Consider the following 55,967-nt stretch of genomic DNA (forward strand, 5'->3'; position numbering starts at 1 on the left):
GGCGGCCTGGTCCGCCTCGACGTCCGCGACCGCGGGCCCGGGCTGCCCGAGGACGCCGTACGCCGGGGCCGCAGCGACCGCGGCTCCACCGGGCTCGGCCTGGACATCGCCCGCTCCTGCGCCGAGGCCAGCGGCGGGCGGCTCGAGCTGGACCGCCGAGACGGCTGGACGGTCGTCCGGCTGCTGCTCGGCCGCCCCTGAGCAGACGAGGATTTGACCTCGATTTGAGGGCCCGTTCCGGCAGGGCTGAGCAAGGTCGAGCCACGGTGGGGCCATGACCGAGAACCCCCGCCGCCGAGTCCTCCGCCGCGCCCGCCACGCCACCGCCGGGATCGTGATCACCGCCGTTGCCGGCACCGCCGGCCTCGCCACGGTCGCCGCCAACGCCACCGACGCGACCGGGTCGACCGGCGGAACCACCACGACCACCGACACCGGCTCCCGCCAGGACACCGGCACCCGCCAGGACACCGGCTCCCGCCAGGGCACCGGCCTCACGCAGGCGCCGGCGGGCCAGCCCCAGGCGGGGTCGAACGCGTCATGACCGGCCACACCTGGCGGGACTGGTCCTGCACGGTCCGCGTCGTGGTCGGCGGGGACGACCCGGTGCCGGACCGGGTGAGCGACGACGCCGCCCGGATCGTCCGCGAGCTGATGGGCGAGGTCGAGGCGGCGGTCAGCCGGTTCCGCAGCGACTCCGAGCTGGAGCGGGTCAACGCCGCCGCACCCCGGCTGCTGCCCGTCGGGCCGCTCACCCAGACCCTCGTCGAGGCCGCGCTCGACGCCGCCCGGCGTACCGACGGTGCCGTCGACCCGACGATCGGCGGCCAGCTGGTGGCGCTCGGCTACGACGCCGATCTCGACGTGGTCCGCGAGCGCCCGGGTCCGACCGGGCCGACCGCCCGGGCGCCCCGGGCTGGCGCGGACTGGACCCGGGTGGTCGTCGACCACGACCTCGGCCGGGTCGGCGTCGCCCGGGGGCTGCGCCTCGACCTGGGGGCGACGGCGAAGGCGTGGACGGCCGACGAGGCCGCCCGCCGGGTCTCCGCCCGGCTCCGCCGCCCCGCGCTCGTGGAGATCGGCGGGGACGTCGCTGTCGCCGGCTCGGCCGGGTCGCCGTGGCGGGTCCGGGTGGCGGAGGCGCCGGACCGCCCCGGCGAGGTCGTCGGCCTCACCCACGGCGGCCTGGCGACGTCCTCGAGCACGGTGCGCCGCTGGCGCACCGGTGCCGGTCCCGCCCACCACGTCGTCGACCCCGCGACCGGGCGCCCCACCGACGGGCCGTTCCGGACCGCCACGGTCTGGGCGCCGTCCGCCGTCGAGGCCAACACGTTCAGCACCGCCGCGCTGGTCTGGGGCGAGGCCGCGGCCGCCCGGCTCGCGCTCGCCGGCGTCGACGCCCGCCTGGTCGACCGGGCCGGCGCGGTCCGGCTGGTCGGCTCCTGGCCGACGGAGGGGAGGGCGGCATGACGCTCTGGTTCCTCGCGCGTGCGGCCGGCTTCACCGCGCTCGCCGGCGCGACGGTCGCGATCTGCCTGGGCGCCTGGGCCTCCGGGACCACCGGCGGTCGGCGGGTCGAGGGCCGCGAGTCCCGGCTGCTGCTCCAGCTCGCGCACCGCTCCGCGGCCGTGGTGACCCTCGCCCTGCTCGGCCTGCACGCCGTGCTGCTGGTCCTCGACCGGCACGTGGCGATCTCGGTGCCCGGCGCCCTGGTCCCGTTCACGGCCGGCTACCGCGGCACCGCCGTCGGACTGGGCACCCTGGCGGCGTACTGCCTCGCCGTGGTCGCGCTGGTCGGCGCGCTGCGCGGCCGGATCACGGGCTCGCCGCGGGCGGTCCGCTGGTGGCGGCCGGTGCACGCGCTCGCCTACGCCGTCTGGCCGCTCAGCATCGCCCACGGCCTGTGGTCGGGCACCGACACCCGGACCTGGTGGGCGCTGACGCTGTACGCCGGGTCCGCGGTCGCGGTCCTGGTCGCGCTGTGGAGCCGGCTGCTCGCCGAGGAGGAGCACGCGGCGACGCCGCTGGCGGCGACCCGGCAGGAGCTCGCGGCCACCCTGGCCCCGACGGGCGGTGCCCGGTGAGCGCCACCGCCCTCGGCACCGCCCGGCTGCTCGGGGGCGTCACCCGGGGCGTCCGCGCCGACCTGGTCACGCACCGGCACCGGCACGGACCCCAGCGGCACCGCTCGGTCGAGGAGCTGGCCGCCGCGGCCGCCGAGGTCCGGCTGCTGGGCCGCGGCGGCGCGGCCTTCCCGGTCGCCACCAAGCTGCTGGCCGTCCCCACCGGGTCCCGGACCCAGGTCCTGGTCAACGGCTCGGAGAGCGAGCCGGCCAGCCGCAAGGACCGGACCCTGATGACGCTGACCCCGCACCTGGTCCTCGACGGGGCCCTGGCCGTCGCCCGGGCGCTGCGCACCCGGCACGTCACGATCGCCGTGCACGACGCGGCTGCGCTCGCCTCGCTGCGCACCGCCCTCGACGAGCGCGCCCGGGACGAGCCGATCCACGAGCGGGTCGACCTGCGCCGGACGGCCGGCCGGTTCGTGTCCGGCGAGGTCCGCGCGCTGCTGCGGGGACTGGACGGCGGCCCGGCCGTCCCGCCGAGCCGCCGTACCCTCCCGTCGGACTCGGGGCTGCGCGGCGCCCCGACCTTCGCCAGCAACGTCGAGACGTTCGCGCAGGTCGCGCTGCTGGTCTCGCTGGGCGCGACGGAGTTCGGGGCCGTCGGCAACCCGGAGGAGCCGGGCACCACCCTGCTCACGCTGCTCGGCGACACCCGGACCCAGGGGGTGGTGGAGGTCCCGACCGACCTGCCGCTGGACGCGCTGCTCCCGGGCGCGGGCGGCCCGGTGCTGGTCGGCGGCTACCACGGTCGTTGGGTGCGCGACGTCGACGGCCTGGCGGCCGCCCGCCCCGGGCTGCGCGCCGCCGGCCTCCCGCTCAACGCGGGCGTGGTCGCCCGGCTCCCGCGGGAGGTCTGCGCCCTTGCCGAGGTCACCGCGGTCACCCGATGGCTGGCCGCCCAGTCGGCCGGGCAGTGCGGCCCGTGCCTGTACGGCACCGCGGCCCTCGCCCACGACGTCGGGGAGCTGCTGCACGGGCGAGCCGCGCCAGCGGTCGAGGCGCGGCTGCGCGGCCTGGTCGGCCGCGGCGCGTGCGCCCACCCCGACGGCACCACGGCGTTCGTCTCGACCGCCCTCGCGACGCTCGGCGACGAGCTCGAGCTGCACCGCCAGCACGGCGGCTGCGGCCGGCCCTACGCCGGCGTGCTCCCCCTGGGCCCGCTCGGGCGCCCGGACCCGGGCGGTGCCCGATGAGGATCGAGGTCGACTGGACCCGCTGCGACGGGCACGGCCTGTGCGGCCTGCTGCTGCCCGAGAACCTCGAGAACGACGGCGACGGGTTCCCGATCCTGCGCCGCCCCGAGGTCGCCGACGCCGACCTGCGCCATGCCCGCCGGGCGGTGTCCGCCTGCCCCGCCCTGGCGCTGCGCCTGGAGCGTTGACGCCTGGCGCCTGGGGTCGGTTTCCCCGGTGAACCGGGGAAACCGGAACTGTTGGGCCGAAACTTCGGCCGGGAAGTTCCAGGATCGGCCGAGAAGTCCGCGGCGGTGGACTCCGGCCCGACGCCGCCTGCACCACGCCCGCCGGGCGGTGAACGCCTGCCCCGCCCTGGCGCTGCGCCTGGAGCGTTGACGCCTGGCGCCCGGGGTCGGTTTCCCCGGTGAACCGGGGAAACCGGAACTGTTGGGCCGAAGGGGCGGCCCGCACCCGTGTACCCACCGCAACCAGACCGTCTGGCGATCAGCTCCCGGATCGATCCGCGGCCCCGCGCGGCGACGAAGTCGACGCGGGAGACGCTGACCTTGCTGGGTTACTCACCGGTAGGTATCATTGATGTTACCGACGAGTACACAACCGCGAAGGTGGGGCTGTGAGCCACTACAAGAGCAACATGCGAGACATCGAGTTCAACCTCTTCGAGGTGCTCGGTCGCGACGAGATCCTCGGGACCGGACCGTTCGCCGAGGTCGACTCGGAGACCGCCCGCGCGATCCTCACCGAGGTCGACCGCCTCGCGCGCGAGGACCTCGCCGCGTCGTTCGTGGAGGGTGATCGCAACCCGCCGGTCTTCGACCCGAAGACCAACACCGCCCCGCTGCCGGAGGCGTTCGTGAAGAGCTACCAGGCGTGGATGGACGCCGAGTACTGGCGGCTCACCACGTTCGCCGAGCTCGGCGGTACGCCGGCGCCGTCCAGCATCTGCTGGGCCATGGGCGAGTTGGTCCTCGGCGCGAACCCCGCGATCTGGATGTACGGCGCGGGCCCGATGTTCGCCGGCGTGCTGTGGCGCAACGGCAACGAGCGGGACCGCCAGATCGCTCAGCTCATCGTCGACAACGGCTGGAACACCACCATGGTGCTCACCGAGCCGGACGCCGGCTCCGACGTCGGAGCGGGCCGCACCAAGGCGACCCCCAACGACGACGGCACCTGGAACATCGAGGGCGTCAAGCGCTTCATCACCTCCGCCGAGGGCGTCAGCGACCAGGTCATCCACATGGTGCTGGCCCGCCCGGTCGGCGTCGAGGGCGCCGGCGGCCCCGGCACCAAGGGCCTGAGCCTGTTCATCGTGCCGAAGTACCACTTCGACCTCGAGACCGGTGAGCTCGGCGAGCGCAACGGCGCCTACGTCACCAACGTCGAGCACAAGATGGGCATCAAGGTCTCCAACACCTGCGAGCTGACCTTCGGCGACCCGGGCGTGGGCGGCGGCGAGCCGGCCGTCGGCTACCTCCTCGGCGAGGTCCACAACGGCATCGCCCAGATGTTCCAGGTCATCGAGAACGCCCGGATGATGGTCGGCACCAAGGCGATCGCGACGCTGTCGACCGGCTACCTCAACGCGCTGGAGTTCGCCAAGGAGCGGGTGCAGGGCGCCGACCTCGCCCAGTCCGCGGACAAGACCGCGCCGCGGGTGACGATCACCCACCACCCCGACGTACGCCGCTCGCTGATGACGCAGAAGTCGTTCGCCGAGGCGATGCGCGCCCTGGTGCTCTACACCGCGTCCTGGCAGGACAGGGTGATGATCGCCGAGCACAACGGGGAGCGCGACGAGCTCGCCGAGAAGGTCAACGACCTGCTGCTCCCGATCGTCAAGGGCTACGGCTCGGAGCGCTCGTGGGTGCTGCTCGGGACCGAGTCGCTGCAGACCCTCGGCGGCTCCGGCTTCCTGCAGGAGTACCCGATCGAGCAGTACGTCCGCGACGCCAAGATCGACACCCTCTACGAGGGCACGACCGCGATCCAGGGCCAGGACTTCTTCTTCCGCAAGATCGTCAAGGACCAGGGCAAGGCCCTGGGCCACCTGGCCGGCGAGATCCAGAAGTTCATCGACAGCGAGGCCGGCAACGGCCGCCTGAAGAACGAGCGCGAGCTGCTGGCCACCGCGCTGGCGGACGCCAACGCGATCGTCGGCCACATGATCAACGAGCTGATGTCCTCCCAGGAGGAGGTCCGCAACATCTACAAGGTCGGGCTGAACACCACCCGCCTGCTGATGGTGCTCGGCGACGTCGTGTGCGGCTGGCTGCTGCTCCGCCAGGCCGAGGTGGCGCTCGAGAAGCTCGGGGGCGACGCCGGGTCCCTGGGAGCGAAGGACCGCGCGTTCTACGAGGGCAAGATCGCGGCCGCCCAGTTCTTCGCGCAGAACAACCTGCCGCGGCTGACCGCCGAGCGGGCCATCGCCGAGTCCATCGACCTGAGCCTGATGGACCTCGACGAGGACGCCTTCTGATCGAACGCTGACCCGCACCAGCACCTCGGCCCGGCAGGGGAAACCCGCCGGGCCGAGGTGTATCCGCAGGTCGGGCGGGGAACGATCCGTCCATGGGTATCGGAATCGGCATCGTCCTGCTCGTCCTGGGTCTCATCCTCGTGACCGGCGCGGTGGACCTCCCCGCCAGCGTCGACGACGCGATCGCCGGCGACACTCTCGGGTGGATCTTCCTGATCGTCGGCGCCCTCGCCATCGTGCTCGCACTGGTGATCAACCAGCAGCGCAGCCGCTCGACCTCGACGTACGTCGAGGAGCGGCGCGCGGACCCGCCCGTGCGCTGACCGCGAGCCCTCAGCCGACCCGCAGCGCGGCGCGGGCGGCCCGGTGCACGGCACCGGTGAGCCGGTCCAGCGTCGGTGAGTCCAGCCGCCAGCGCTGCCAGTGCAGCGCGACGTCGACGTGCCGGCGGCCGGGCAGCGGCGCCAGCCGCCCGGACCGCACGTCGGGGCGCAGCTGCGGCTCCGGGATCATCCCCCAGCCCAGACCGAGCCGGACCGCCTCGAGGAAGTCCGCGGAGGTCGGCACCCGATGCACGACGTCGGGCAGCCCGACGCCGCGGGCGGCGAGGACCTCGTGCTGCAAGGCGTCCTTCTCGTTGAACACCACGACCGGCATGCCGGCCCAGTCGGCGCCGCGCCCGTGTCGCCAGCGCTCGACGAACGACGGCGCCGCGGCCGGCACGTAGCGCAGCGTCCCGAGCCGCTCGACCGAGCAGCCCTGGACCGCGGCGGGCTCGGAGGTCACGGCGGCCAGCACCTCCCCGCCCCGGAGCAGGCCGGCCGAGAACGCCTGGTCCTCCACGTGCAGCCGCAGCGCGACGTCCGGCCACCCGGCCACCTCGGCGACCGTCCCGCGGAACCAGGTCGCCAACGAGTCCGCGTTGACCGCGACCGGCAGCTCGACGGTCGAGCGGTGTCCGTGGGCGAGCGCGTCGCGGACCTCGTCGTGCAGCAGCCGCGTCTGCCGGGCCAGCCGCAGGAGCACCCGGCCGGCCTCCGTCGGCCGGCACGGGACGGTGCGCTGCACGACCACCTGGCCGACCTCGGACTCCAGCGCTCGGATCCGCTGGCTGATCGCGGACGGCGTGACGTGCAGCTCGCGCGCCGCCGCCTCGAACGTGCCGTGGTCGGCGATCGCGACCAGAGCGGCGAGCTGGGCCGGCACGAGCTCCATGAAGCGATGCTAATGGTCGTGCAGATTGTTTCGTTGGCCTTCAGACGGTTCGCGGGCCTAGCGTGAGCCCGTGCTCGACTCCACGTTCACCGGCCTGGTCACCGGCCTGTCACTGATCGTGGCGATCGGCGCGCAGAACGCCTACGTGCTGCGCCAGGGCCTGGCCCGCGAGCACATCGGCGTCGTGGTCGCCATCTGCGCGATCTCCGACGTCGTGCTGATCACCGGCGGGGTCGCCGGGATCGGCACCATCGTGGAGCAGGCCGGGTGGGTCCTGGACCTGGTCCGCTGGCTCGGTGTCGCGTTCCTGACGTGGTACGGCGTCTCCTCACTGCTGCGCGCGCGTCGCGCGGACGCGCTGCACGCGGCCGGCCGGGGCGCGACCGGCGTCCGCGGCGTCGCCGTACGCGCGCTCGCGCTGACCTGGCTCAACCCGCACGTGTACCTCGACACCGTGCTGCTGCTCGGCTCGATCGCCAACCACGAGGGGCCGACCGGCCGCTGGTGGTTCGCCCTCGGCGCCAGCCTCGCGAGCGTCCTGTGGTTCTCCGGACTGGGGTACGGCGCCCGCCGGGCCGGTCGGCTGCTCGCGAGCCCGCGGGCCTGGCAGGTGCTCGACGTGCTCATCGGTGTGACGATGCTCGCCATCGCGGTGCTGCTCGCACGCGGCTAGGGTTCCGGACATGACCGACGCCCCGTCAGCCGTGTCAGACACCGACCTGCTCCGCGGGTACATCGACGTCTGGTGGCAGGCGATCAACGACTTCACCGACCTTCTCGAGGAGCTCGACGAAGCGGAGTGGGCCACGCCCACCGACCTCCCGGGGTGGGACGTCAAGGCGGTCGCCTCGCACATCGCGCACCTGGAGTCGATCCTCTCCGGTGCCCCCGAGGAGACCGCCGAGGTGGGCGAGCCGGACCACGTCACCGGCCTGATGGGGCTCTACACCGAGATCGGGGTCGTCACCCGGCGCGCCGCGAGCCCGGACGCGATCATCAACGAGATCCGGTCCGCGGCGACCGCCCGGCACACCCGGCTGCTGGCCGACCCGCCGACCGACGCCTCGGTCAAGCCGGAGCCGATCTTCGGCGGGGTCGGCTGGGACTGGCGCACGCTGCTGCGCAACCGGCCGCTCGACGTGTGGATGCACGAGCAGGACGTCCGCCGCGCCGTGGACCGCCCCGGCGGCATGGACTCGGCGGCCGCCCGGCACACCGCCGAGTATCTCGCCGAGAGCCTGGGCTACGTGCTGGCCAAGCGGGTCGGCGCCCCCGGCGGCAGCACGGTGGTGCTCGAGCTGGAGGGCAGCGCACCGTACGCCTTCACGGTCAACGACACCGGCCGCGGCGAGCGGCTCCGCGAGGTGCCCGCCGCGCCGGACGTGCTGCTGCGGATGGACCGCCAGGCGTTCATCCTGCTGGCCGGCGGCCGCCGCGAGCCCGAGCCCGGCACGTTCGAGGTCGCGGGCGACGAGGAGCTCGCGGGCCGGATCCTCGAGGCGATGGCGACCACGCCGTGACCACGCCATGACCACGCCATGGAGGACCGCGGCCACCTGGTCGCTCGCGGACATCCCGCCCCAGGACGGGAGGACGGTGCTGGTCACCGGCACCACGGTCGGCGGGCTGGGGCAGTTCACCGCGCTCGAGCTGGCCCGCCGCGGCGCCCGGGTGGTGCTCGCCGGCCGGACCGAGCAGCGGCTGGAGGAGACCCGGGCGGCGATCACGACCGAGGTCCCGGCCGCCGCGCTGGAGACCCTGGTCGTCGACCTGGCCGACCTGGCGTCGGTACGCCGGGCCGCGGTCCAGGCGGCCGGCCTCGGCCCGATCGACGTGCTGGTCAACAACGCCGGCGTGATGGGGACGCCGTACCACCGCACCGGGGACGGGCTCGAGCTCCAGCTCGCGACCAACCACTTCGGGCCGTTCCTGCTCACCGGCCTGCTGCTGCCGCAGCTCGTCGCGAGCGGAGCCGGCACCGTCGTCACGGTCTCCTCGCAGATGCACCGGGTCGCGCGCTCCGCGCCGCTGGACGACCCCCGCAGCCAGCACGGCCGCTACCAGCGCTGGCCGACCTATGCCCGGTCCAAGCTGGCCAACCTGCTGTTCACCTACGAGCTGGACCGGCGGGCCCGCCGCGCCGAGCTGCCGGTCCGCGCACTCGCCGCGCACCCCGGCTTCGCGGCCACCCACCTCGCGGCGAACGGGCAGTACGGCCGCGCCCGCGGCGGCCGGGCCACGATCCTGGACGCGGCGATCAAGGCGATCTCGCCCAATCGCGCCGACGAGGGCGCCTGGCCGACCCTGATGGCCGCGACCGCGGACCTGCCGGGCGGCACCTACTGCGGGCCGAGCGGGTTCGCGGAGGGCGGCGGCGTCCCGCACGTGACCACCAGCAACAAGCTGTCCCACGACCAGGCCGCCCAGCGGCGGCTGTGGGAGCTCAGCGAGCAGACCACCGGCATCCGCTACCCCTGATCCTGCGGGTCCACCTCACGGTCGCGGACCCGGACCAGGCCGCCGAGGACCGGGACGTACGCCGCCCGGCCCGGGCCGAGGGTGACCTCGCCGTGGTGGTTGTCACGGAGCACGCCGAGGCCGGTGCGGCGCCCCCACAGCAGCCGGCCGGTGTCCAGGTCGAGGGCGGTGAGGTACCACGCGTCCACACCGAGCCAGCTGTGCCGCTTGACGTAGGCGTAGACGATCCCGTCCGCCACCGACACCGCCGGGGCGCCGCTCGGCACGTCCAGCTCCGTCGACCAGGTGACCCGGCACTCGCCGTCCACGACCGCGACCCGCGCGATGCCGCGGTCGGTGGTGCGCCCCAGGACCGTGGAGAGCGGCCCGTCGTAGCCGTGGGAGTTCTGCACGACCACGGCGTCGCCCGCGGCCACCAGCCCGCCGTCGGTCGCCCCGGCGTCGTCGCCGAAGACCTCGGTCCGGCACACGGGCGCGCCGGTGTCGGCGCGGTGGAAGACCACCTGGAGCCGCGGCTCGCGGTTGTCCGCGACCGCCACCAGGCCCGACGGCAGCGGCACGGGGGCGGCACCGCGCTCGCCGCCGCCGTCGTACGCCGAGCTCCAGGCGACCGTGACACGCCCGCCGGTGAGCACCACCCGGTGGAGTGCCTGGGCGCCGGCGACGTAGGCGCCGGCGGCGACGGCCGCGAGCGGCCGGTCCACGGTGTCGTCGAGGTCGACGGTCGCGACCCGGTCCCCCGCGACGACGCCGGCCACCCCCGCACGCGAGACGAACCAGGTGCGCTCGCCCGCGGCCGCGACCCCGACGACACAGTCGTCGGCGGCGATGCCCAGGTCGATCGTGGCCTCGGTGGTCAGGTCCGGCTCGTCGTCGGCGTCGGCGGTGCCGACCACCAGCAGCCGGTCCCCGGCTGCCACGACCACCCGGCCGTCCGTGTCGAGGTCGAAGGCCGCCGGACAGCCCGCGCCGCGGGCGGGGAGGTCCTTGGTCGCCCGCTGGCGCAGGCTCTCGGCGTCGACGAGCCGCAGCACGGGACTGCCGGCGTCGCCGCACACCGCGACCAGGCGGCCGTGCGGGTCCACCTCGAGCCGGCGGCAGTCGTCGAGGCCGTAGGACCGGGTGCGCACCTGCGGCGACTCCCCCGCAGGCCCGTGCTCGGCGCCGCCGACCACGGGGCGCCCGACGTACGACGGCGTCGCCCACGTGCCCGGACCCGGCGCGATCGGCAGCCACCCGTCGGGCACGACGACCGCCAGGCCGGCCACGGCCAGGACCGCCACCAGCCACCACGCGACCACCCGGCGGCTCGGCCGCAGCCACGCCCGCACCCGCGGGAAGTACAGCGTCAGCCCGGCGAGCAGGAGCGCCACCGGGCCGGCGAGCAGGACCAGCAGGCCCACGCCCACCAGGACCACCGTGCGCGCGCCCCTCACCTCGACCGCCTCATCCCGCCACGATCGTAGGTCCGGGGCAGCCCTTGGCCGGGGCGGCTCGACGGAGCACAGTGGGCGCATGAAGCGACTCTCGGACGTGAAGCGGATCGGATTCGGCGCGATGCGGCTGACGGGGCCGGGCATCATGGGCCCGCCCGCGGACCCCGACGAGGCGACACGGGTGCTGCAGCGGGCGGTCGAGCTCGGCGTGGACCACATCGACACCAGCGACTACTACGGCCCCTACGTGGTCAACGACCTGATCCGCGAGGCGCTGCACCCCTACCCGCCCGAGCTGGTCCTGGTCACCAAGGTCGGCGCCCGGCGCGACGACACCGGCGCCTGGCTGCCCGCCTTCGAGCCCGACGAGATCAAGGAGGCCGTGCACGACAACCTCGGCCGGCTCGGCGTCGAGCGGCTCGGCGGGGTCAACCTGCGGTTCCTGGACGGCTGGGACGGTGACTTCGAGGCGCAGTGGACGGTGCTGGCCGACCTGCACTCCCAGGGCCTGGTCTGCGACCTGGGGCTGAGCAACGCCACCGCCGAGCAGGTGAAGATCGCGCAGGACATCGCGCCGGTCGCGATGGTCCAGAACGCCTACAACGTCGCGCACCGCGAGGACGACGAGCTGATCGACGCCCTGGCCGACCAGGGCGTCTACTACGTGCCGTTCTTCCCGCTCGGTGGGTTCAGCCCACTCGCCCTCGACGCGGTGCACGCCGTGGCGGCCAGGCACGGCGCCACGCACATGCAGGTCGCGCTGGCCTGGCTGCTGCTGCGCTCGGAGAACATCCTGCTGATCCCCGGCACCAGCTCGGTCGCACACCTGGAGGAGAACCTCGGCGCCGGCCGGCTGCACCTCGACGGGGAGGACCTCGCGACGCTGGACGCGATCGGGCGGTGAGGCTCAGCCGCGCCCGGTGACCGTCGCGGCCACCGGGACGGGGACCGGGACGGGCACCGGGGTCGGGGCCAGGCGGTCGCCGAGCAGGCCCTCGCGGCGCGCGACCAGCGCGGCCGCGCCGAGGGTGGCGGCCACGGCGAGGCCGTTGAGCAGCAGCACCGAGACGCTCTTGACGAGCACGAACGTCTCCAGCGACTGCGACTGCAGCAGCCACAGCGTCCACAACGCCTTGCCGAGGCAGAGCAGCGCCCAGCCCAGGGTGAGGGAGCGGAACAGCCGGCGGATCGCCGGGCGCCCGTGCAGCTCCTCGTCCATCGGGTAGAAGTCGCCCGCCAGCCGGGCGACCATCGGCCGCGCGGTCGCGAGCGTGACCAGGAACGTCAGCCCGATCAGGCTGTCGCTGATGATCGGCTGCAGGAAGTAGAGGTAGGTGCTGTCGGTCAGCAGCGCGATCAGGGTGCGCCCGGTCATCACCACCGCGGTGAGGATCAGCAGGCCCGAGGTACGCCGGCCGGTGAGCGCGCGCCACGCGATCGCGCCGTACGACCAGGTGAGCGCGGCGAAGATCGCGACCCACACGCCCTCAAGGCGCAGGCAGGTGTAGAAGACCGTGGCGGGGACCGCGCAGGCGACCAGCAGGTTCACGCCCAGCCTGCGGACCACCGCCCGCAGGCTGGGGCGATGGTCGGGCGGGGCGTCGCGGTCGGTGAGGGTCGTCATGGGGTCCCTGTCTGCCGTGCCCGATGGCGCGGTTACCGAAACCCATCGACCGGCATGATGGGAACATGAGCGACTCCCGCGCCGGACAGCCCGCCGAGCCCGCCGACCTCGTCGACGTCGCGCACCTGGTCACGGCGTACTACACCGGGGTCCCCGACCCGGACGACGTCGAGCAGCAGGTCGCGTTCGGCACCAGCGGGCACCGCGGATCGTCGCTGCGCACCGCGTTCAACGAGACCCACATCCTGGCGACCACGCAGGCGATCTGCGACTACCGGCGCGAGCAGGGGTACGACGGGCCGCTGTTCCTGGGCCGCGACACCCACGGGCTCTCGGAGCCGGCCTGGGCGACGGCGCTGGAGGTGCTGGCCGGCAACGACGTGACCGTGTTGGTCGACGACCGCGACGGCTACACCCCGACGCCGGCGGTCTCGCACGCGATCCTGCGGGTCAACGGCGGCCGGGTGACCGGGTCCGGGCTCGCCGACGGCATCGTCGTGACGCCGTCGCACAACCCGCCCTCGGACGGCGGGTTCAAGTACAACCCGCCGCACGGCGGGCCGGCCGACACCGACGCGACGTCGGTGATCGCGGCCCGCGCGAACGAGCTGATCCGGAACGACCTGGCCGGGGTGACTCGGGTCCCCTTCGGGCGGGCCCGCGCCGCGGCCGCGCCGTACGACTACCTGGGGACCTACGTCGACGACCTGCCGAACGTGGTCGACCTCGAGGCGATCCGCGGGGCCGGCGTGCGGATCGGCGCGGACCCGCTGGGCGGCGCGTCGGTGGCGTACTGGGCCGAGATCGCCGAGCGGCACCGGTTGGACCTGACCGTGGTGAACCCGCTGGTCGACCCGACCTGGCGGTTCATGACCCTCGACTGGGACGGCAAGATCCGGATGGACTGCTCCTCGCCCAGCGCGATGGCCTCGCTGATCGCCCGCATGACCGAGGGGGGCGACGCCTACGACATCGCGACCGGCAACGACGCCGACTCCGACCGGCACGGGATCGTCACGCCGGACGCCGGGCTGATGAACCCCAACCACTACCTCGCGGTCGCGATCGGCTACCTGTTCGGCGGGGCCCGGCGGGGCTGGCCCGCCACGGCACGGATCGGCAAGACCCTGGTGTCGTCCTCGATGATCGACCGCGTCGCGGCGGCGATCGGGCGCGAGCTGGTCGAGGTGCCGGTCGGGTTCAAGTGGTTCGTGCCGGGGCTGATCGACGGCTCGTTCGGGTTCGGCGGGGAGGAGTCGGCCGGCGCGTCGTTCCTGCGCCGGGACGGCTCGGCGTGGACCACCGACAAGGACGGCATCATCCTCGCGCTGCTCGCCTCCGAGGTGCTGGCGCGCACCGGCCGGTCGCCCTCGGCGCACTACGCCGACCTGGTCGCCGAGCACGGGGAGCCGGCGTACGCCCGGATCGACGCGCCCGCCACCCGGGAGCAGAAGGCGGCCCTGTCCGCGCTGTCCGCCGACGACGTCACCGCGACCTCACTGGCCGGCGAGGAGATCACCGCCAAGCTCACCGAGGCACCCGGCAACGGCGCCCGGATCGGCGGCCTCAAGGTCACCACCGAGTCCGCCTGGTTCGCGGCCCGGCCGTCCGGCACCGAGGACGTCTACAAGATCTACGCCGAGTCGTTCCGCGGCCCCGGCCACCTGGCCCAGGTGCAGCAGGAGGCGCGCGAGGTCGTCAACGCCGCGCTGGGGTAGCGCCTCAGAGGTGGTCGGGGACGATCAGCGCGTCCGGGTCCTGGCGCGGCGGCAGGCACTCGAGGGCCAGCTTGACCAGCGCGACCCGTGCGGTGAGCAGCGCCTTGCGACGTACGCCGCGCTCGTCACCGAGCCGCTCCTCGACGGCCGTGCGCACCTGCGCGTCGGTGAACGTCGGCCGCTCGCCCGGGGTCACCTCGACGTCCGGCAGCGCGACCAGGGCGGGCAGCAGCTGGGTGCCGAGCCCGTCGAGCATCTGGAACCGCTCGAAGCGGGACAGCGCCTCCCACGCCTCGTCCTCGGTCCGCTGCCCCTTGCGGACCGAGCGGTCCTGGGTCGCGAGCACGCTCTTGGCGGCCCCGGTCAGGGCGACGGTCAGCTCGTGTTCGGTGAAGCGCACGGGTCCAGCCTGCCGCACCAGTGGCAGCGGGGTCGACTCAGCCGGAGGTGGCGATCGGGATGTCGGGGGTGACCTCGGCCTGGGCGCCGGACACGGTGCCGCCGAAGTACATCTGCGCGATGTGCGGGTCGGAGAGGATCGCCGCGGCGGGACGCTGGGTGACGACCTTGCCGGACTCCATCACGATGCCGTCGGTGGCCATCCGCATGCCGAAGCGGACGTTCTGCTCGACGATGAGGATCGTCTTGCCGCTGTCGCGGAGCACCAGCACCGACTCGTAGAGGGTCTGCAGGGCCTTGGGGTCCAGCCCCAGCGAGGGCTCGTCGAGCAGCAGCAGCACCGGGTCGAGCATCAGCGACCGGGCGAACTCCACCATCCGGCGCTGCCCGCCGGACAGGTTGCCGGCGTTGTCGTTGCACCGGTCGGCGACGATCGGGAACAGCGCGGCCACCTGGTCGTAGCGCTCCTTCACCAGCGCCTTCTGGTGCCGGATGATGTAGGCGCCGAGCAGCACGTTCTCGCGGACGGTCATGCTCGGGAACAGCGCGTTCGACTGCGGCACCTGCGAGATGCCCCGCTCGAGGATCTCGGCGGCCGAGGCCCGGTGGATCGGCTCGCCCTGCAGGTGCACCTCGCCGAGCCGGGGCGAGAGCAGGCCGCTGACGGTCTTGAGGACCGTGGACTTGCCGGCGCCGTTGGGCCCGACGATGCAGGCCACGGAGCCGGGCGGGACGGTGATGTCGACGCCCTGGAGCACGTCGCCGCCGCCGTACCCGGCGACGACGCCCTGCATCCTCAGCATCGGCGCGTCGGTCGACTGTCCGCTCATCACGGGGCCACCTTCTCCTCGAGGACGAAGTCGTCGCCCAGGTAGGCGTCGATCACGGCGGGGTCGCGCTGGATCTCCTCCGGCGTCCCCGACGCCATCGTCCGGCCCCGGGCGAGCACGTGGATCGGGTCGCACAGCCCCAGCACGAACGGCATGTTGTGCTCGACGATCAGGAACGTCTTCCCGTAGGAGTTCAGCTCCCGGATCATCTCGCCCATCCGCTCGATGAGCACCGGGTTGATGCCACCGGCCGGCTCGTCGAGCAGGATCAGCTTGGGATCGAGCATCAGGATCTGGGCCAGCTCGACAAGCTTCTGCTGGCCGTAGGACAGCGCCTGCGCCTTCTGGTCCCGGAAGGCCCGCATGCCGACGAACTCCAGGAGCTCCTCGGCGGCCTTGGCCTCGGCGCCGCTCACCGCGATCCGGCCGAGCTGGGCGATCGAGAACCTGCGCTGCACCGCGACGACGTTCTCCAGCACGGTCATCTCCCGGAACAGCCGGGTGATCTGGAAGGTGCGGCCCAGGCCGAGGTGCGCGCGCTGCCAGGACCGCATCCCGTCGATGCGCCGTCCTTCGAGCCAGATCTCACCGGACTCGGCACGGATCGTGTCGTCGATCAGGTTGAACAGCGTGGTCTTGCCCGAGCCGTTCGGCCCGATCAGGCCGGTGATCGAGCCCTCCGGCACGGCGAACGACGCACCGTCGACCGCCTTCACGCCGCCGAAGTGGCGCTTGAGGTTCTTGACCTCGAGCAGGGCCCGGTCCGGGATCTTGCTGCGGTCGACCAGGTGCACCCGGTCGGTGATCGAGGCCAGGCTGCCGCCGGTGCCGATCCGGGCGCCGACCAGGCCGGCCTTGCCGCGGGTACGGCGCCAGCTGAGCGCCGACTCGATCGCCGGGATGATGCCCTTGGGCAGGAAGATCACCACCGCCATCAGCAGCCCGCCGAACAGGAACAGCCGGGTATTGCCGCCGCCCCAGTCGTTGTTGGCCATCTCGTTGAGCCACTCGACCAGGAACGCGCCGATCACCGGGCCCCACAGGGTGGCCTTGCCGCCGATCAGCATCGAGAGGACCAGCTGGACGCTGATCAGGATGCTGAACATGCCGCGCGGGTCGATGAAGGTCAGGTAGTAGCCATAGACCGCGCCGGCCATCCCCACGAAGAGGGCGCTGGCCATGAAGGCGATGATCTTCTGCACCGGCAGGTTGATGCCGATCGTCGCGGCCTTGGTCTCGTCCTCGCGAATCGCGATCAGGCCCATCCCGAGCTTGGTGCGGCGGATCCACCAGGTCATCAGCAGCTGGAGGGCCAAGATGGCCACCAGCACGTAGTAGAACGGCCAGTTCATGATGTCGCGGTCCCAGGTGGGCAGCGGCAGCGTCAGACCGGTGGTGCCGTTGGTCAACGACACCCAGTTGACCGCGATCACCTGCACCAGGAACAGGAACGCGACGGTGATGATCACGAACGCCGGGCCGCGGGAGCGCAGCGACACGAACCCGAGGATCAGCGCCACGCCCGCCGCCACGATCCCGCCGAGCGGCACCCACAGCCACGGGCTGGCGTCGGGGTACCTCCCCGCGAGCACGCCGATGGTGTAGCCGCCGAGGCCGAGGAACGCGCCCTGGCCCAGGGAGATGTAGCCGGCGAAGCCGGAGATGATGTTCAGCCCGCTGGCACCGACCGCGAAGATCAGCGACAGGATGATCATGTTCTGGTAGTAGATGTCGTCGCTGAGCATCGGGTAGGCGACGAGCAGGACGCCCGCGGCGAGGGCGACCGCCCGGCCCAGCCAGATCGGTTTCATGCTGCTACTGCATCCTCTCGGAGTCGGGTGCCGAGCAGTCCCTGCGGGCGGATCAGCAGCACCAGGAACACGATGGCGTACGGGACGGCGGTTGCCCAGGAGGGCGACACGTAGGCGGCGGTCAGCGTCTCGGCGATGCCGAAGATGAGCGCGCCGAGGACCGCGCCGTTGAGGCTCCCGAGGCCGCCGAGCACCACGATCGCGAGCAACCGCGCGATCCACTGGTAGTGCGAGCCGGGGACGAACGGGTAGAGCACCCCGGTGATCGCACCGCCGGCACCGGCGGCCGCGATCCCGAGCGCGAACACGAGAGCCGCGACCGCGCTCACCTTGATGCCGACCAGCTCTGCGGACGACGGGTTCGTCGCCGCCGCGCGGATCGCCCGGCCCAGCCACGTCTTGGTCAGCACGCCCCACAGCAGGACGAGGACCACGACCGCGATCAGGCCGCCGTACACCTGGGCCTTCGGGAGGAACAGACCCCCGAAGATGAAGGACTCATCGGCGTACGACGGCCGGACCGCCGTCGAGTTGTTGCCCCAGATCTCCCCCATCGCACCCTCGACCACCAGCGCCAGCCCGAAGGTGAGCAGCACCGTCGACGCCATCGGCGCCGTGCGGATCGGGGACACGACGACCTTGTAGGTGACCCACCCGAGCGCGAACACGATCGGGGTCGTGATCACGATCGCGAGCAACGGGTCGATGCCGAACGCGTCCCACAGCCAGTAGGTGATGAACGAGGCCAGGATCAGGAACGCGCCGTGGGCGATGTTGATCACCCGCATGACACCGAAGATCAGGGTCAACCCACTCGCCGCGAGGGCGTACACGCCGCCCAGCAGCAGGCCGAGGAGGAGGTTCTGGAGCAGCTCGGTCATCAGCCACCGGCCCCCGGGTGCCAGCCGGGCTCGATGTCCGCGGTGGACACGTCGGCCGGCAGCACGATCTCGGGCTTGCCGTTCTGCCACTGGCCGATCAGGAACTCACCGGTCGGCGCGCCGGTCTCGTCCCAGGACAGCGAGCCCAGAATCGTGTCGACCTCGTTCTCGCGCAGCCAGCTCGCCATCGCCTCCTGGTCGTCGATGTTGCCCACGGCCTCGACGGCCGCCTGCATCACCTGGGCCGCGGCGTAGCCGTCGGCGGCGTCCTCGGGGACCTCGTCGGTGCCGAACATCTCCTTGTACTTGGCGACGAACTCGGCGTTGCCGGGGGTGTCGGCCTCAGGCGAGTGGCTGACCGCGTAGATGACGCCCTCGGTGTTCTCCATGCCGATGCCGTCGCTGTACTGCGCACCGAAGGACGGGGCGTTGGTCTCGTAGAACATGCCAGGGGTGAAGTCGGCCTTGAGCATCGAGCGGGTCAGGCCGATGCCGTCCTCGAACTGCGCACCGTGCACGACCAGGTCGGGGTCCGCGTTCTTCATGGCGTTGACGATCGTGTCGAAGTTCTTGGTGTCGATCGCGTAGGTCTCCTGGTAGACCGTCTCCACGCCCGCGGCCTCGAGGATCTCCTGGATGCCGGCCACGTTGGGCGCGGCGAACGGGTCGTCGAGGGTCGGGTACGCCGCGGTCTTCGGCCGCTGGTCCTCCGGGAGGGCGGCGACCCACTCGGCGAACACCTTGCCCTGCAGGTTCGAGGTCGCCTGCTGGGTGAAGAAGAGGTACTTGAAGCCGCGGTTGAACATGTCGGGCGAGCCGCCCGCGGGCTCGACGTACAGCATCTGGTTCTTCTCCGCGACCGCCGAGGCGGGCAGGTTGAGCAGCGAGGAGAAGGTCCCGAGAAGGAGGTCGACCTTGTCCTGGCTGATCAGCGCGTTGTAGTCGGTGACCACGGTGTTCTGGTTCGAGGCGTCGTCCTTGACGACGAGCTCGACCTCCCGGCCCAGGAGGCCGCCGGCATCGTTGACCATCTCCTGCCAGACCTCGTAGCCCTGCTTTGCCGCCTGGCCGGGCTGGGAGAACTCGCCGGTCAGCGGGAGCGAGGAGCCGATCCGGATCGGGCCGGAGCTGTCGCCACCGCCGCCTTCCGAGTCGTCACCACCGCAGGCTGCCAGTCCGAGCGCCAGCACTCCGGTCAGGGCCACGGCTGTCCAAGCCTGGCGAAGCGAAACGTGCGACATTCTTCCTCCTCGGTGCTGCACTCATGATTGTCGCAATCGATTGCGGCATCCGCAGTCTTGTGAAGGGCGCCACAGTCTGTCAAGCATTTCCCCGCATATGGCGGGACGGCAGCCCTCGCGGGGACCGCACCGGCGGCGGCCATTGAGCAGGTCTCTTGCAAACGGTTGTGGTCCGTGTCAGCCTCACCCCATGACTTCGCAGCCGGTCCCGGACCTGCCCGCGCAGGCCGAGGTGGTCGTCGTCGGCGCCGGCCACAACTCGCTGATCGCCGCGGCGTACCTGGCCCGAGCGGGTCTCGAGGTGCTGGTGCTCGAGGCGAACGAGACGCCGGGCGGCAACACCCGCACCGAGCAGCTGACCCTGCCGGGCTTCGCCCACGACTCGTGCAGCAGCGCGCACGTGCTGATCCAGAACAACCCGCTGATCCGCGACGACGAGCTCGGCCTGCTCGCCGACCACGGCCTGGAGTACCTCGCGACCGACCCGGCGGTGGTGATGCCCCAGCAGGACGGCGACGTGCTCGTGATGCACCGCGACCTGGAGGGCACCGCCGCCGAGATCGCCCGGTGGTCCAGCGCCGACGCGCGTGCTTTCGAGGAGCTCGTGGGCCAGTGGCGCGGCGGGCTCTCGGCCGCGCACGGGCGCTGGAGCTCGCACCTGCCCCAGCCCGACGACGACGCGAGCCGGCGTTACCTCGCCCTGCGCCGCCGCAGCGCCTGGGACGTCGTGCACGAGCAGTTCACCCATCCGGTCATCCGCTCCTTCGTGCTCTGGCTGGCGATGGCCACGATCCAGGATCCCCGCCGACCCGGCACCGGCTTCCTGCCATCCTCCCTGGTCGCCGGCCGCCTCGACTTCGGATGGAGCACACCGGTCGGCGGCAGCCAGGCGCTGCCGGACGCGCTCGTCCGGCTGATCGAGAAGCACGGCGGCCGCGTGGTCTGCTCCAGCCCGGTCACCGGCATCGGCGCCGACTCCTCCGGTGTCCGGACGGTCCGGGTGGCCGGCGGGCAGGAGGTCCGGGTCGGTCGGGCGGTGGTCGCCGGCGGCCACGTCGCGAAGCTCGGTGCGCTGCTCGAGGGCCGTGAGCCCACCCCCGACCTGGTCGCCGCCCGGGAGGCCTGGCGCCCCGGCCTGAGCGTGCTCGCGGTGCACGCGGCGCTGCGCGCGGACCTCGGCTTCGGCCCGGACCGCATCCCCGCGGCCGCCGCCGGGCTCGGCACCACCGGCGGGATGCTGCGGCACCTGGAGCGCTTCGCCGTCGGCGAGCCCGACGCGGACGACCCCTGGCTGCTGGTGGTGAACCAGACCGCGGTGGACCCCACCCGGGCGCCCGACGGCGGCGGGACGTTCAAGATCCTGACGATCGCGCCGTACGCCCTCTCCGGCGGACGGGCCTGGGCCGACGTCAAGGACGAGTACGGCGAGCGCCTGCTCGAGCTGGTCCGGCGCCGCTCGCACGGGCTCGCGCCGGCGGACCTCCTCGAGCTGAGCACCGAGTCGCCGATCGACGTGGCCGCGCACAACCCGCAGAACATCGGCGGCTCCTGCCACGGCGGGGAGTTCTGGCTCGACGGCAGGTACGACGGCGAGGTGGTCGCGGGCTGGCAGCGCTACGACACCGACGTGCCGGGGCTGTTCCTCACCGGCGCGACCGTCCACCCCGGCGGCTCGGTCTCGGGCCGCCCCGGCCGCAACGCCGCCCGCGCCGTGCTCACCGGCCTCGGCCTCGACCCGCTGCAGGTGATGGGCCCCGGCTGATCGCCGGTGCGCCCTGCCGGCGGGGGCTAGGTTGAGGTCCGTGGGCGTCATCGAGACCATGGGCCTGACCAAGGAGTACCCACGCGTCACGGCGCTCGACCACCTCGACGTCACGGTCGCCGACGGCGTCACCGGCCTCGTGGGCGCCAACGGCGCCGGCAAGTCGACGCTGATCAAGATCCTGCTGGGGCTGGTGCCCGCGACCAGCGGCAGCGCCACGGTGCTCGGCCACGACGTCGCCACGGAGGGCGGCCGGATCCGGTCGCTGGTGGGCTACATGCCCGAGCACGACTGCCTGCCCGCCGACATGTCCGCCAGCGACCTGGTCGTGCACCTGGGCCAGATATCCGGGCTGCCGTACGCCGCGGCGCGCGAGCGAGCCGCCGACGTGCTGCGCCACGTCGGGCTGGCCGAGGAGCGGTACCGCCCGATCGGCGGCTACTCGACCGGCATGAAGCAGCGCGCCAAGCTGGCGCAGGCGCTCGTGCACGACCCGCGGCTGGTGCTGCTCGACGAGCCCACCAACGGACTGGACCCCTCCTCGCGCGACGACATGCTCGCGCTGGTGCGGCGGATCGGCCGCGAGTTCGGCATCGCCGTGCTCGTCACCTCGCACCTGCTCGGCGAGCTCGAGCGGGTGAGCGACCACGTCGTGGTGCTCGACGGCGGCCGGCTGCTGCGCTCGTCGGCGACGACCGACTTCCTGCACGCGACCGGCAGCCTGCTCGTGGAGGTGCAGGGCCGGCCCGACGCCGATCGGCTGCTCGGGCAGGCGCTGGTGGACGCCGGCCTGACCGCGCGGCCGGCCGAGGGCACGCTGGTCGAGGTGGAGGTGCGCGACGAGACCACGCCGGACGTGGTCCGCGACCTCACCGTCGACCTGGGGCTCGGACTGGTGCGGATGCAGGAGCGGCACCACCGGATCGAGGACGTCTTCCGGGAGGGAGGTGCCGGCAGTGTCCAGCCGACCTGAGGACAGCCGCCTGCCGGCCGGCGTCATCCATGACCTCGGCTACCGGCCGTACGCCGGGCCGCGGCTCGGCGAGGGCCCGGTGGCGTGGGCGTTCTTCCTCACCGGCCTGCGGAACACCTACGGCCTGGGCCGCTCGGCGCGCTCGAAGGTGCTGCCGATGATCCTGCTCGGGCTGATGCTGCTGCCCGCGCTGATCCTGGTCGGCGTGCTGGTGCAGGCCAAGAACCTGCTCGACCTGGACGAGCAGATCGTCGCGTACTCGACGTACCCGCTCACGACCCAGCTGCTGATCTCGGTGTTCGTCGCCGCGCAGGCGCCGGCGCTGATCTCGCGCGACCTGCGGTTCCGCACGATCACGCTCTACCTGGCGCGGCCGATGCGGCGCGGGGTGTACGTGGTGGTGCGGCTGGCGTCGCTGACGGTGGCGACGTTCGTGCTGATCGCGGCGCCGCTGCTGCTGATGTACCTCGGCGGGCTGCTGGCGGACCTGCCCCCGGGCCGGGAGACCGGCCGGTTCCTCGGGGCCGTCGTGGGCGCCGCGCTGCTCGCCGCCTGCCTGGCCGGCCTGGCCGCGCTGGTCGCCGCGTTCACGGTCCGGCGCGGGCTGGCCGTCGCCGCGGTGATCGTGGTGCTGCTGGTCAGCTACACGGTGGTGTCGACGATCCAGGGCATCGCCGACGAGTCCGGCCACGCGGCCGTGGGCGAGGTGGCGGGCCTGTTCTCGCCGTACACGCTGATCAACGGGCTGCAGGTGTTCCTGTTCGACTCGCCCGAGGCCACCCCGACGCCGCCGGACGGCACCGCGATGGGGCTGCTGTACGTCGTCGCCACGGCGCTCATGGTCCTCGGCGCGATCGGCGGGCTGCTGCTGCGCTACCGGAGGGTCGAGTCCTGATGGAGATCCGGATCGACCACGTGTCGCGGTGGTTCCACAACGTCGTCGCGGTCAACGACGTCACGATGACGATCGGGCCGGGCGTCACCGGGCTGCTCGGGCCCAACGGTGCCGGGAAGTCCACGCTGATCGCGATGATGTCCGGGTTCCTCGCGCCGTCCACCGGCACCGTCACGCTCGACGACGAGCCGTTGTGGCGCAACGAGCAGGTGTACCGCAAGGTCGGTCTGGTGCCCGAGCGGGAGGCGCTGTTCGACTACCTCACCGGTCGCCAGTTCGTGGTGGCGAACGCCGAGCTGCACGGCCTGCCCGACCCCGGGGCGGCGGCGCAGCGGGCGATCGCGCTGATCGAGATGACCGACGCGCAGGACCGGGAGATCGCCACCTACTCCAAGGGCATGCGGCAGCGGATCAAGATGGCCTCCGCGCTGGTGCACGACCCCGGCGTACTGCTGCTCGACGAGCCGTTCAACGGGATGGATCCGCGGCAGCGGATCCACCTGATGGAGCTGCTGCGCACGATGGGCGCCGAGGGCCGCACGGTGCTGTTCAGCTCGCACATCCTCGAGGAGGTCGAGCAGGTCGCCCGCCAGATCGAGGTGGTGGTCGCGGGCCGGCACGCGGCGTCGGGCGACTTCGGCGCGATCCGCCGGCTGATGACCGACCGGCCGAACCGGTTCGTGCTGCGCACCGGCGACGACCGGCTGATGGCCTCGGTGCTGCTCGCCGACCCGTCGGTCCGCGGAGCCCTGCTGCGCTCGGAGGGCGGGATCGAGCTGGAGGCCTCGGACTTCGGCCGGTTCAGCGAGGTGCTGCCGCGGCTGGCCCGTGAGCACGGCGTACGCCTGCACGAGGTGACCCCGACCGACGAGTCCCTGGAGAGCGTCTTCTCCTACCTGGTGTCGTCATGAGTGCTCTGGGGATCTCGCGCACGATCGTCCGGCTGGGGGCGCAGAGCATCTTCGGGCGCTGGCGCGGCGCGCTGCTGTTCGTGCTGCCGGTGGTGCTGATCGGGCTCTCGATCCTGGTGCGCACGCTGGTCGGCCACGAGGAGATGGGAGCGCGGCACGCGCTCGACGGCCTCGGCCTCACCGTGGTCGTCCCGCTGGTCGCGCTGCTCGCGACCTCCGGCCTGCTCGCCCCCGAGATCGACGACGGCTCGATCTCCTACCTGCTGGCCAAGCCGATCTCGCGGCACACGATCGTGGCCAGCAAGCTCGTGGTCGCAGCCGCCTGCGTCCTCGTCTTCGCCGTCGCCCCGGTGCTGGTCGCCGCACTGATCCTGCGCCCGTCGTACGCCCTGGGCTTCGCGCTCGGCGCGCTGCTCGGCGGCCTCGCCTACTGCTCGCTGTTCGCGTTCCTGTCGATCCTGACCCGGCACGCCGTCGTGATCGGTCTGATCTACCTCCTCGTCTGGGAGGGCCTGCTCGGCGGCCTGCTCGACGGCGTGCGCTGGCTCAGCGTCACCCGCTGGTCGGCCGCGGTCGTCGAGCAGATCGCCGACGTCTCCCTCGTCGACGACCTGCCGCTCTGGTACGCCGTCGTAGCGCTGGCTGTCGTCGTCGGCGGCGGCGCGTGGGTCACCGGGCGGCGGTTGCGGGGGTTCAACCTGACGGGCGATGAATAGGCGCGCAGGAGAACGACGACGACGAGCAAAGGTTACGGCCGAGAGAAAGTGGTCGAGACCGCCTGCATCGATCGGCAGTCCGGAGGGCAACTCGGTGCGTCCTTCGCCGAACGGGCAAGGGTCCACCGAAGATTCCCCTCCGGAGTCGGGCCTCGTGGATGAGTGAACCCGAAAGAAGGACCCCCCATGAAGCGCTCGATCCTGCTCAGCATCGCCGCCACCGCGACCGCCGCCGCGTCGCTGTACTCGGTCGCCCCCGCGCAGGCCGGCACCAGTGCCAACGCCCAGGTCACGCTCGAGAGCAAGGTGTGCAACCAGATCGCCCGGATCGATGCGGCACTGACCCGTGTCGAGCACGCTTCCGCGATGCACCGGCTCGACGCCGACGTCCGGGCCGAGGTGCGCGCCAACATCGACGCCGACCAGTCCGCGCTGGCCGACCTCTCGGTCCAGGTGAGCACCGCGGACACGGTCAGCGAAGTCCGGGCCATTCGCGCCGAGGTACTCGCCTACCGAACTGTCGTCTACGCCCAGGCCGTGGCCGCCCTCAACGCTGCTGACGACCTTGCCGAGCAGGTCGACGGCTCCCGCGAGGACTTCAGCCTGGACCTGTCGGTCCTGGCGATGCTCGACACCGCTCAAGCGTCCGTGGATGCATCGGTCGACGGTGCGGTGTCGTTGAGCGCCACCAGCGGACAGGCCGAGGTCCGGGCGGTCCAGGCGGACCTTCGCGCCGCCGCCCGCGCGTACGTCACGGCTGTCAACTGAGTCACCCGTGCAGGCACGAACGTTGCAGTAGAGCGACGAGGGGCCGCACCCGCCCGTGGGTGCGGCCCGTCGTCGGATGTTGAACTGGGACCTCGACGCAGTCGGGGTCCCAGCTGACATTTCAGGGACGCAGCACCAGGCGAGCTTCGTCCTCCTGTGTCAGTTCAGTCCCGTCATCCGTCACCAGCAACGAGTTGGACACGGCACGCCTCCGACGCTGCCGATAGCGCCAACTCCCCGTGGGGCGCGCTCAGCTGGTGCAATCCGCGGGCGGCGTACCGGGCGGCGACGGCGCTGGTGTAGGCGAGCCGGCGCCGAGCCGCGACACCGTCGGGGTTCGGGTGCGGCGTGGCCAGGTGCGGGTCGAAGGCCTCGGCGAGGGCGTCGCGCAGGAGCGCCAGCGCCTCCGTCTGCAACCGGGAGATGCGCGACTTGCTGACCCCGAGTTCGGCGGCCAGCTCGGCCATCGGCCGCTGCGCGATGAAGTAGCCGCGCACCACGTGGCGCAGCCGCTCGGGGAGCTCCTCCACGGCGGCCGCGAGGTACTGCGCGCGCTCGGCGCGCAGCGCCTCCTCCTCGGGGCCGGGGTCGCGACCGGCCAGGCTCTCGACGAACCCCGCGTTCGGGCCCGCGTCGAGCGGCAGCACCACGGCCCGGGCCACCTCGGAGTCGGCCTTGCCGATCTCCTCCGGGGTGATGCCCAGGGCCTCGGCGACCGCGGCGTCGTCGGGGAACTGACCCAAGGTCGCGGCCAGGCGGGCCCGTGCCGCCTCGATCTCCCGGGCTCGACGACGTACCGAGCGCGAGGCCCAGTCCACCGAGCGCAGCTCGTCGACCAGGGCGCCGCGGATCCGAGTGCTCGCATAGCCCGCGAACGGCACCCCGCGCTCGGGGTCGAAGGCGCGGGCGGCCTGGACGAGCGCGAGGAGGCCTGCGGAGTGCAGGTCGTTGCGGTCCATGTACGACGGCACCCGCGCCATCGTCTCGCGCACCAGGTGCGCCACCAGCGGCACGTGCTCGACGGCGAGCTGGTCGCGCTCCGCGGTCGTCAGAAGGGTGGAACGGCCCGAGTTCACGCGAGTAGTGACACATATCCGGACCGGTCATGACGCAATACCCGCGGGACGCGCCCGGGAATAGCCCGGGAGACCACCCACTCGGTAGAAGTCGTCTTCCGAGGCGTGCCGAACGAGCCATGCCGTCACCATTCGAACGGACCATGCCGCGAACAGGCATCTCGCAGTCGCGAGCCACGCCCGATGGCCCTAACGGACTACCTCCACCATCAGCGACGGCTGGTGACGTACTGGTCCAGATTGTTCAGGGTGGACGCGAAGGCTGCGAGATGGTCCTCGGTGGAGATGCCGTCGGGAACGTCGGTCGCCGTGATGGTGACGAGTGTCCCGCCGCCGACCGGCTCGAGGGACCAGGTCATCGCCATGGTGCCCGACAGGTCCGGGTCGTCGGAGACGAAGCCCGCTTCCTCGACGATGCGACGTGGCCTGTCGACGCTGGCGAACCTCACCTCGACCACGTCCGTGTTCGCGCCGGACTTGCCCGGCGTCGACGCGTCGTCGTAGGTCAGCGTCATCCGGTAGCCGCCGCCGGGCCGGGCGTCGAACCAGGCGAAGCGGCCGGTCATGCCGGCGGGTGGCAGCCAGACCGTCCTGGCCTGTTCATCGACAAGGGCAGCGAACACCTCGTCGGGCGGTGCGTCGATGACGGCCCTTCCTACGTCGGTGTGGCCCATCCGGGCAGCGTAGGGCCCGGGCGCAAAGCGTCGCGACCGATGGCCGGGCGGATCGAGGACCAGGCGGATCGTGGCCAATCGGCTCATGGACGGGGCCTCAGCTCGGTGCCACGATGACGCGGTGAACGAGGTGAACCAGGTCTCGAGCTTCTACAGCGGTCCACGAGGGCTGGTCGCCGCCATCGGCTCGGCACTGGACGCGGCCGGCATGGAGAGGGCATCACTGCGCCCCGCCGACCTCGCACCCGTCGACGAGTTCCACATCCGCGGCCGTGCGGCGTCGCTGGAGATCCTCGAGGCACTCGGCCTCGATGCCGACTCCCACGTGCTCGACCTCGGCAGCGGGCTGGGCGGGCCCGCCCGGACTCTCGCGGAGCTCTCCGGATGCACGGTCACCGGGGTCGACCTCACCTCGGAGTTCTGCGAGGTCGCGACGGCGCTCTCGCAGTGGACGGGCCTGTCCGACCGCACCCGCTTCCAGGCCGGCGATGCGACGGCCACCGGCCTTCCGGACGCGGCGGTGGACGCGGCGCTCACGGTGCATGTGGGCATGAACATCCCCGACAAGGCTGCGCTGTACGCCGAGGCCTTCCGGGTGCTCCGACCCGGCGGCAGGTTCGTCGTCTACGACGTCCTCCAGGGTGAAGGCGGTGAGGTCCGATACCCCGTGCCCTGGGCCGACGACCCGTCGACGAGCTTCCTCGCGACCCCCCAGGACATGCGTGGACTGCTCCCGGAAGCGGGCTTCGAGCTCATCTCGGAGGCGGACTCCTCGGACGAGAGCCTCACCTGGTTCCAAGAGATGCGCGCCCGGATCGAACGCGACGGACCGCCTCCGGTCACGTTCGCGGCCTTCCTCGGCGACCGGTTCGGCCAGATGGCCGCCAACCAGGTCGCCAACCTCGCCGAGCGGCGCATCCGCACCGTCATGTACACCTGCTCGAGACCGACCTGATCGTCGTCAGGCGACGGCGAAGTCGGGGGCGAGTTCGATGTGGATGGGGCTGTGCCAAAGCTCGACGATCAGGGGCTTGCGCGGCGGGGTCGGCTGATCGTCGATCGGGGTGCCGGCCTGTACCGCTCCGGGCCCGGGTCCGTTGGACGGCACTTCGAGGCTTGCTGCGCTCGCACCTCAACCACCGCGACGGCGACCGGAGCCAGCTGTCAGGGCACGAGGCCCTGCCTCCACTTCCGGGGTCCCGACAAGCTCGACCACCGGCTCACGAGCTCGACCAGCGGTGTCAGGCGAGGATGCGGGCGGGGTGCTCGACGAGGTCGACGAAGGCCGCGAGCCAGCGGGCGGCGACCACGCCGTCGACCGGGCGGTGGTCGACGGAGAGGGTCACGGTCAGCACCTTGCCGGGGACGACCGCGCCGTCCTCGACCACGGGCTCCTCGCGCACCGCGCCGACCGCGAGGATCGCGGCGTGGGGCGGGTTGATGATCGCTGCGAACTCCTCGACCCCATACATTCCCAGGTTCGTGACGCTGATCGTGCCGCCCTCGAGCTCGTCCTGCTTGAGCCGGCCCTCGCGGGCGCGGGCGGCCAGGTCCTGGACCTTCGCGGCGACGGCGGTGACGGTCAGGGACGTCACGTCGCGCAGCACCGGCGTGACCAGACCGCGGTCGGTCGCGACCGCGACCGCGACGTCGACCGAGGAGAACGACCGGACCGCATCGGGCGTCCAGACCACGTTCATCTCGGGCACCCGGGCGTGCGCGGCCGCGACCGCCTTGACCACCAGGTCGTTGAGCGAGACTCGGGTCTCGGCGCCCTCGTTCAGCTCGGCGCGCAGGTCGACGAGGCGATCGGCGCGCACCGTCGCCCGCAGATAGAAGTGCGGCGCGGTCTGCTTGCTCTCCGCCAGCCGGTTGGCGACGGCGCGCCGGAGCCGGGAGTGGGGGACGTCGACGGGCTCGACCTTCGAGGCACTGCCCTGGGTCGGTGCGGGGGTCTCGACGACGCTCGCTGGCGCTCGCTGCTCGACCACCGGCGTGGCCGGGCGCGCGGCGACGGCGGCCTCGACGTCGCGGCGCAGGATCCGGCCACGCGGACCGGTGCCGGCGATCTCCTCCACCGGGATCTCCGCGAGCCGCGCGAGCCTGCGGGCCAGCGGGCTGGCGAAGACGCGGTGGTTGCTGCCCTGCGTCGGTGCGGGGGCCTCGACAGGCTCGACCACCGGATCGACAGGCTCGACCAACGAGCGGCGCTCGGGGAGGACGTGGTCGACGGGTTCGGCGACACCCAGCTCGGCGAGGACGGCGCCCAGGTCACCGACCGCCTCGCCGGGCGCACCCAGGACGGCGATCGGCGCACCGACCTCCACCAAGGCACCGGGCGGCACCAGCGTCTTCAGCACGACGCCGGCGTCCTCGGCCTCGACGTCGACCAACGCCTTCTCGGTCTCGACGGTGGCGATCGTGTCGAGCGCGCCGAACTCGGCGTTCTCGGAGACCAGCCACTCGGCCAGGACGGCCTCGGTCGCGTTCGCGGCGACCTCGGGCATGCGCAGCACCCGGGGCACGTCAGTACCTCGCGATCTCGGCGAGCTCGGCGATGACCTCGTCCTGCTGGGCGATCGCGGCCCGCTCGAGCACCTTGCTGATGCTCGGCGACGCCTCGGCACCGGTCACCCGTCGGACCGGGGCGTCGAGCAGGTCGAAGAACCGCCGGTGGATCTCGTCGGCGAGCCAGCCGCCGTACGACGTCCCGACCGCGCCCTGCTCGGCGATCAACACCTGGTTGGTCTTGGTCAGGCTCTCCTCGATCGTGTCCCAGTCGATGCTCGCGCGGTCCAGCCAGCGCAGGTCGATCACCTCGGCGTCGACCTGCCCGAACTCCTCGACCGCGCCCAGCACGAACGGCACCATCCCGAGGTAGGTGAGGATCGTGACGTCCTTGCCGGGACGCCGGATCGCGGCCTTGCCGACCGGCAGGCAGTAGTCGTAGTCGTCGACCGGCCCCGGGCCGGTCGAGCCGTAGAGGTCGACGTGCTCGAGCACGACCACCGGGTCCGCGCAGCGCAGCGCGGTGTTCATCAGCCCCACGTAGTCGTACGGCGTGGACGGCGCGACGATCCGCCAGCCCGGGTTCGTGGCGAAGATGCCGGCCGGGTCCATCGAGTGCTGCGACCCGTAGCCGGTGCCCATCGCCACCTTGCTGCGCAGCACCAGTGGGACGCCGGACGCCCCGCCGTACATGTGCCGGGCCTTGCCGATCTGGTTGAACAGCTGGTCGGCCGCGACCCACATGAAGTCGGCGTACATGAACTCCACGACCGGCGTGTAGCGACCGTCGAGCGCGATGCCGCCGGCCAGGCCGGTGAACGCGTTCTCGCTGATGGGGGTGCCGAGGATCCGGCCGGGGAACAGCTCGGTGAGGCCACGGGTGGCGCCGTTGGTGCCGCCGTTGAGCCGGTGCACGTCCTCGCCCATCACGACGATGCCCTGGTCGGTCTCCATGCGGCGGCCCATGACGGCGGCGACCGCGTCGATGAACTTCGTCTCCTGCACGGGTACGGCGAATCCGTCGGCCGCGACGATCCGGGCGCCGTCGAGCTCGCTGAGGTCGCCGCGCACGCCGACGTCCACCCAGTCCGGGTCGGGCCACTCCGCGGGCCGGATCCGGCGCTGCCCGGGCTTGCCGTCGGGCAGCGGCTCGACCAGCTCGCGGCCGATCTCCTCCATCACGGCCTTGGCCCGGGTGATCGCCTCGGCGGTCTCCTCGGCGGTCATGATGCCGCGCCGCTCGAGGTGGGCGGCGGTCTGCGTGAGCGGGTCCCGGGCGCGCCAGGCCCGCTCCTCCTCCTTGTCGCGGTAGCCGAACGCGCTGCCCGCGAACCCGCCGTTCTGGTGGAAGAAGCGGTAGGTGTCGACCTCGACGACGGTCGCGCCCCGGCCACGCCGCATGTGCTCGACGGCCTCGGACATCGCGAGGTGCACGGCCAGCGGGTCCATCCCGTCGACCTTCCAGCTGGCGAGGTTGAAGCCGAGCCCGCGCGCCGAGAGCCGCGGCTCCGCGGTGGCCTCGTCGACCGACGTGGACACGGCGTACCGGTTGTTCTCGATGAAGAAGCACACCGGCAGCGACCAGGCGCCGGCCAGGTTCATGGTCTCCAGGGTGGAGCCGATGTTGACCGCCCCGTCGCCGAAGTAGGTCACCGACACCGCGTCGGTGCCCGCCTGGCGGTGCGACCACGCGAACCCGGCCGCCTGCGGGACGCCGCCGCCGACGATGGCGTTGGTGCCCATCGCGCCGGCCTCCTTCCACTGCAGGTGCATCGACCCGCCGCGACCGTGGCTCCAGCCGCGGTCCAGGCCGCAGATCTCGGCGAGGGTGCGCAGCAGCACGTCGCGGACCTGCTCCGAGGGCGCCTCGAGCGGGTCCATCCCCTTCGGCTCGACGTGGTGGAGCGCCTTGGCGAGGAACTGGTGGTGGCCGCGGTGCGACCCGTTGACCGAGTCGGCGCTGGTGAGCGCGAGGACCGACCCGACCGCGCCGCCCTCCTGGCCGATGCTGGAGTGGGCGGGGCCGTGGATCAGGCCGCTCGCCGCCAGGTCGAGGACGTACTGCTCGAAGGTCCGGATCCAGACCAGCTGGGCGTAGATCGTGCGCAGCAGCTGCGGGTCGGCGGCGTCCCAGTCCGCCTCGGTCGCGACGACCTCGACCCACGGCGACGCGGGGGCGAGGGGGTGGTGCTCGGGCATGCGGGCGCTCCTAGGCCGGGGGTGCTGCGATCCACGATGACACAGAATTGGATCCAAAATCCACCCCACGAAGTGATGGACGCCACGTCCTTGGCGTGCTTTGCTGGCACCAGAGCATAGATCGGATCCGAAAGGAGTCGCGGATGGCGTTGCCCGGCCTGCGCCGCCTGGACCACGTCGGGTTCACCGTGCCCGACCTCGAGCAGGCACACCGGTTCCTCGTCGACGTCCTCGGCTGCGAGTACCTCTACTCCCTCGGACCGTTCCGGCACGACGACGGCGACTGGATGAGCGAGCACCTCAACGTGCACCCGCGCACCGTGATGGTCGAGAACCGGTGGTTCCGCTGCGGCGAGCAGGCCGTCTTCGAGGTCTTCCACTACACCGCCCCCGACCAGCAGCAAGCGATCCCCCGCAACAGCGACATCGGCGGCCACCACGTCGCGTTGTACGTCGACGACCTGGACGCGGCGGTCGAGCACCTGCGCGGCCACGGGGTACGCGTGCTGGCCGGGCCGACCGCCAGCAAGGGCCCGGCCGAGGGCAACCGGTGGATCTACTTCCTCAGCCCCTGGGGGATGCAGTTCGAGCTGGTCTCCTACCCCGGCGGGAAGGCCTACGAGCGGGGGCCGGCCGATGGCTGACGTGAGCAGCGCCCGGGTGGCGGCGTACCTGCGCGAGGCGATCCTCGGCGGCGACCTGAAGCCGGGGATGCGGATCCGCCAGGAGGAGATCGCCGAGCGGCTCGGCGCCAGCCGGCTCCCCGTGCGCGAGGCGCTGCGGATCCTCGAGGCGGAAGGGCTCACCGAGAGCGAGCCGCACAAGGGCGCCCGGGTGCCCCGGCTGAGCCAGCACGAAGTCGAGGTGATCTACCGGATGCGCGAGCGGCTGGAGCCGCTGGCGCTGGTCGAGAGCCTGGCCCGGCTCGACGCGGCCGACCACGAGCGGCTCGAGGAGGTGCAGCGCCAGATCGAGGCGAACGGCGACGTGGAGAAGTTCCTCGACCTGGACCGTGAGTTCCACATGCTCACCTACAGCGGCTGCGCGATCGAGCCGCTGAACCAGAACGTCGTACGGCTCTGGAACTCCACCCAGCACTACCGCCGGGCCTACGTGGCGATGGGCGGGCAGAACCGGATGTGGGTCGTGAACGCCGAGCACCGGCTGATCCTCGACGCCGTCGTCCGCCGCGACGCCTTCGACGCCGAGCGCTACCTCGAGGGCCACATCCGGCGGACCCGCAACGAGCTCGCGCACCACCCCGAGGTGTTCGAGTGAACCTCACGATCAACGGCCGGGAGGTCGCGCTCACCAGTGACCGCGAGACCCCGCTGCTCACCGCGCTGCGCGACGAGCTCGGCCTGGTCGGCACCCGCTTCGGGTGCGGCCAGGGCTTGTGCGGCGCTTGCCACGTCAACGTCGACGGCACCGTGCTGCCGTCCTGCCAGACCCCGCTGTGGCAGGTCGAGGACCGGTCGGTGACCACGGTCGAGGGGCTCTCCCGCGACGGCGCACCGCACCCGGTCCAGCAGGCGATCCTCGACCACCAGGCCGCGCAGTGCGGCTTCTGCATCTCCGGGATCGTCGTGCGCGCCGCCGCCCTGCTCGAGGAGGAGCCGGACGCCGACGCCGACCGGGTCGCCGAGGCGCTGGACGGCCACCTGTGCCGCTGCGGTGCCCAGCGCCGGATCGTCGCGGCCGTCCTCGCCGCGCGGGGAGAAGCATGAGCGACCTGCCGGCCCACGTCGTCACGAACCCACGCCTCGGCGCCTGGATCACCGTGCCCCCGGACGCCGCGCAGGTGCAGGTCCACGTCGGCAAGGTCGAGCTCGGCCAGGGCATCGTCACCGCCCTCGCGCAGATCGCCGCGGACGCGCTCGCCCTTCCGTTGAGCCGGATCCGGATGGTCCCGGCCGACACGACCCATGGCCCGGACCAGGGCCTGACCGCCGGCAGCCTGTCGGTGTCCCAGACCGGCCCCGCGCTGCGCCACGTCGGCGCCGCCGTGCGCGCGCTGGCCGATCCGTCCACGGAGGGGTACGTCGCGCGCATCGCCGCGCTCGACCCCGACACGGACTTGCGCGTCGCCCCGACCGCAGACTCCGTCACGTCAGCGGCGGTCGGGTGCAGCACACCCCGGTTGGACCTGCCCGACAAGGTGCTCGGCCGGCCGCGCTACCTCGCCGACCTGCGCCCCGAGGGGCTGCTGCACGGGCGGGTGCTCCGGCCGCCGTCGGTGGGTGCCCGCCTGGTCGGGCTCGACCCGGACTGGAAGGCGCCGGGCGTCGAGCTGGTGCGCGACGGCTCGTTCCTCGGCGTGGTCGGCGAGCGCGAGGTCGACGTCGACCGCGCGCTGGAGCAGCTGGGCCGGGACTGCCGATGGGACGAGCAGGACCTGCTGCCCGACGAGGACGACCTGCCCGCCTGGCTGCGCACCGGCCCGCACGAGGAGATCCCCCTGCTCGACGAGGGCGGACCGGAGTCGGCCGCCCTGACCGCGTCGTACTCCAGGCCGTTCCTGGTGCACGCGTCGATCGCGCCCAGCGTCGGCCTCGCGCAGTGGACCGACGGGGTCGTGCGGGTGTGGAGCCACAGTCAGGGCATCCACCCGCTGCGGGCCGCGATCGCGCAGGCGCTCGCGCTCGATCCGGCTGCCGTCGAGGTCGAGCACGTGGAGAACGCCGGCTGCTACGGGCACAACGCCGCCGACGACGCCGCGTTCGACGCGGTGCTGCTGGCGCGGGCGGTGCCGGGTCGGCCGGTGCTGGCCCGCTGGACCCGGCCCGACGAGCTGACCTGGGCGCCGCTGTCCTCGGCGATGACCGCCACCGTGTCGGCCGGGCTGACCGAGGGCCGGATCACCGGCTGGTCCTACGACGTATGGAGCCAGGGGCACACCTCGCGGCCCGGGTTCCGCAGCACCCCGGGGCTGCTCGCCGGCGCCTCCCTCGCGACCCCGGTCCCGCTGCCGCCGCCGAGCGACCCGCCGCTCGCGACCGGCGGCGGGACGACCCGCAACGCAGTCCCCCTCTACGACGTCGGACCACGCCGGATCGCCGGGCACCGCAAGGCCGAGACGCCGCTGCGCACCTCCGCGATGCGCGCGTTGGGCTCCTACCTCAACGTGTTCGCGATCGAGAGCTTCATCGACGAGCTGGCGGAGGCGGCCGGGGCGGACCCGGTCGAGTTCCGCCTGGCGCACCTGTCCGACCCGCGCGCGACCCACGTGGTCGCGGCCGCGGCCGAGCTGGCCGGCTGGTCCGAGCCGTTGCCCGAGGACGTCGGCCGCGGCCTGGGCTTCGCCCGCTACAAGGACAAGGGCGCCTACTGCGCCGTGGTCGCCGAGGTCACGGCCGCCTCGACCGTGGAGGTACGCCGGCTCACCGTCGTCGCCGACCTCGGGCTGGTCGTGAATCCGGACGGTGCCCGCAACCAGCTCGAGGGCGGCGCGACCCAGGCGACCAGCTGGACCACCACCGAGCGGGTCCGCTTCGACCGGCGCCGGATCACCAGCGACGACTGGGAGAGCTACCCGATCCTGCGCTTCGCACAGGCGCCCGCCATCGACGTGCACCTCGTCGAGAGCACCGCACCGTCGGTGGGCTCCGGCGAGGCGGCGCAGGGTCCCACCGCGGCCGCGATCGCCAATGCGGTGCACCGCGCGATCGGCGTACGTGTGCGCGACCTGCCGCTCGATGCCGAGGCGATCGTCCGAGCCATCGACCAGACCGCATGACCAAGACCGCATCACCAAGCCCGAAGTGAAACCAGCACGAAGTGAAACCAGAGAGGGAACGACCATGACGAAGAAGCCCCGGATCTCCTACGTCCCGTTCGAGGACATGGACGAGCAGATGCAGGCCGAGATGCACCGCGCCGCCCGCGAGGGCACCCCGCGCCCGGAGAGCAACGCGGTGCGCGCGCACGTGCCCGCGGCGTTCTGGGCGTTCGCCAAGCCGTGGGAGGAGATGTTCCGCAACGGCGTGTGCGACCACGCGATCAAGGAGCTGTGCCGGGTCTACATCTCGCGCACCGTGACCTGCGAGTTCTGCGGCAACCAGCGCTCGATCAAGGGCGGCCAGGAGGGCCTGGTCGAGGGGCAGTACGACGACCTGCTCAACTTCGAGTCCTCGGACAAGTTCGACGAGCGGCAGAAGGCCGCGCTCGCCTACGCCCAGGCGATCGCCTGGAACGAGCAGGACCGCGACGGGCTCTGGGACCGGCTGCACGCCCACTTCAGCGAGCCCGAGCTGGTCGAGCTCGGTTGCTGCATCGCGCTGACCTTCGGCCAGCAGAGCTGGATCCGCCTGCTGGACATCGACCACCACCAGTACATGGCGGGCACCGACGGCTCGATGGCCCCCGGCTTCGAGACCGCCGAGGCGCTCGCCGAGTCGAAGGCGCGCGAGGACTACTGGGCGACCGCGAAGTAGGAACGCCCCCGGATGCCCGGGACGTCATGCGGACGGTGTCACCGCTTGCTCTGTCCGCATGACGTCCTGCAGTCAGGTGGCGAACCGTAGCCTCGACCGCATGGACCTGCACTGGATCGCCACCGCGCCCGGAGAGCTCAGCCTGGTGGAGTACGACGTACCGCCACCCGGACCGGGCGAGGTGACGATCCAGGTGCGGGCCGCCGGGGTGAACCCCGCGGACCACAAGCACGCGGGCCGGGCCGCGGAGTTCCCGCGACCGGTCGGCTACGAGGTCGCGGGCGTGCTCACGGCGATCGGGCCGGACACCGAGATCGCGTCGGGTGGTGGCGCGGTCGGTGACGAGGTGGTCGCCTTCCGGGTGAGCGGCGGCTGGGCCACCGCGCTCACCACGAACGCCGCGGACGTGTTCGCCAAGCCGGCGTCGCTGGACTGGGCGGAGGCGGCCAACCTGCTGCTGGCCGGCGCGACCGCCGCGGACCTGCTGCAGGTCGTGGGCGTGAGCGCCGGGGAGACGATCCTGGTGCACGGCGCCTCCGGCGCGGTGGGCGTCAGCGTCCTGCAGCAGGCGGCGCTGCTCGGCGCGCGGGTCGTCGGCACCGCGAGCCCGGGGAGCTTCGACCGGGTCGAGAGGTACGCCGGCGTCCCGGTCGCCCACGGCGACGGGCTCGAGCAGCGGGTCCGTGCGGCGGCGCCGGAGGGGATCGCGGCCGCGCTGGACTGCATCGGCACGGACGAGGCCGTCGACGTGTCCCTCGCCCTGGTCGGCGACCGGAACCGGATCGCCACGATCGCCGCGCCGCAGCGGGCGCAGGCCGAGGGCATCATCGCCATCGGTGGCGCCCACCCGAACAGCAAGGCCTACCGCGACCAGGTCCGCCCGCACCTGCTCGCCCTCGCCGCCGACGGCCGGCTGGAGGTCCCGGTCGCCCGCACCTTCCCGCTCGCGGACGCCCTGGAGGCCGTGGCGCTGCTGCGCGGCGGCCACCCCGGCGGCAAGCTCGCGCTGCTGCCGTAGGGCACGACTAGTAGCGTGTCGCTACTAGCCTGGACGCCGTGAGCCGGATCTTCAGCACCAGCGTCGCCTCGGTCTACCCGCACTACGTGACCAAGGTGGAGAGGAAGGGGCGCAGCCGGGTCGAGCTGGACCAGGTGATCGAGTGGCTGACCGGGTTCGACGAGGCGGCCCTGGCCGAGCACCTGGCGGCCGGCACCACGTTCGAGGACTTCTTCGCCGAGGCCCGGCTCAACCCGGCCGCCTCCTCGATCACCGGCACCGTGTGCGGCATCCGCGTCGAGGAGGTCGAGGACCCGCTGATGCGGCAGATCCGCTACCTCGACAAGCTGGTCGACGAGCTCGCCAAGGGCCGGCCCATGGAGAAGGTCCTGCGCACCTGAGAGCCCTCAGCCATGCCTGACGGCGTACCGCACGTGCGTCGCGTACGGCGAGCTCCAGGTGCCGAGCACCTCGAGGTCGAGGTCGGACGTGTTGCCCTCGAACAGCCGCTTGCCGCCCCCGAGGACGACCGGCGCCGTGGAGATCGCGAGCTCGTCGACCACGCCGGCACCCAGCCCCTGACGGATCAGGTCGCCGCCCCCGCCGAGTGAGACGGCGCCGTCGCCGGCGAGCTCGCGCGCCCTCGCCAGCGCGGCGTCGAACCCGTCGACGAACACGAAGCCGGCCGCCGGGTCGGGCTGGTCCTCGGTGCGGTGGGTGAGCACGACCAGCGGGCCGGGGAACGGGTTGGCGCCGCCCCAGGCGCCCGCGGCCTCGTACATGCCCCGGCCGACGATGCCGCAGCCCAGGTCGGCGGTGAGCGCCTCGAAGAACTCCCGGTCGGCGCCCCGCATGCCGTCGGTGTCGTGGCCGTCGTCGGCGTACGTCCAGGGCCCGCCCATGACCCAGTAGTGCAGCCGCTCCCCCCCGACGCCGAGTCCCTGACCCGGCCGGTCGTCGGGCCCGACGTAGTAGCCGTCCACCGAGGTGGTGATCGCTGCGATGACCTTGCTCATGTGAGGTGAGACCGCTCAGCGAGAGCGGACTCATCGCCCGCGGAAACTCGCACGACAGGTGTCGGTGCTGCGGGAGAGGATCTGCGGTGATGTTCACCGCCCTCCTGCGCCACGCCAAGCCACCCACGCCCCTGGCCGGCCGGCTCGCCGTCCAGTCGCTGCTCTTCGCCCTCGGCGAGGGCACCTTCATGACCGGGTCGGCGGTCTTCTTCACCCAGATCGTCGGGCTGTCCGCCGCCCAGGTCGGCCTCGGCCTGACCATCGCCGGCGTGGCCGCGTTCCTGCCCGCGCTGCCGATGGGCAAGCTCGTCGACCGGTTCGGACCGAAGCGGATGTGGGCGGTCAGCGCCACCGGGCAGGCCGCGATGTTCTCGCTGTGGCCGTTCATCACCGACTTCCGGGGCTACGTCTTGATGGCGGTCGGCATGGAGGTGATCGGCTCGCTCGGCGGCGCCGCCCACGGCGCGTACACGATCGACGTGCTCGCGGCCGACGAACGGGTCCGCTCACGGGCCTACATGTACTCCGCGCTCAACGTCGGCTTCACCCTCGGCTCGCTGCTCGGCGGCATCGCGCTGGCGTTCCACTCCAACGACGTCCTGCACGCGCTGCCGTGGTTCACCGCGGCGGTGTTCCTGGTCAACGCCACCGCGATCACCCGGCTGCCCCGTGCCCCGCACGACGACCGCACGCCCGAGGACCGCCGGACGAAGGTGCCCGGGCCGGGCCCGCTGCGCAACCTGGGCTGGCTGCTCACGACGTTCTTCACCGGCGTCTTCTGGACCAACCAGGTGCTGCTCAACATCGTGATCCCGCTGTGGCTGGTCCAGGAGACCGACGCCCCACGGGTGCTGCTGGCCTTCCTGTTCGGCACGAACACGGTGATGTGCATCTTCTTGCCGATGGCGGCGGCGCGCGGGGTCAAGGACGTCACGACCGCGCTGCGCGCGATCCGGCTGTCGTCGACGTTCTTCGTGATCTCGTGCCTGATCACGCTGGCGACCCACGACACCATCGGCTGGACCACGATCGCGCTGGTCTGGCTGGGCCACGTCACCGTGACCGGCGCCGAGCTGTACCTGTCGGCGGCGAGCTGGGCGTTCGAGGCCGAGCTGATGGATCCGCGGCAGCGCGGCGCCTACCAGGGCGCCGCCGAGTTCAGCGGCACCTTGGGCCGGGTGTGGGCGCCCGCGGTCTACACGTTCCTGGCGATGAGCTGGGGCGCCGCCGGCTGGCTGGTGATCGCGGGCATCGTCGTGGCGGCCACGTTCGCCATCCACCCGTCCACCCGGCTGGCCCGGCGGTTCCTGGAGGAGCACGTCCCCGTCGACCTGCTGGCAGACGCCCGGGCCTCCACCCCCGACGCCGAGGACGGCGTCGCCACCGGGCCGCCCTCGCTCATCGACACCGAGGAGCCGGTGACACCACTCCCCTGAGGCTCACCAGGTGACGGCGACGTACTTCGACTCCAGGTAGTCCAGCATCCCCTCGTGGCCGCCCTCGCGGCCGACGCCGGACTGCTTGGTGCCGCCGAACGGCGCGGCCGGGTCGGAGACCAGCCCGCGGTTGAGGCCGACCATGCCGGAGTCGAGCTGCTCGCTGATCCGCAGGCCGCGGGCCAGGTCGCGGGTGTAGAGGTGAGAGACCAGGCCGTACTCGGTGTCGCTGGCCATCCGGATCGGGACGCCTGCCCAGCACGACCCCTACAGGTCGTTGCCGGCGTACGACTGGTTGAAGCTCTTGTTGGCGAGCGGGAAGTCCGGGACGATCGTGTCCGCGAGCGCGATCGGGAGCGCGGGCCAGTTGAAGAACGACGGGTCGACGATCTTGACCCGGCTCAACCGCCCGGAGGGGTCGATCTCGACCCTGTGCGCGATGGTGCCGCGCCAGCCTTCCACCAGGCCGAGCCCGTGCCCGCCACCCGGGGCCGAGGTGTGGCTGTCGACGCCGGTGCCGCTGCTGAGCCGACGTACGAGGTCGCCGGCAACCGCCGCGGAGACGGCGATCTCGCGCACCCGGACCCGGTACCGGGCTAGCACGTCGCCCCCGGTCTCGACGACGACGTGGAACCGGTCGCCCAGGTCGACGAAGGGGTGGTCGCGGCGCGCATCGCGGTCGATGCCGGAGGCCCGGGCCACATAGCCGAGGGTGCCCAGGTCGCGCGCGGACTCCGCGGCGAGGACGGCGGTCCCGGTGAACCGGTCGCGCACGGTCGAGTTGCCGAGCGTGATCTCCGCGAGCTCCGCGACCTCGGCGGCGACCGCCTCGAGGGCGGCCGGGTCGGGGAGCGCGTCGATCCGGGTCCCACCGATGCCGACCCCACCTCGCAGCAGGCGGTGGCCCGTGGTCGCCTTGTTCAGGCGCAGCAGCGACTCCCGGATCCGCAGCGCGTGGGTGTTGACGATCCCGTAGCCGACGTCGTTGGCGAGCGCGCCGAGGTCGGCCGCGTGGTTGTGCATCCGCTCCAGCTCGAGCAGCAGCGCGCGCCCCAGCCGGTCCCGCTCGGGGACCTCGATGCCGAGCGCGTCCTCGACGGCCGTCGCGAAGGCGGTCGTGTGGCCGACGGCCGTGTCCCCGCTGATCCGCTCGGCGAGCTCGACGGCGTCCTCGGGCCGGCGGCCCTCGAAGAGCTTCTCGACCCCGCGGTGGACGAACCACAGCCGGGCCTTCAGCCGCAGGATGGTCTCGCCGATGACCGAGAACCGGAAGTGACCGGGCTCGATCATGCCCGCGTGCACCGGCCCGACAGGGATCTCGTAGACCCCGTCGCCCTCGACCTCGAGGAACGGGAAGGCGCCGATGTCGGCGTCGAACGGCGGCGGCGGTCCGGCGTCGCGGCGCATCGGGTACCAGCCGCGCGGCCAGTGGCCGTGCCGCACCAGGCGCCGGGGCAGCGGGTGCCCGGACGGCGTGATGCCGTACAGGTCGCGCAGCTCGCGCTCGAACCGGCCGGTGGCGTAGTCCAGGTAGGCGAGCGACGGGATGGTCGGCTCGTGCCTCGGCACCCGCAGCACCAGCTCGACCGGCGCGTCGCCGGGTCGCACCAGGACGTACACGACCCGGAAGCCGTCGTCGTCCTCCACACCGGAGACCAGCGCCACCCGGAAGCCGTCGGCCAGCCGGGCTCCGAGGGTCGGTGCCAGGTCGGCGGCGCTCACGTCGTACGTCGTGCTCACGATCCCCCCAGCACGGACGCGGCCCGGTCCAGCAGGGTGGCGAAGGGCCCGGCGACGAAGCCCACGACGCCGGTCGCGGCCAGCGCGAGCACGAGCGGGAGGCGTGGGCCGTACGGCGCCCGGTCCGGGTCGGTGGCGGCGGCAGCGCCGCCGAAGAGCATCGCCACCACGTGGCGCGACATCGCCACGAACATCACCAGAAGCATCAGTACCGCGACGGCCATCGCCCACCCGAGTCCCTGCTGCACCCCGCCCACCACGATCGCCACCTCGGAGAAGAACAGGCTGAAGGGCGGCAACCCGAGCAGCGCCACCACGCCGACCAGGAACGGGACTGCGACGCCGGGGCGGCGGGCGACCAGCCCGTGGATGTCGGCCATCGTCGTGGTGCCCTCCGCCGCGAGGATCCGGCCGGAGGCCACGAACGTGCTCGACTTGGCCAGCCCGTGGCCGAGCACGTGCAGCAGGGCGCCCGCGATCGCCAGCCGGCCGCCGGCGGCGGCGGCCAGCGCGAGCAGCCCCATGTGCTCGATGCTGGAGTAGGCGAGCATCCGCTTGAGGTCACGCTGCCGGATCACCAGGAGCGCGGCGAGGGTGAGCGACAGCAGGCCCGCGGTCACGAGAAGTCCGCGCATCAACCCGGTGCCGATCACCGGCGTGGCGATGGCCTGCACCCGGAGGATGGCGTAGAACGCGACGGCGAGCAGCACGCCCGACATCAGCCCGGACACGGGTGCGGGCGCCTGACTGTGCGCGTCCGGGAGCCAGCTGTGCATCGGCGCCAGGCCCGCCTTGGTGGCGAAGCCGAGGATGGCCAGCGCGGCCGCGACCCGGACCACCGACGGGTCCAGGTCGGGGTGGGTGGTCGCGAGCACGCTCCAGGACAGGGTCGGCTCGCCGGCGGACCGGGTCGCGGCGTAGAGCAGCACGATGCCGAGGAACGCGATCGCGACGCCGACCGAGCCGAGGACGACGTACTTCCACGCGGCCTCGATCGCGCGACGGGTGCGGTGGTGACCGACCATGAACGCGGTCGCGATGGTGGTCGCCTCGACGGCGATCCAGAGCACCCCGAGATTGTCGGCGAGCACCGCGAGCGACATCGCGCCCAAGAACAGCAGGGCGAGCACCGAGTAGACGTGGTCCCGTGGCCGGAGTGGGTCCAGCGCTCCCCAGGCCGCGGTGAGGCCGACCGAGCCGATGACGGTGAGCATGAACGCCGAGAGGGCGTCGACGCGCAGCAGGCCGTCGAGCGCGGTCGGTGTGTGGTCGTCGAGCGCCACGCCCACCAGGGCCAGGCCCGAGCCGAGCACGACGACGGCAGCCGCGACGACGGCGTACCGGCTGAGGAACCGGTTCCGCAGGATCGCGGTGGCGGCGGCCAGCACCGCGCAGGCAGCCAGGGGGAGCAGGACGAGGATGGCCATCAGTCGCGCAGCTCCGAGAGGTCGTCGAGATCGGCGTCGCCGAACTCGGTGCGGATGTGGCTGGTCAGCACCTGCAGGATCAGCACCACCAGCAGCACGTCCAGCGACACGCCGAGCTCGACGACCAGCGGCACACCTCCCGCGATGAGGAAGGCGACGGTGGCGATGCCGTTGTCGAGCATGAGGAAGCCGAGCAGCTGGGAGACCGCGTGCCGCCGGGTCGCGAGCACCAGCATCCCGTAGAGCACGAGGGCGATGCCGACCGGCACCGCTGTCGTCGTCGGCCCGTCGCCCAGCGTCAGCAGCGGCCGGCTCACGAGGTAGGCCAGCATGGTGAGCAGCGACAGCGCGATGAGGGACGACGTGGTGTTGATGACCGGCGTCTCCTCGCGGACGCCGACGCCGAGCCGGGCGACGGTACGGATCAGGATCCGTGGGAGCACGACGGCCTTGAGGACGAGCACCAGTGCGGCGACCGCCAGCAGCTCGGCGTCGTCCTCGTGGAGGCCGAGCACCAGGACCAGGACTGCCAGCGCCACCCCCTGCGTGGCCAGCAGCGCGACCTGGGCGTGCAGGGAGCGCCTCCACACCAGGAGGACGGCGGACAGCAGCAGGACCCCGGTGCTGAGACCGACCAGCTGCGCGAACGTCTCCGCGGCCATCAGCTCGCCACCAGGTAGGACGCGGTCACCGCGAGGAGGGCGAGCACGAAGGAGCCGGCAAGCAGCTCGGGCACCCGGAACAGCCGCACCTTGGCCAGGAACACCTCGACGGCCGCCAGCAGCGCGCCGATCAGCGCCAGCTTGAGGACCAGCGCACCGACGGCCACGACCAGGCCGAGGGCCGTGACCTCGGTCGCGACCCCCCAGGGCGCCAGGAGGGTGGCGAGCAACCCGAGCAGGGCCCCCAGGCGCAGCCACGAGCCGAGCTCCAGCCAGGCCAGGTCGCGACCCGAGCTCTCCAGGACCATCGCCTCGTGGACCATCGTCAGCTCGAGGTGGGTGGAGGGGTTGTCGATCGGCAGCCGCGCGGTCTCGGCCACGATCGCGATCGCGAGCCCCAGCAACGCCAGCAGGCTGACCGGCGACCAGATGGTCGCCGGATGGTCGAGACGTGCCTCGACGATGTGGGACAACACCGACGAGCCGACCGGGATCGACAGCGCGTACACCGAGACCAGGACGGTCGGCTCCACCAGCGCCGCGATCATCATGTGCCTGCTGGACCCCATGCCGCCGAAGGCCGTCCCGGCGTCCAGGCCGACCAGGGCGAGCGCGACGCTCCCGATCAGCAGCGCGGCGACCACGACGAACAGGTCGTTGGGCACCCGGTCGAGCGTCGCCGTCCCGAGCACGGGCGTCAGCGCACACAGCAGCAGGCTGGACGCGACCAGCACCAGCGGACCGGCCGCCGAGATCCAGCTCACGCCGTCGGCCGTCAACGGCTCCTTGCCCAGCAGCTTGCGCAGGTCACGCCACGGCTGCAGGACCCCCGCGCCGGCGCGCCCCTCGAGGCGGGCCCGCACCTGTCGCATCACGCCCACCAGCAGCGGGGACAGCGCCACCAGGACCGCCGCCTGGACCACCGTCACCACGACCGCGCCGGCGCTCACAGCGCGACCACCACGAGCACGGCGACCAGGGCGGCGAAGGAGTAGCCCAGGTAGCGATGGATGCTGCCGTTCTGCAGCCGGCGCGCCGCGGCCCCGACACGGTCGCCGACGCGCAGCACGGGCTGGTAGAGCCGGGTCTCGACGACCTCGTCGAGCCGCTGGCGGAACTGCACGCGCTCGACCAGGTAGCGGGACTCGCTGTAGTGGGTGACCACCACGTCGCGCTCCGGCCGGACGGCGTCGTCGAACACGCGCGCCAGGGGTTCGGCGTACGACGTCGCGGTGTACTGCATCCGCGGGCTGACCCGCGCGCCCCCGCACCCCCAGGCGAGGTCCACCCGGCGCCGCCGGCGGCGCCGTGCCGCGGCCAGCGCGACCACGCCGACCGGCGCCGCGAGCAGCACCGCCAGGACGGACACGGCGACGGGATCGAGCACGCCGCCCGCGATCCCGGGCAGGTCGACGGCCACCTCTGACCCGGGATCGGCGACACCCGCGGCGCGCCCGGCGAGGTCGGCGAGCGGGCCAGGAACCAGGCCGAGGCCGACGACGGCGACCGCGGCCACGAGCATCGCCGTGCGCATGCCGGGTGTCGCCTCCCGGGCCTCGGCGGCACCGGACGAGCGGGGCCGGGCCAGGAAGGCGATCCCGTAGGCCTTGACGAACGTGAGCAGCGCCAGCCCCGCCGTGAGGGCGACGACGGCGACCGAGATCGGCATCATCGCCGCGACCAGTCGATCGTCCGGACGGGCGCCGTGGATCAGCGACTGGAGCAGCGTCCACTCGGCCACGAAGCCCACGCTCAGCGGGAGCGCCGCCGCGCCCAGAGCGCCGAGAGCGAACGCCACGTTGGTGACCGGCATCCGGGCCGCGAGACCCCCCATTCGGTCCAGGTCCCGCTCACCGGTGGCGTGCAGCACGGCCCCCGCGCCGAGGAACAGTGCGGTCTTGAAGGCGGCGTGACTGGTGAGCAGCAGCAGGCAGGCGACGAGCGCCGCGTCCGCCGGGGCCGAGACATCGTGGGAGCGCAGGAGCATCGCCGTCCCGAGCGCGAGGAACATCAGCCCGACGTTCTCGGTCGTCGAGTACGCGAGCAGGCGCTTGAGGTCGCTGGTGACCGAGGCCTGGAGGATGCCGTACGTCGCGGACACCGCGCCGAGTGCCACCACGACGAACCCCCACCAGGTGGGGCCGCCCGGCAGCAGGCGGAGCGCGACCAGCAGCGCGCCGTACACCCCCATCTTGACCATCGCCGCGCTCATCACCGCGGAGACGTGGCTCGGCGCGGCCGGGTGGGCCCGGGGCAACCAGACGTGGAACGGGACCGCGCCCGCCTTGGTCGCGAAACCCGCGATCAGCAGCACGAAGGCGATCGACGCCTGGAGGGACGTGGGGTCGACGGCGCTCATGGCGTCGAAGCCGGTGCCGCCGCCCTCCTCCACGAGCACGGTGAAGCCCAGCAGCAGCAGCCCGAAGCTCAGGTGGGTCATCGCGGCGTACCAGAGTGCCGCGGACCGCACTTCCTCTCGGTCCCGGTGCTCGGTGAGGACCAGCACCGCCGAGGCGAGCGCCATCAGCTCCCACATCAGCAGGAACGAGACGGCATCTGCGGCCGCGGGCACCAGCTGCATCGAGACCAGGAACGCGGGGAGCGCCGCCCAGGAGGTGCGCGAGGCGGCCGGTCCGTGTGCGTAGCCGATCGCGAAGACGGCGGCCACAGCGCCGACCGCTCCCGCGACCAGCATCACGAAGCCGCCGAGCGGCGTGGGGTCGAGGGCTACGCCCGTGAGGGGGAGGGCCGTCGACAGGTCAAGCGAGCCGGAGTGGTCGGTGAGCGCGGCGGCGCCGGTCACCACGCCGGCCGCGCCGACGGCGGCGGCAAGTGTCCCCGCCACCAGGTTGCGCAGCCGGGGCGGGGCCAGCACCGCGGCCGCGACGGCTGCGGCCGCGAGCACGACCTGCGCGGTCATGCCCAGCTCGACACCGGTCACCGTCGACCCATCCGCAGGCTCACCGTCCGGTCACCCGGCGCAGCGCGTCGACGATGGCGGCCGGCTCGGGCGGGCAGCCCGGGACCTCGAGGTCGACGTCGACCGCGTCGTGCACGGCGCCGGCGACGCCGTACCCGCCCTTGAAGGCGCCGCAGTTGCGGGCGCAGTCGCCCACGGCCAGCACGAGCCGCGGCCGCGGCGTGGCCTCGACGGTACGGCGCAGCGGCTCGAGCATGTTGTGCGTCACCACGCCGGTGACCAGGACGACGTCGGCATGTCGTGGCGAGGCGACCAGGCGTGCGCCGTACCGCTCCGCGTCGTAGACCGGGCCGAAGGCCCCGCCGACCTCGATCTCGCAGCCGTTGCACGACCCGGCGTCGACGTGCCGGATCTGCACGCTGCCGGCCAGCTCGGTCGGACGGCCGGGGTGGCCGTCGGGGAGCGCCGGCGCCGGCTCGGCGATCCGCCCGGTCCGGCGGATCAGCCCGGCCAGTCGGGCGAGACTCATCGGGGTTCGCCGCTCTCGAGCTCCGCCCGCAGCTCGACCTGCACCGGGAGCAGCCGCAAGATGCGCCGGGCGGCCAGGAGCAGGTCGCTGGTCTCCGGGACATTGATCGAGTAGACGACCTGCCCGCCCTCACGCCGCTGGACGACCAGGCCGGTGTGACGGAGCACCGCGAGCTGCTGGGACAGGTTGCTCGGCTCGATCACGATCTGCTCGAGCAGCTCGTGCACCGCGTGGTCGCCCTCGGAGAGCAACTCCAGGATCCGGATCCGGGCCGGATGGCCGAGCGTCTTGAAGAGCTCTGCCTTCGCCTGGTACAGCGGCAAGCTCACGTCGCAGTCATCCCCTCGTCGGTCCCCGGATATCTCAAAGTGAAGGGTACATGAGTTGAAGAGGTCTTCAATCCGATAGCCTCCGCGAATCTGCGCGAAACCCAACCGGAAGGCAGGCACGATGGTCGAGGTCGAGGTCGAGGTCGAGAAGGTGCTGGACGCGGCGGGTCTGACGAACCCACACGTCCGCGAGTACGTCGCACACTGGGCGGCGGTGACCGGCGCCGCGAGGATCGAGGTCGTGTCCGCGGCCGACGACGCCCGGCTGATCGCCGAGTCGCTCGCGGCCGGCGAGCTGCTCCCGGCAGGTGAGGGCCGGTACTACTCGCGCTCCTACTTCAAGGACACCGCGCGCGCCGAGGAGCGGACGATCGTCGCGACCTCCGACGAGAACGACAAGGGCACCTACAACAACTGGAAGCCCGCCCCGGAGATGAAGGCGAAGCTGGTCGAGCTGATGACCGGCGCGTCGGCCGGCAAGACCATGTACGTGATCCCCTACCTGATGGCGCCGGCGGGGTCGCCGCTCGACCGATTCGCCGCGGGCGTCCAGCTCACCGACAACCGCAACGTGGTCCTGCAGATGATCCGCATGGCCCGGGTGGGCCTGGAGGGCGTCGACGACCTGGGCAACGACTTCGTCCGGGCAGTGCACGTCACCGGGGACCTGGAGCACCTCGGCCAGGGGACCGCGGAGGACCTCCGCTACTTCGTGACCGTCGCCGACGAGCGCACGATCCTGCACTTCGGCTCGTCGTACGGCGGCAATGCGCTCCTCGGCAAGATCGCCCACGGCCTGCGCCAGGGTTCCTACGACGGCTGGAAGAACGGGTTCCTCGTGGAGCAGTTCATGCTCCTCGGCATCACGGACAAGCAGACCGGCCGGAAGTACAACATCTGCGGCGGCTTCCCGTCCGCATCGGGCAAGACGAACCTCGCGATGACGCTGGCGCCGGACGCCCTGGGAGACCGCTACTACGTCGAGTTCTACGGCGACGACATCGCCTGGATCTGGGTCGACGAGGCTGGCGTGCTCCGCGGCTTCAACCCGGAGAACGGGGTCTTCGGCGTCGCGAAGGACACCAACGAGAAGACCAACCCGACCGCGATCGACTCGATCCACCCGGGCACCGGCGCGATCTTCACCAACGTCGCCTACAACGAGAAGACTCACGAGGTCTGGTGGGAGGGTCGCGGCGAGAAGCCGACCGCTGCCGATCCCGACTTCGGGGGCTGGCTGGACTGGAAGGGCGAGCGGATCGCCGACCGCGACCACGACCAGGCCGACGACCCCTGGGCGCACCCGAACTCCCGGTTCACCACCCAGCTCGGCAACGTCCCCAACGTCGCCACCGACTGGGACGACGCGAAGGGCATCGAGATCCACGGCATCATCTTCGGCGGCCGGACCCGAGACCGCGAGCCGCTGATCCGGGCGATCACCGACGTCGCCGAGGGCGTCTACGACGGCCTCACCCTCGGAGCCGAGGCAACGGCGGCCGCCGACGGTCTCGAGGGCGTGCTGCGCTACGACCCGATGTCGATGCGCCCGTTCATGTCCTACCCGGAGGCCGACTACGCCCAACACTGGCTGAACGTCATCGCCGGGGCGCGGAACAAGCCGATCTTCGCCCACGTGAACTGGTTCCAGCGCGGCGACGACGGCCGGTTCCTGTGGCCGGGCTACCGGGAGAACCTCCGCCCTCTGGTCTGGTTGATGCAGCTCAAGAACGGCGAGGTGACCGGCGTCGAAACCCCGGTCGGCATCCTGCCGAGCCGCGACGAGCTGAACCTCGACGGCCTCGATGAGCAGACCCTCGCCGACCTGGATGCGGTACTCACCATCGACGTCCCGCGCTGGAAGCAGGAGATCGGACACCGCACCAAGCACCTCGACCAGTTCGACGGCCTGCCCGAGGAGATCTGGGAGGCACACCGGCGGGTGTCCGACGCCCTCGACAAGGAAGCGGACTGACTGGCGACGCCGCGGGCCAGGGTGTGGGCACTCACCGCCGCCGGCCAAGACCTCTCACGCCTTGGCATACCGTCCCCGTGAAGGGCGGCAGATTCCTGCGGGTCCTCCGTTCACAGCCACCAGCGACCCGGCCGCCCGGATCGTCTGGCCAGCCTCACCAGGACACCGCGACGTACTTCGACTCCAGGTAGTCGAGCATGCCTTCGTGGCCGCCCTCGCGGCCGACGCCGGACTGCTTGGTGCCGCCGAACGGCGCGGCCGGGTCGGAGACCAGCCCGCGGTTGAGGCCGACCATGCCGGAGTCGAGCCGCTCGCTGACCCGCATCCCCCGCGCCAGGTCGCGCGTGTAGACGTAGGACACCAGGCCGTACTCGGTCTCGTTCGCCATCCGGATCGCGTCGTCCTCGTCGGTGAACGTCACCACCGGGGCGACCGGTCCGAAGATCTCCTCGCCCAGGATCTCCGCGTCGACGGGCACGTCGAGCAGCACGGTCGGCTCGTAGTAGTAGCCCTCGCGCTCCGGCCGGCGACCGCCGACCACGACCCGCGCGCCGGCCGAGACCGCGCCCCGGACCAGCTCGTCGACCTTGGCGGCCGACTCGTCGTTGACCAGCGGGCCGACCTCGGTGTCGTCGGCCGTGCCGGGGCCGACCCGCAGCGCGGCCATCCGCTCGGCGAGCCGGCGGCTGAACTCGTCGGCCACGTCGGCGTGGACATAGAAGCGGTTCGCGGCGGTGCAGGCCTCGCCGGCGTTGCGCATCTTCGCGATCATCGCGCCGTCGACGGCGGCATCCAGGTCGGCGTCGTCGAGGACGATGAACGGCGCGTTGCCGCCGAGCTCCATCGAGCAGTTGACGACCTGGTCGGCGGCCTCGCGCAGCAGCACCCGGCCGACCTCGGTCGAGCCGGTGAAGGAGAGCTTGCGGACCCGCGGGTCGTGCAGCATCGCGGACACCACGGCGCCCGAGCGGCGCGCGGGCAGCACGTTGACCACGCCCGCGGGGACGCCGGCGTCGGCGAGGATCTTGGCCATCAGCAGCGCGGTGAGCGGGGTGTCGCTGGCCGGCTTGAGCACGACGGTGCAGCCGGCCGCCAGCGCCGGGCCGATCTTGCGGGTGGCCATCGCGGCGGGGAAGTTCCACGGCGTGACCAGCACGCAGATGCCGACCGGCTGCTGGAGCACGACGATCCGGTTGGCCCCGGACGGCGCGGTCATCACGGAGCCGGCCGCGCGGACCGCCTCCTCGGCGTACCAGCGGAAGAACTCGGCGGCGTAGGCCACCTCGCCGCGGGCGTCGGCCAGCGCCTTGCCGTTCTCCAGGGAGATCAGGTGCGCGAGCTCGTCGGCGCGCTCGCGCATCAGCTCGAAGGCCTTGCGCAGGATCTCCGAGCGCTCCCGCGGCGCGGTCGCGGCCCAGGCGGCCGCGGCGGCGTCGGCCGCGTCGACGCAGGCGAGGGCGTCCTCGACCGTGCCGTTGGCGACCGAGGTGAGGACGGCACCGGTGGCCGGGTCGAGCACGTCGAAGCGGCCCCCGTCGGACGCCGGGACCTCCTTCCCGCCGACGCAGAGGTCGAGCGGCAGGTCGGGGATCTGCGCGAGGGTGAAGTCAGCCATGGGGGTTGCCTTTCGGGTGCTGCTAGTAGGGGTTGGCGACGACCAGGTCCTGCGCCGGGAAGAGGGTGAGCACCCGGGGGCCGTCCTCGGTGATCACGATCTCCTCCTCGATCCGGGCCGCGGAGACGCCGTCGGAGGCCGGGCAGTAGGTCTCCAGCGCGAAGACCATGCCGACCTGGAGCTCGACCGGCTCCTTCATCGAGTTGAGCCGGGAGATGATCGGCCGCTCGTGCAGGCCGAGGCCGAGCCCGTGGGCGAACTGGAGGCCGAAGGCCTCCATCTCGGAGCCGAAGCCGAACTCCTCGGCCTCGGGCAGCAGCGCGGCCACCTCGTCGGTGCCGACGCCGGCGCGGATGCCGTCGATGCCGCGGTCCATCCACTCCCGCGCCTGGGTGTAGGCGTCGCGCTGGGCCGGGGTCGCGCTGCCGACCGAGAACGTGCGGTAGTAGCAGGTCCGGTAGCCGTTGAAGGAGTGGATGATGTCGAAGAACGCCTGGTCGCCGGGGCGGATCAGCCGGTCGGTGAAGTTGTGCGGGTGCGGGTTGCAGCGTTCGCCGGAGATCGCGTTGACGGCCTCGACCTGGTCCGAGCCCATCTCGTAGAGCCGCTTGTTGGCGAGCGCGACGATCTCGTTCTCGCGCACGCCGGGCTTGAGCGCCTCGACGATGTCCTGGTAGACGCCGTCGACCATCGCGGCGGCCTGGTTGAGCAGCACGATCTCGTCGTGGGACTTGATGCAGCGTGCGTCGAGCATCAGCTGCTGGGCGTCGACGACGGTCAGGCCCTGACGCTGCATCTCGAAGAGGAACGGCGGCTCCACGATGTCCACGCCGACCGGGAGGTCGGCGACGCCGGCCTCGACCAGCAGCGACTTGATCTCCGCGACCGCGGTCTCCATCAGCCCGACGCTCGGGGCGACCGCGCCGCGGAAGCCGAGGAACCCGGCCCGGTAGTTCTCCTCGGGCACCCACTGGGAGTAGATCTTGTGGTGCTTGACCGCGGACCCGAAGTCCCAGAGCACCGGCTCTTTGCCGCGCGCGACCAGCGCGTAGCGGATCATCTTGTCGCCGAGCGCCCCGCCGATCCAGGTGTGCGTGGTGTAGCGGATGTTGTAGAAGTCGAAGAGCAGGAAGGCCCCGCACTCGCTGCCCTCCAGCGCGGCCTGGGCCCGGCCGAGCCGGTAGTGGCGCAGCCGGTCGAAGTCGACCCGCTCCTCGTAGTCGACCGCCATGTGCCCGGGCGCCGGGAGCGGTCGGTTCGGGGCGCTCATCAGCCCAGCTCTCCGCCGAGCCCGTCGTCGACCTGGACGTTCTCGGCCTTGAGGGTGATGCCGGAGTTGTGCGCCTGGAGGTCGAGCAGGATCGCGAAGTCCTCCTCGACCCGGCCGCTGCTCACGCTGGCCTGGACGGCGGCGTTCGTGGCCGCGGCGACCGGCATCGGGACGTCGAGCTGGCGGGCGGCCGCGAGGCCGAGGTCGAAGTCCTTGCGCAGCAGGATCGGCGTGAACGTCGGGGTGTAGTCGAGGTTCACGAACGCCGGGGTCTTGTAGGTGGTGAACACCGAGCCCATCACCGACTTGTTGAGGAACTCCAGGAACGCGGCGCGCGACATCCCGCCCTTCTCGGCGAGCACGGTGATCTCCGCCAGGCATTGGGTGACCACGCCCAGCATCACGTTGTGGCAGATCTTCGCGAGCCGGGCGAGCTCGCCCTCCCCGACGTACGTCGCGCCCTTGCCGAGGTGGTCGAGCAGGTGGGCGACCCGCTCGTAGGTCTCCTCGGGCCCGGAGACCACGAGGCTGAGCCCGCCGGCCCGGACGACCTTGCCGTTGCCGCTGACCGGTGCGGCGAGGAAGGCCACCCCGCGCTCGCTGCAGGCGGCCCGCATCGCGGCGGAGGACTCCGTGGAGACCGTGGAGCAGTCCACGACGACGGCCGGGACCCGGGCCGGGTCCGCGAGCAGGCCGCCCTCGCCGACGAGCACCTGCTCGAGGTCGGCGGGCGTCGAGACCATCGTGAAGACGACGTCGTGGCCGCGCAGGTCGGCGATCGTGTCCGCGACCCCGCAGCCGACCTCGCTCAGCGCCTCGGCCTTGGCCCGGGTCCGGTTCCAGACGGTGACGTCCTCGCCGGCCCGCGCCAGACGGCTCGCCATCGCGGCACCCATCCTGCCGGCGCCGATCCAGCCGACCGTCAGCGAGCCGGGCTGGGGAACGGTGGTGTCCATCATGATCCTGCCTTCGTCAGTAGTGCGGGTACGGCGAGCCGGGTGGCCAGCCAGTCGGCGGTGCGGGGCCGGTGCCAGGGCGCGACGTTGGCGCAGCCGTGGTTGCCGTCCTCGAGCATCAGCAGCTCGACCGGTCCCGAGACGGCGTCGCGCAGGCGCTCGGCGTGCTCCCAGGGGATCAGCCGGTCCTGGCGTCCGAAGACGATCAGCAGCGGGGCGACCACGTCGCGGGCGGTCTCCTCGAGGTCGAGGGTCAGCGCGATCCTCCGGGCCTCCTCCTCGCTGGCGGCGCCGGAGCGGATCCGGAACGTGTCCCGGGTCAGCTGCGGCAGCCGGTCCCAGCACCCGCCGAAGTTGAACGGCCCGGCCAGCGCCACGCAGGCACGGGCCCGCTCGCCGAGCGCGGCCGCCACGCGGGGTGCGTAGTAGCCGCCGAGGCTGACGCCCCAGAGGCCGAGCCGGTCGCGGTCCACCTCCGGCAGGGTGCCGAGCGCCGCCCAGAGGGCCTCGGCCACCGGCGCCCAGTCGCCGCGGATCGGCAGGTCGTACTCCGCCTCGCCCTGGCCGGGGCCGTCGACGCTCAGCGTCGCCAGCCCGCGGTCCAAGAAGGTCTGCTCGGTCGAGCGGAGCTCCTCCTTGGCCGAGTCCAGGCCGGAGAGCAGCACCACGACCGGGTGCGGGCCCGGCCCGGTGGGCAGCCGGAGCACGCCGGCCAGCCGGCTGCCCTCGAACGGGATCTCGAGGCGACGGCCCGGCGGGTCGAGGTGCGGCAGGGCGGCGTCGAGGCAGGCGACCGCGCGGGCGTGGGCCGCGCGCATCTGGTCGAGGTCGCAGACGAAGACGAACTTCGCGAAGTGGTGGTAGACGGCGGCCTGGGCGAGGTGCTCGCCGGCCGAGCGGGTCCGGCCCTCGGCGAGGGCATCTCGCCCGAGCGCCTCGTGCGCCGCGCCGGCGGCCACCCAGGCGGCGCACCAGTCGTCCCAGCTCCCGATCCCGGCGGTCACCCGGTCGAAGTCGGCGGCCGTCACGCCGTTGACCGTGAACCGCGGGCCCCAGTGGGACACCGCGGAGTCGACGAGGTCGTCCACCTGACACCCCCTCCGCGCGCACCGTTGCAGACCGTACTGCAATCGAGTGCAGCCTTACGGCTCCGCGGTGTGATGTCAAGTAGCGCTGGCCTGCGTTGGACGTTGCTGCAATCGACTGCACAAACCGCTAGAGTGCCGGACGTGCAGCAGATCGCGGTCGGCTCGTTCACCCCGTCGGTGCTCCTCGACCTGGCCGGTTCGACCGGGCGGCTGGCGGACCGCGGCCTCGCCGTGAGCGAGGTCCCCGTCCCCTCGTCCCCGGCCCAGTTCCGCGCGCTGCTCGACGACGAGCTCGCGGTCGCGCTGACCAGCCCGGACAACGTGCTCGCCTACCGGTTCAACCCGGGCAACCCGCTCGGCGAGCTGGCCGACGTGCGGATCGTGGCCGCGATCGACCGCGGCCTGGGCCTCGGGTTGTACGGCGCTCCGGGCACGACCGCCGCGGACCTGCGCGGCGCCCGGGTCGGCGTCGACGTAGCGACGTCGGGGTTCGCGCTCGCGCTCTACGCGTTGGGCGAGTCGCTCGGGCTGGCCCGCGCGGACTACGAGCTGGTCACGCTGGGATCCACGCCGCGGCGCCTCGAAGCACTGCTGGCCGGCGAGTGCGCGGCCACGATGCTCAACGCCGGCAACGAGCTGGTCGCGGAGGCCCGCGGCTGCGTCCGCCTGGCCGGCGTGGCCGAATCGCTGGCGCCGTACCTCGGCACGGTCGCGGCCGTCGCCGGCGAGCGGCACCTCGACGTCGCGGACCGGCTCGCGGACGCGCTGCTCGACACGACGGCGGCGATCACCGGCGGCGGGCTGGGCGAGGAGGCGGCCGAGGCCGCCGCCCGCCGGCTCGGGCTCGACGACGAGCTGGCGCGGCGCTACGTCGACCGGCTGCGCGACCCCGTCGACGGGCTGGTCCCGGACGGCGGGGTGGACCCGGGGGCGCTCGCGACCCTGGTGCGGCTGCGCACGACGTACCTCCCGACCGTCGTCGACGGCGCGGAGGTCCTCGACGCCGCCCTGGCGCCGGGCTCCGGCCTGGTGCAGCCCCGGGTGCCGCGCGCGTGAGGGGGCGGCGCGCCCCGGGCGTGGACCGGCCACCCGTCGCCCCGATCCGGCTGCTCCAGCTCGGCGCCTTCGTCAGCACGCTGGACCGGTTCGCGCTGCCGCCGATGCTGGTCGCGATCGCCCACGACCTGGGAGCCCCGCTCGGCGAGGTCGTCACGGCGGCCGGCGCCTACTTCCTGGTCTACGGCCTGAGCCAGCCGGTGTGGGGCACGGTCTCCGACCGGCTCGGCCGGGTCCGGACGATGCGGATGACGCTGCTGCTGGCGGGGGTCTTCACCCTCGTCTCGGCGCTGAGCTGGTCGCCGCTCTCGCTCGGGGTGACCCGCGGCCTCGCGGGCGGGTTCTTCGGCGCGGCGTACCCCTCGAGCCTGATCTACCTCGGCGACACGGTGCCCGCCCCCTCCCGGCAGCGCGACATCGCACGGCTGATGGTCGGGGTGGCGATGGGCACCGCGCTCGCCTCGGTCGGCGCCGGCGTGCTCGCCGACGCCGTGAGCTGGCGGGTGGCGTTCGTGGTCACCGGCATCGCGTCGCTGGTGATGACCTGGGCCCTGCGCGGCCTGCCGGAGCCCACCGCACACGGCAGGCCGGCCTCGGCGATG

General features: G+C 72.6%; 56 protein-coding genes (2 of these 56 cut by a window edge). 31 read left to right on the top strand and 25 right to left on the bottom strand.

The features are described 5' to 3' along the window. The 8 genes from NOCA_RS23860 to NOCA_RS23895 all read left to right on the top strand — a co-directional run. Positions 1–201: the 3' portion of a HAMP domain-containing sensor histidine kinase gene (locus tag NOCA_RS23860; RefSeq protein ID WP_011757849.1), read on the top strand. 1,149 nt of this gene lie to the left of the window's left edge; 201 of the gene's 1,350 nt are visible here — the last part of the coding sequence; its start codon lies beyond the left edge, outside the window; it ends in the stop codon at positions 199–201. 73 nt (positions 202–274) lie between these two features. Then, a complete protein-coding gene (locus tag NOCA_RS23865; protein ID WP_011757850.1) occupies positions 275–544 on the top strand; it encodes a hypothetical protein in 270 nt (89 codons plus the stop codon). Next, positions 541–1,470 carry an FAD:protein FMN transferase gene (locus NOCA_RS23870; RefSeq protein WP_011757851.1) on the top strand — a complete coding sequence of 310 codons (930 nt, stop codon included), beginning with the start codon at positions 541–543 and terminating at the stop codon, positions 1,468–1,470. The genes NOCA_RS23865 and NOCA_RS23870 overlap by 4 nt, the downstream gene beginning before the upstream one ends. Further along, positions 1,467–2,084 (top strand): hypothetical protein, encoded by a 618-nt coding sequence (locus NOCA_RS27275; protein ID WP_011757852.1) that lies wholly within the window; start codon positions 1,467–1,469, stop codon positions 2,082–2,084. Before NOCA_RS23870 ends, NOCA_RS27275 begins: the two co-directional genes overlap by 4 nt. Beyond that, a complete protein-coding gene (locus tag NOCA_RS27280) occupies positions 2,081–3,319 on the top strand; it encodes an NADH-ubiquinone oxidoreductase-F iron-sulfur binding region domain-containing protein (RefSeq protein ID WP_011757853.1) in 1,239 nt (412 codons plus the stop codon). The genes NOCA_RS27275 and NOCA_RS27280 overlap by 4 nt, the downstream gene beginning before the upstream one ends. Beyond that, entirely contained in the window at positions 3,316–3,507 is a 192-nt protein-coding gene (locus NOCA_RS23885; protein WP_011757854.1) for a ferredoxin, read from the top strand. Before NOCA_RS27280 ends, NOCA_RS23885 begins: the two co-directional genes overlap by 4 nt. Before the next feature lie 428 nt (positions 3,508–3,935). Continuing rightward, a complete protein-coding gene (locus NOCA_RS23890) occupies positions 3,936–5,801 on the top strand; it encodes an acyl-CoA dehydrogenase (protein WP_011757855.1) in 1,866 nt (621 codons plus the stop codon). Positions 5,802–5,893: 92 nt separating this feature from the next. After that, positions 5,894–6,124 carry a DUF6458 family protein gene (locus NOCA_RS23895; protein ID WP_011757856.1) on the top strand — a complete coding sequence of 77 codons (231 nt, stop codon included), beginning with the start codon at positions 5,894–5,896 and terminating at the stop codon, positions 6,122–6,124. Positions 6,125–6,134: 10 nt separating this feature from the next. On the opposite strand, the gene NOCA_RS23900 is transcribed toward NOCA_RS23895, so the two are convergent. Continuing rightward, positions 6,135–7,016, bottom strand: coding sequence for a LysR family transcriptional regulator ArgP (locus tag NOCA_RS23900; protein WP_011757857.1), 882 nt, complete (start codon positions 7,014–7,016; stop codon positions 6,135–6,137). Positions 7,017–7,086: 70 nt separating this feature from the next. Here NOCA_RS23900 and NOCA_RS23905 point away from each other — a divergent pair, with 70 nt between their 5' ends. The 3 genes from NOCA_RS23905 to NOCA_RS23915 are packed head-to-tail and all read left to right on the top strand — an operon-like array spanning position 7,087 to position 9,494. Continuing rightward, complete coding sequence (locus NOCA_RS23905) at positions 7,087–7,689, top strand: LysE/ArgO family amino acid transporter (protein WP_011757858.1); 603 nt, start codon at positions 7,087–7,089, stop codon at positions 7,687–7,689. A gap of 10 nt (positions 7,690–7,699) precedes the next feature. After that, complete coding sequence (locus tag NOCA_RS23910; RefSeq protein ID WP_011757859.1) at positions 7,700–8,536, top strand: maleylpyruvate isomerase family mycothiol-dependent enzyme; 837 nt, start codon at positions 7,700–7,702, stop codon at positions 8,534–8,536. Between the two features lie 7 nt (positions 8,537–8,543). Next, positions 8,544–9,494, top strand: coding sequence for an oxidoreductase (locus tag NOCA_RS23915; protein WP_011757860.1), 951 nt, complete (start codon positions 8,544–8,546; stop codon positions 9,492–9,494). Here NOCA_RS23915 and NOCA_RS23920 read toward each other — a convergent pair. Next, complete coding sequence (locus NOCA_RS23920; protein WP_011757861.1) at positions 9,485–10,930, bottom strand: hypothetical protein; 1,446 nt, start codon at positions 10,928–10,930, stop codon at positions 9,485–9,487. The two genes, NOCA_RS23915 and NOCA_RS23920, sit on opposite strands and share 10 nt — an antisense overlap. A 79-nt stretch (positions 10,931–11,009) precedes the next feature. Between NOCA_RS23920 and NOCA_RS23925 the strand changes: the two genes are divergently transcribed. After that, a complete protein-coding gene (locus NOCA_RS23925) occupies positions 11,010–11,834 on the top strand; it encodes an oxidoreductase (RefSeq protein WP_011757862.1) in 825 nt (274 codons plus the stop codon). A 3-nt stretch (positions 11,835–11,837) separates the two neighbouring features. Here NOCA_RS23925 and NOCA_RS23930 read toward each other — a convergent pair whose 3' ends face one another. Next, the gene (locus tag NOCA_RS23930) at positions 11,838–12,554 is read right to left on the bottom strand and encodes a VC0807 family protein (protein ID WP_011757863.1); all 717 of its coding nucleotides are present in this window, start codon (positions 12,552–12,554) and stop codon (positions 11,838–11,840) included. A gap of 65 nt (positions 12,555–12,619) precedes the next feature. On the opposite strand from NOCA_RS23930, the gene pgm reads away from it, so the two are divergent. Further along, positions 12,620–14,272 carry a phosphoglucomutase (alpha-D-glucose-1,6-bisphosphate-dependent) gene (gene pgm, locus NOCA_RS23935; RefSeq protein WP_041546900.1) on the top strand — a complete coding sequence of 551 codons (1,653 nt, stop codon included), beginning with the start codon at positions 12,620–12,622 and terminating at the stop codon, positions 14,270–14,272. 4 nt (positions 14,273–14,276) lie between these two features. Here the strand turns inward: pgm and NOCA_RS23940 are convergent, their stop codons facing one another. From NOCA_RS23940 to NOCA_RS23960, 5 genes are read right to left on the bottom strand one after another with little or no spacing between them, the layout of a single operon-like run. Further along, positions 14,277–14,672, bottom strand: a complete 396-nt coding sequence (locus NOCA_RS23940; protein ID WP_140404160.1) for a hypothetical protein — start codon at positions 14,670–14,672, stop codon at positions 14,277–14,279. Positions 14,673–14,709: 37 nt separating this feature from the next. Further along, positions 14,710–15,501, bottom strand: a complete 792-nt coding sequence (locus NOCA_RS23945; RefSeq protein ID WP_011757866.1) for an ABC transporter ATP-binding protein — start codon at positions 15,499–15,501, stop codon at positions 14,710–14,712. Further along, the gene (locus tag NOCA_RS23950) at positions 15,501–17,312 is read right to left on the bottom strand and encodes a branched-chain amino acid ABC transporter ATP-binding protein/permease (protein WP_011757867.1); all 1,812 of its coding nucleotides are present in this window, start codon (positions 17,310–17,312) and stop codon (positions 15,501–15,503) included. Before NOCA_RS23950 ends, NOCA_RS23945 begins: the two co-directional genes overlap by 1 nt. Further along, entirely contained in the window at positions 17,309–18,193 is an 885-nt protein-coding gene (locus NOCA_RS23955; RefSeq protein WP_011757868.1) for a branched-chain amino acid ABC transporter permease, read from the bottom strand. The genes NOCA_RS23950 and NOCA_RS23955 overlap by 4 nt, the downstream gene beginning before the upstream one ends. Next, positions 18,193–19,398, bottom strand: coding sequence for an amino acid ABC transporter substrate-binding protein (locus tag NOCA_RS23960; RefSeq protein WP_202944652.1), 1,206 nt, complete (start codon positions 19,396–19,398; stop codon positions 18,193–18,195). Before NOCA_RS23960 ends, NOCA_RS23955 begins: the two co-directional genes overlap by 1 nt. Before the next feature lie 226 nt (positions 19,399–19,624). Here NOCA_RS23960 and NOCA_RS23965 point away from each other — a divergent pair, with 226 nt between their 5' ends. From NOCA_RS23965 to NOCA_RS23990, 6 genes are all read left to right on the top strand, one after another. Then, the gene (locus NOCA_RS23965; protein ID WP_011757870.1) at positions 19,625–21,196 is read left to right on the top strand and encodes a phytoene desaturase family protein; all 1,572 of its coding nucleotides are present in this window, start codon (positions 19,625–19,627) and stop codon (positions 21,194–21,196) included. Between the two features lie 40 nt (positions 21,197–21,236). Beyond that, positions 21,237–22,169, top strand: coding sequence for an ABC transporter ATP-binding protein (locus tag NOCA_RS23970; RefSeq protein WP_238383392.1), 933 nt, complete (start codon positions 21,237–21,239; stop codon positions 22,167–22,169). Beyond that, on the top strand, positions 22,153–23,064 hold the full coding sequence (locus tag NOCA_RS23975; RefSeq protein ID WP_011757872.1) for an ABC transporter permease subunit: 912 nt from the start codon (positions 22,153–22,155) through the stop codon (positions 23,062–23,064). The genes NOCA_RS23970 and NOCA_RS23975 overlap by 17 nt, the downstream gene beginning before the upstream one ends. Beyond that, positions 23,064–23,975, top strand: coding sequence for an ABC transporter ATP-binding protein (locus NOCA_RS23980; protein WP_011757873.1), 912 nt, complete (start codon positions 23,064–23,066; stop codon positions 23,973–23,975). Before NOCA_RS23975 ends, NOCA_RS23980 begins: the two co-directional genes overlap by 1 nt. After that, on the top strand, positions 23,972–24,691 hold the full coding sequence (locus NOCA_RS23985) for an ABC transporter permease (protein ID WP_011757874.1): 720 nt from the start codon (positions 23,972–23,974) through the stop codon (positions 24,689–24,691). The genes NOCA_RS23980 and NOCA_RS23985 overlap by 4 nt, the downstream gene beginning before the upstream one ends. A gap of 186 nt (positions 24,692–24,877) precedes the next feature. Further along, complete coding sequence (locus tag NOCA_RS23990) at positions 24,878–25,459, top strand: hypothetical protein (RefSeq protein ID WP_011757875.1); 582 nt, start codon at positions 24,878–24,880, stop codon at positions 25,457–25,459. Between the two features lie 173 nt (positions 25,460–25,632). Here NOCA_RS23990 and NOCA_RS23995 read toward each other — a convergent pair whose 3' ends face one another. Together NOCA_RS23995 and NOCA_RS24000 are read right to left on the bottom strand one after the other, a co-directional pair. Further along, complete coding sequence (locus tag NOCA_RS23995; protein ID WP_011757876.1) at positions 25,633–26,535, bottom strand: sigma-70 family RNA polymerase sigma factor; 903 nt, start codon at positions 26,533–26,535, stop codon at positions 25,633–25,635. A 209-nt stretch (positions 26,536–26,744) separates the two neighbouring features. Next, positions 26,745–27,209, bottom strand: coding sequence for an SRPBCC family protein (locus tag NOCA_RS24000; RefSeq protein ID WP_011757877.1), 465 nt, complete (start codon positions 27,207–27,209; stop codon positions 26,745–26,747). A gap of 121 nt (positions 27,210–27,330) precedes the next feature. Between NOCA_RS24000 and NOCA_RS24005 the strand changes: the two genes are divergently transcribed. After that, positions 27,331–28,164: a class I SAM-dependent methyltransferase gene (locus tag NOCA_RS24005; protein ID WP_011757878.1), complete on the top strand. Its 834-nt coding sequence runs from the start codon at positions 27,331–27,333 to the stop codon at positions 28,162–28,164. 286 nt (positions 28,165–28,450) lie between these two features. Here the strand turns inward: NOCA_RS24005 and NOCA_RS24010 are convergent, their stop codons facing one another. After that, a complete protein-coding gene (locus NOCA_RS24010) occupies positions 28,451–29,716 on the bottom strand; it encodes a dihydrolipoamide acetyltransferase family protein (protein ID WP_041548272.1) in 1,266 nt (421 codons plus the stop codon). Between the two features lie 19 nt (positions 29,717–29,735). Continuing rightward, positions 29,736–31,916, bottom strand: a complete 2,181-nt coding sequence (locus NOCA_RS24015) for an alpha-ketoacid dehydrogenase subunit alpha/beta (RefSeq protein ID WP_011757880.1) — start codon at positions 31,914–31,916, stop codon at positions 29,736–29,738. Between the two features lie 143 nt (positions 31,917–32,059). Here NOCA_RS24015 and NOCA_RS24020 point away from each other — a divergent pair, with 143 nt between their 5' ends. The 7 genes from NOCA_RS24020 (at position 32,060) to NOCA_RS24050 (ending at position 37,747) form a co-directional block, all read left to right on the top strand. Continuing rightward, positions 32,060–32,560, top strand: coding sequence for a VOC family protein (locus NOCA_RS24020; protein WP_011757881.1), 501 nt, complete (start codon positions 32,060–32,062; stop codon positions 32,558–32,560). Next, complete coding sequence (locus NOCA_RS24025; RefSeq protein ID WP_011757882.1) at positions 32,553–33,194, top strand: GntR family transcriptional regulator; 642 nt, start codon at positions 32,553–32,555, stop codon at positions 33,192–33,194. Before NOCA_RS24020 ends, NOCA_RS24025 begins: the two co-directional genes overlap by 8 nt. Continuing rightward, on the top strand, positions 33,191–33,643 hold the full coding sequence (locus NOCA_RS24030) for a (2Fe-2S)-binding protein (protein ID WP_011757883.1): 453 nt from the start codon (positions 33,191–33,193) through the stop codon (positions 33,641–33,643). The genes NOCA_RS24025 and NOCA_RS24030 overlap by 4 nt, the downstream gene beginning before the upstream one ends. Then, positions 33,640–35,652 carry a xanthine dehydrogenase family protein molybdopterin-binding subunit gene (locus tag NOCA_RS24035; protein ID WP_011757884.1) on the top strand — a complete coding sequence of 671 codons (2,013 nt, stop codon included), beginning with the start codon at positions 33,640–33,642 and terminating at the stop codon, positions 35,650–35,652. Before NOCA_RS24030 ends, NOCA_RS24035 begins: the two co-directional genes overlap by 4 nt. 64 nt (positions 35,653–35,716) lie before the next feature. Then, positions 35,717–36,349: a hypothetical protein gene (locus NOCA_RS24040; protein ID WP_011757885.1), complete on the top strand. Its 633-nt coding sequence runs from the start codon at positions 35,717–35,719 to the stop codon at positions 36,347–36,349. Positions 36,350–36,449: 100 nt separating this feature from the next. Beyond that, positions 36,450–37,367 (top strand): NADP-dependent oxidoreductase, encoded by a 918-nt coding sequence (locus NOCA_RS24045; protein WP_041546904.1) that lies wholly within the window; start codon positions 36,450–36,452, stop codon positions 37,365–37,367. A gap of 38 nt (positions 37,368–37,405) precedes the next feature. After that, entirely contained in the window at positions 37,406–37,747 is a 342-nt protein-coding gene (locus NOCA_RS24050; RefSeq protein ID WP_011757887.1) for a DUF2200 domain-containing protein, read from the top strand. Between the two features lie 6 nt (positions 37,748–37,753). Here the strand turns inward: NOCA_RS24050 and NOCA_RS24055 are convergent, their stop codons facing one another. Continuing rightward, a complete protein-coding gene (locus tag NOCA_RS24055) occupies positions 37,754–38,362 on the bottom strand; it encodes a dihydrofolate reductase family protein (RefSeq protein ID WP_011757888.1) in 609 nt (202 codons plus the stop codon). Positions 38,363–38,451: 89 nt separating this feature from the next. Here NOCA_RS24055 and NOCA_RS24060 point away from each other — a divergent pair, with 89 nt between their 5' ends. Continuing rightward, positions 38,452–39,798: an MFS transporter gene (locus NOCA_RS24060; protein ID WP_041548274.1), complete on the top strand. Its 1,347-nt coding sequence runs from the start codon at positions 38,452–38,454 to the stop codon at positions 39,796–39,798. A gap of 3 nt (positions 39,799–39,801) precedes the next feature. Here the strand turns inward: NOCA_RS24060 and NOCA_RS24065 are convergent, their stop codons facing one another. Genes NOCA_RS24065 through NOCA_RS24100 form a run of 8 tightly spaced genes read right to left on the bottom strand, consistent with a single transcriptional unit; the run spans position 39,802 to position 47,405 of the window. After that, the gene (locus NOCA_RS24065; RefSeq protein WP_011757890.1) at positions 39,802–40,035 is read right to left on the bottom strand and encodes an aldehyde dehydrogenase family protein; all 234 of its coding nucleotides are present in this window, start codon (positions 40,033–40,035) and stop codon (positions 39,802–39,804) included. A 30-nt stretch (positions 40,036–40,065) separates the two neighbouring features. Beyond that, positions 40,066–41,538 (bottom strand): hydrogenase large subunit, encoded by a 1,473-nt coding sequence (locus NOCA_RS24070; RefSeq protein WP_083768239.1) that lies wholly within the window; start codon positions 41,536–41,538, stop codon positions 40,066–40,068. Next, positions 41,535–42,965 (bottom strand): proton-conducting transporter transmembrane domain-containing protein, encoded by a 1,431-nt coding sequence (locus NOCA_RS24075; RefSeq protein ID WP_041546907.1) that lies wholly within the window; start codon positions 42,963–42,965, stop codon positions 41,535–41,537. Before NOCA_RS24075 ends, NOCA_RS24070 begins: the two co-directional genes overlap by 4 nt. After that, entirely contained in the window at positions 42,965–43,627 is a 663-nt protein-coding gene (locus NOCA_RS24080; RefSeq protein ID WP_011757893.1) for a hypothetical protein, read from the bottom strand. Before NOCA_RS24080 ends, NOCA_RS24075 begins: the two co-directional genes overlap by 1 nt. Further along, the gene (locus NOCA_RS24085; protein WP_011757894.1) at positions 43,627–44,577 is read right to left on the bottom strand and encodes a respiratory chain complex I subunit 1 family protein; all 951 of its coding nucleotides are present in this window, start codon (positions 44,575–44,577) and stop codon (positions 43,627–43,629) included. Before NOCA_RS24085 ends, NOCA_RS24080 begins: the two co-directional genes overlap by 1 nt. After that, positions 44,574–46,568 (bottom strand): proton-conducting transporter transmembrane domain-containing protein, encoded by a 1,995-nt coding sequence (locus NOCA_RS24090; RefSeq protein ID WP_011757895.1) that lies wholly within the window; start codon positions 46,566–46,568, stop codon positions 44,574–44,576. The genes NOCA_RS24085 and NOCA_RS24090 overlap by 4 nt, the downstream gene beginning before the upstream one ends. A 19-nt stretch (positions 46,569–46,587) precedes the next feature. Beyond that, positions 46,588–47,076, bottom strand: coding sequence for an NADH-quinone oxidoreductase subunit B family protein (locus tag NOCA_RS24095; protein ID WP_011757896.1), 489 nt, complete (start codon positions 47,074–47,076; stop codon positions 46,588–46,590). Beyond that, positions 47,073–47,405: an ArsR/SmtB family transcription factor gene (locus tag NOCA_RS24100; protein WP_011757897.1), complete on the bottom strand. Its 333-nt coding sequence runs from the start codon at positions 47,403–47,405 to the stop codon at positions 47,073–47,075. Before NOCA_RS24100 ends, NOCA_RS24095 begins: the two co-directional genes overlap by 4 nt. 121 nt (positions 47,406–47,526) lie before the next feature. On the opposite strand from NOCA_RS24100, the gene NOCA_RS24105 reads away from it, so the two are divergent. Continuing rightward, positions 47,527–49,380 carry a phosphoenolpyruvate carboxykinase (GTP) gene (locus tag NOCA_RS24105; RefSeq protein ID WP_011757898.1) on the top strand — a complete coding sequence of 618 codons (1,854 nt, stop codon included), beginning with the start codon at positions 47,527–47,529 and terminating at the stop codon, positions 49,378–49,380. Between the two features lie 154 nt (positions 49,381–49,534). Here NOCA_RS24105 and NOCA_RS24110 read toward each other — a convergent pair whose 3' ends face one another. Genes NOCA_RS24110 through NOCA_RS24125 form a run of 4 tightly spaced genes read right to left on the bottom strand, consistent with a single transcriptional unit; the run spans position 49,535 to position 54,309 of the window. Further along, positions 49,535–50,995, bottom strand: coding sequence for an NAD-dependent succinate-semialdehyde dehydrogenase (locus NOCA_RS24110; RefSeq protein ID WP_011757899.1), 1,461 nt, complete (start codon positions 50,993–50,995; stop codon positions 49,535–49,537). A 22-nt stretch (positions 50,996–51,017) separates the two neighbouring features. After that, positions 51,018–52,265: a M24 family metallopeptidase gene (locus NOCA_RS24115; RefSeq protein WP_011757900.1), complete on the bottom strand. Its 1,248-nt coding sequence runs from the start codon at positions 52,263–52,265 to the stop codon at positions 51,018–51,020. Then, positions 52,265–53,221, bottom strand: a complete 957-nt coding sequence (locus NOCA_RS24120; RefSeq protein ID WP_011757901.1) for an NAD(P)-dependent oxidoreductase — start codon at positions 53,219–53,221, stop codon at positions 52,265–52,267. The genes NOCA_RS24115 and NOCA_RS24120 overlap by 1 nt, the downstream gene beginning before the upstream one ends. Beyond that, complete coding sequence (locus NOCA_RS24125; RefSeq protein WP_140404136.1) at positions 53,221–54,309, bottom strand: alpha/beta hydrolase family protein; 1,089 nt, start codon at positions 54,307–54,309, stop codon at positions 53,221–53,223. The genes NOCA_RS24120 and NOCA_RS24125 overlap by 1 nt, the downstream gene beginning before the upstream one ends. 141 nt (positions 54,310–54,450) lie before the next feature. On the opposite strand from NOCA_RS24125, the gene NOCA_RS26180 reads away from it, so the two are divergent. Both NOCA_RS26180 and NOCA_RS24135 read left to right on the top strand, forming a co-directional pair. After that, positions 54,451–55,365: an ABC transporter substrate-binding protein gene (locus NOCA_RS26180; protein ID WP_140404135.1), complete on the top strand. Its 915-nt coding sequence runs from the start codon at positions 54,451–54,453 to the stop codon at positions 55,363–55,365. Continuing rightward, positions 55,362–55,967 carry the 5' portion of an MFS transporter gene (locus NOCA_RS24135; protein WP_011757904.1) on the top strand. Its footprint extends 591 nt past the window's final position, so only the first 606 of its 1,197 coding nucleotides appear in the window; the start codon lies at positions 55,362–55,364; the stop codon falls past the right edge of the window. The genes NOCA_RS26180 and NOCA_RS24135 overlap by 4 nt, the downstream gene beginning before the upstream one ends.

Source organism: Nocardioides sp. JS614 (assembly GCF_000015265.1).
In the GTDB taxonomy this organism is placed as follows: domain Bacteria; phylum Actinomycetota; class Actinomycetes; order Propionibacteriales; family Nocardioidaceae; genus Nocardioides.

Excerpts from the sequence above, each read along its gene's own strand:
- NOCA_RS24110 (WP_011757899.1), bottom strand. The coding sequence starts at position 50,995 with ATGGCTGACTTCACCCTCGCGCAGATCCCCGACCTGCCGCTCGACCTC.
- NOCA_RS24015 (WP_011757880.1), bottom strand. The coding sequence starts at position 31,916 with ATGCCCGAGCACCACCCCCTCGCCCCCGCGTCGCCGTGGGTCGAGGTC.
- NOCA_RS24115 (WP_011757900.1), bottom strand. The coding sequence starts at position 52,265 with ATGAGCGCCCCGAACCGACCGCTCCCGGCGCCCGGGCACATGGCGGTC.
- NOCA_RS24020 (WP_011757881.1), top strand. The coding sequence starts at position 32,060 with ATGGCGTTGCCCGGCCTGCGCCGCCTGGACCACGTCGGGTTCACCGTG.
- NOCA_RS24120 (WP_011757901.1), bottom strand. The coding sequence starts at position 53,221 with ATGGACACCACCGTTCCCCAGCCCGGCTCGCTGACGGTCGGCTGGATC.
- NOCA_RS24035 (WP_011757884.1), top strand. The coding sequence starts at position 33,640 with ATGAGCGACCTGCCGGCCCACGTCGTCACGAACCCACGCCTCGGCGCC.
- NOCA_RS23955 (WP_011757868.1), bottom strand. The coding sequence starts at position 18,193 with ATGACCGAGCTGCTCCAGAACCTCCTCCTCGGCCTGCTGCTGGGCGGC.
- NOCA_RS24025 (WP_011757882.1), top strand. The coding sequence starts at position 32,553 with ATGGCTGACGTGAGCAGCGCCCGGGTGGCGGCGTACCTGCGCGAGGCG.
- NOCA_RS23980 (WP_011757873.1), top strand. The coding sequence starts at position 23,064 with ATGGAGATCCGGATCGACCACGTGTCGCGGTGGTTCCACAACGTCGTC.
- pgm (WP_041546900.1), top strand. The coding sequence starts at position 12,620 with ATGAGCGACTCCCGCGCCGGACAGCCCGCCGAGCCCGCCGACCTCGTC.
- NOCA_RS23910 (WP_011757859.1), top strand. The coding sequence starts at position 7,700 with ATGACCGACGCCCCGTCAGCCGTGTCAGACACCGACCTGCTCCGCGGG.
- NOCA_RS23965 (WP_011757870.1), top strand. The coding sequence starts at position 19,625 with ATGACTTCGCAGCCGGTCCCGGACCTGCCCGCGCAGGCCGAGGTGGTC.
- NOCA_RS24010 (WP_041548272.1), bottom strand. The coding sequence starts at position 29,716 with ATGCCCGAGGTCGCCGCGAACGCGACCGAGGCCGTCCTGGCCGAGTGG.
- NOCA_RS23950 (WP_011757867.1), bottom strand. The coding sequence starts at position 17,312 with ATGAAACCGATCTGGCTGGGCCGGGCGGTCGCCCTCGCCGCGGGCGTC.
- NOCA_RS23930 (WP_011757863.1), bottom strand. The coding sequence starts at position 12,554 with ATGACGACCCTCACCGACCGCGACGCCCCGCCCGACCATCGCCCCAGC.
- NOCA_RS24055 (WP_011757888.1), bottom strand. The coding sequence starts at position 38,362 with ATGAGCAAGGTCATCGCAGCGATCACCACCTCGGTGGACGGCTACTAC.
- NOCA_RS23945 (WP_011757866.1), bottom strand. The coding sequence starts at position 15,501 with ATGAGCGGACAGTCGACCGACGCGCCGATGCTGAGGATGCAGGGCGTC.
- NOCA_RS23915 (WP_011757860.1), top strand. The coding sequence starts at position 8,544 with ATGACCACGCCATGGAGGACCGCGGCCACCTGGTCGCTCGCGGACATC.
- NOCA_RS23990 (WP_011757875.1), top strand. The coding sequence starts at position 24,878 with ATGAAGCGCTCGATCCTGCTCAGCATCGCCGCCACCGCGACCGCCGCC.
- NOCA_RS24045 (WP_041546904.1), top strand. The coding sequence starts at position 36,450 with ATGGACCTGCACTGGATCGCCACCGCGCCCGGAGAGCTCAGCCTGGTG.
- NOCA_RS24105 (WP_011757898.1), top strand. The coding sequence starts at position 47,527 with ATGGTCGAGGTCGAGGTCGAGGTCGAGAAGGTGCTGGACGCGGCGGGT.
- NOCA_RS24040 (WP_011757885.1), top strand. The coding sequence starts at position 35,717 with ATGACGAAGAAGCCCCGGATCTCCTACGTCCCGTTCGAGGACATGGAC.
- NOCA_RS23925 (WP_011757862.1), top strand. The coding sequence starts at position 11,010 with ATGAAGCGACTCTCGGACGTGAAGCGGATCGGATTCGGCGCGATGCGG.
- NOCA_RS23885 (WP_011757854.1), top strand. The coding sequence starts at position 3,316 with ATGAGGATCGAGGTCGACTGGACCCGCTGCGACGGGCACGGCCTGTGC.
- NOCA_RS24095 (WP_011757896.1), bottom strand. The coding sequence starts at position 47,076 with ATGAGTCTCGCCCGACTGGCCGGGCTGATCCGCCGGACCGGGCGGATC.
- NOCA_RS24075 (WP_041546907.1), bottom strand. The coding sequence starts at position 42,965 with ATGGCCATCCTCGTCCTGCTCCCCCTGGCTGCCTGCGCGGTGCTGGCC.
- NOCA_RS24060 (WP_041548274.1), top strand. The coding sequence starts at position 38,452 with ATGTTCACCGCCCTCCTGCGCCACGCCAAGCCACCCACGCCCCTGGCC.
- NOCA_RS23865 (WP_011757850.1), top strand. The coding sequence starts at position 275 with ATGACCGAGAACCCCCGCCGCCGAGTCCTCCGCCGCGCCCGCCACGCC.
- NOCA_RS24080 (WP_011757893.1), bottom strand. The coding sequence starts at position 43,627 with ATGGCCGCGGAGACGTTCGCGCAGCTGGTCGGTCTCAGCACCGGGGTC.
- NOCA_RS23895 (WP_011757856.1), top strand. The coding sequence starts at position 5,894 with ATGGGTATCGGAATCGGCATCGTCCTGCTCGTCCTGGGTCTCATCCTC.
- NOCA_RS24065 (WP_011757890.1), bottom strand. The coding sequence starts at position 40,035 with ATGGCCAGCGACACCGAGTACGGCCTGGTCTCTCACCTCTACACCCGC.
- NOCA_RS23870 (WP_011757851.1), top strand. The coding sequence starts at position 541 with ATGACCGGCCACACCTGGCGGGACTGGTCCTGCACGGTCCGCGTCGTG.
- NOCA_RS24000 (WP_011757877.1), bottom strand. The coding sequence starts at position 27,209 with ATGGGCCACACCGACGTAGGAAGGGCCGTCATCGACGCACCGCCCGAC.
- NOCA_RS27275 (WP_011757852.1), top strand. The coding sequence starts at position 1,467 with ATGACGCTCTGGTTCCTCGCGCGTGCGGCCGGCTTCACCGCGCTCGCC.
- NOCA_RS23985 (WP_011757874.1), top strand. The coding sequence starts at position 23,972 with ATGAGTGCTCTGGGGATCTCGCGCACGATCGTCCGGCTGGGGGCGCAG.
- NOCA_RS23900 (WP_011757857.1), bottom strand. The coding sequence starts at position 7,016 with ATGGAGCTCGTGCCGGCCCAGCTCGCCGCTCTGGTCGCGATCGCCGAC.